Source organism: Spirillospora sp. CA-142024, assembly GCF_050942325.1.
Taxonomy (GTDB): domain Bacteria; phylum Actinomycetota; class Actinomycetes; order Streptosporangiales; family Streptosporangiaceae; genus Spirillospora.
This window is the reverse complement of the sequence record NZ_CP192077.1, coordinates 3,422,749-3,478,527: the sequence shown is the minus strand read 5'-3', so window position 1 is coordinate 3,478,527 and position 55,779 is coordinate 3,422,749. Positions and strand designations below refer to the sequence as shown.

Sequence of the window (55,779 nt, the reverse complement as noted above, 5' to 3'; positions counted from 1 at the left end):
GAAGAAACGGACCTGGCTCTGGACGAGACCATCGAACGGGCGCAGGGTGGCGCCTTGGAAGGGATGGTCCGGCGAGCACGGGAGCAGGCCCTGTCGGCCGAGGACTTCGCTTGGTTCAGCGACCGCTGGAACCTGGACACGACCGCGGCGCTCCAGCTCGCGCACGGCGCCGGGCTGACCCCTGGCAGCACTTTCCCGCAAGTCCCCGCCGAGACTGAGTGAGCGGGGCGCCCGCTCCGGAGAGTCAACGGGCCACTTTGTCGAGGAACGCGTGCAGGTTGGTCTGCATGCGGGTGATCTTCTCCTCCGGAGTGAGGGACTCCTCGAACTCCCCGCCTGCGACCGAGCGCTTCTTGCCTCGGACGTAGAGGGAGCAGTCGAGGTCGTCGCAAAGGTACTGGCCGACCGAGTTGCCCTGGCGGCCTGCCTCGCCGGTGCGACGCGCCGTCATGAGGGCGACGGCGCCGCCTGTGCGCGTAGTCAGGCATAGCGAGCACATGCTGCGCGAAATGAAGCCACGGGACGCGCCCGAGGCTTTGCGCAAGGCGATACCGACGAGGCGGCCGTCGCGTTCGGCGACCAGGTAGGCGCGTTCGGGTGCACCCGGATCTCGCCACCCCAGGAAATCCAGGTCGTCCCAGGGCAGGTCGGCGAAGTCCTTGGGCAGGCCGAGCCGCTTGGCCTCGCCCTTGGAGCAGTTGACGAACGACGTGCGGATCTCGTGCTCGGTCACGGGTCTCATGGGCGGCGAGGCTAGTCTTCCTAATAGGCTTAGGCAAATACATTAAGCCTCTAGGCATACGAGGAGAAAGCCATGGCACGGGCAGGGTTGACCACTGAGCGCCTGACCAGGGCGGCGGCGGAGCTGGCCGACGAGGTCGGCTTCGACAACGTGACCGTCGCGGCGCTGGCACGCCGGTTCGGCGTCAAGGAGGCCAGCCTGTACTCGCACATCAAGAACGCCCGCGACCTGAAGACGCGCGTCGCGCTGCTGACTCTGGCGGAACTCGCCGACGAGGTCGCCGCCGCAATTGCTGGTCGCGCGGGCAAGGACGCTCTGGTGGCCTTCGCGAGCGCCTACCGCGACTACGCCAAGCGCCACCCCGGCAGGTACGCGGCGGGACGGATGAGGCTGGACCCCGAGACGGCGGCCAAGAGCGCGGCGGGACGGCACTCGGAGATGACGCGGGCCATCCTGCGCGGCTACGACCTGTCGGAACCCGACCAGACCGACGCGGTGCGGATGCTCGGCAGCGTTTTCCACGGTTACGTGAGCTTGGAGACCGCCGGCGGGTTCAGCCACACCCCGCGCGACGTCGAAGCCTCCTGGATCCGAACCCTGGACGCCCTCGACACCGCCCTCAAGAACTGGCCACCGGCGTGACCGCCCAGCCCACGGTCTTGCGGTAGACCTGCCGGGAGTCACGAAACCGCCAGGGACTGGACAAGGGGCGTGATACGAATTCCTTCGTCTTGATCATGGGGACGAGCGGATGGGCGGACGGCGATGGCGCGGCGGATCTGCAGGATGCCGAGACCGGACCCGGAGAGCGGGATCTTCCTCTTCACGCTCGTCATGGCGGCCGGCGAGCCGGGGCTCGGGGCGAACGCGGAGACCATGAGCCGGTACGCCGACCAGGTGCTCGCCGAGGGCGACGTGGCGGAGGCCGTCGACTGGTACTCCCGGGTCGTCGAGGGCGGCGAGCCCGAGTTCGGCCCCCGTGCCGCGCTGATGATCGGCGTCGCGCTGGCGGACGACGACATCGAGGCGGTCCGGGCGGCGCTCCGTTACGCGGCCGACCGAGGTGCCGGCGAGGTGGCGGAAATGGCGGCGCGCAATCTCCAGTTGCTCGACGAGCACGGCATCGCTCCCCGCACGGCGCCCGCCACCGTCGACGAGGTCGTCGGTCTCGCGGCGCTCGGGCGGGGCAGGCTGTGGTCGTCGGCGGACGATCTGGACGGCGCCGTCGAGGCGTTCGAGATCGCGGCCGGATCCTTGGTGAGCGCGATCGCCGCCGAGGGGCTCGCCTTCCTGGGGTCCGCGCTGATGATGGGCGGCGAGCACGAGGCGGCCATTGAGGTCCTGGAGAGGGCCGTCGCGTCCGGCCACCGGCGGTTCGGGGCCATGGCGGGGGTCGACCTGGCCATGATCCTTGTCGATCGCGGCGAGCGCGACCGTGCCCTCGCCCTGCTCCGCCAGGCGCGGCACAGCGGTGATCTGGCCGGAACGATGGCGGCCGTGAACCTCGGGACCATGCTCGCCCGGCGTTTCGGCGACGTCGAAGGCGGCATCGCCGAGCTGCGCAGAGCGGCTGCCGACGAGGCTCCCCTGATCGCGGCGGGCGGGCTGTTCAACCTCGCGGCCCTGCTGGAGGAGAACGGGGACAGGGCCGCGGCCAAGCAGGCGTACCGGGACGCAGCCGAGCTGCGGCAGCCCATGTTCAGCGGCAAGGCCGCCCGGAACCTCGCGCTCATGCTGCGCGGCGAGATGGACGTCGAGGGCGAGCGCGCCGCGTACCGGCTCGCGGCCGAGGTCGGGGACCCCGCCGACCAGGCCGATGCCCACCGGATGCTCCTGATGCTCGGCGCGCTGAACAATCTGGCCATGGCGCCTGGGAAAGGAGCAGGATCTCAGGATGAGCCTTCCTGAGGATCTGGATGAGCTGGCGCGGGCCGTCCTTGATGGGAACCGGTATCTCACGCTCGGGACGACCGAGGACGATCACCGCCCACGGCTGTCGCCGGTGTACTTCACCCATGTCGGCTACCGGACGTTCTATTGGGTGTCGTCGCCGGACGCGCGGCATTCGAAGAACGTCGCCGCACGGCCCGAGGTGGCCATCGTCATCTTCGACTCGTCCGTGGAGATCGGCGAGGGGCGGGCCGTCTACATTGACGCCGCGGCGTCGCTCGTCCCGGACGAGGAGTTGCCGCAGCGCTGCTCCGAGGCGTTCGCCGACGCGGATCCAGGCGCCGTGCGGTTCCAGCCGCATCAGCTCAGCGGCGACGCCCCGCTCCGGCTGTACCGCGCGGACGCGACAGGGTGGGAGGTGCATCTGCCCGGCCGCGACCCGCGCAATGTCACGGGCATCGACATCCGCCGCCGCGTGACGCCCTGATCAGGCGGTTCGCGACGCGGTGACGGCCACCGTGGCATAGGGCATCGTGAACCCGCCTCCCAGCGCGTCGATGGCGGCGCCGACACCGTCGAGCACCTCCTTCACCTTCGCCGCCGGGAGGTTGGTCAGGCTGCCGTGGGTGGGCATCTGGTCCAGCCACTCGTCCCGGGTGTAGTAGTGCTCCCAGTCGAAGCGCCACTGCTCGGGGTCACCGAAGGCGCCGGCCTCTCGGATCCCGTCGGCGGCCTTGTCGAACATCACCTGGTACACGTCGAGGGCCGGCCTCCCCGCCTGGCCGCCGAGCGGAGAGTCGGGCGCCACGCGGTGGTAGACGTCGACGAGGGCGTCCGTCACCTCGGGCGGAAGCTGGAACACGTGCCAGAACGCCGCCAGCCGGCCGCCGGGGCGCAGCACCCGCGCCGCCTTGGCCGCGCCTGCCACCGGGTCGATCCAGTGCCAGGCCGTCCCGGCGGCGACCGCGTCGAAGTTCCGGCCGGCCGCGTCCCAGGTCTCGAAGGTCGCCACCTCGACGTCCAGGCCGCGTCGCCGCGCGAAGCCGGCCATGCGCGCGTCGGGCTCGACGCCCAGCACCGTGCAGCCGGCCGCCTGGAACTGCCGGGCCGCGGTACCGGTGCCGCAGCCGACGTCGAGGACGTCCGGGCCGGGGCAGGCGGCGACGATGCGGTCCACCATGGCGTCGGGATAGTGGGGGCGGGTCCGGTCGTAGCGTTCGGGGTCCGTGCCGAAGGACTCCGCCACTTCCCGGGCTCGATGGGGTTCGGGCTGGGAGCGGGTCGCTCGCTCCGGCGGTAGAGTGGGCATGCGCCCACTATGGATGGGCAAGCGCCCACTCGTCAATCGGAAGGTGGGATCCACGGTGCCGACCGGGGTCGCCATGCGCGACGTGCGCGAGCAGTTGTTCGACGCCGCCGAGCGCGTTCTGCTCCAAGACGGGCCGAGCGCCCTGACCAGCCGGGCCGTCACCGCGGAGGCGGGCTGCGCGAAGGGCGTCCTGCACCGGCACTTCGCCGACTTCGACGACTTCCTCGCCGAGTTCGTGCTGGACCGCGCCCACCGGATGGACGCCCAGGCCGCCGTCCTGCGCGATGCCGCCGGCACCGGCACCGTGGTCGGCAACCTCGCCGGCGCGCTGACGGCCGTGTTCGAGTCGGTCGCCCTGGCGATGCTCCCGCTCATCACGTTCCGGGACGAACTGCGTGCCCGGCTGCGGAAGACCTGGCCGACCGGCCTCCCGGTCATCACGGAGGCCGTGGAGATGATCGCCTCCTACCTGGCCGCCGAGCGTGAGCTCGGCCGCGTCGCGGCGGACGCCGAGGTCGACGTGCTCGCGCCCACCGTGATCGGGGCCGCGCACCTGCTGTTCGCCGACCGGACCGGCCCGCCACCAGGGCCGGAGGCCGTCCGCAAGACGGTGACCACGGTCATCGCGGGCGTCGTCCGGGCCTGACCGCTCCCCCAGTGATCGGTGCGTGCGGCGTGCCACGGCACTTGCCAGTGAGACCTCTGGCCGCTTTAATAAATGTACAGTCATTTATTAATGGGGAGATGCGATGGCGGGGCGCCCGCGAGGCGTGGACGACTCGGTGATCCTGAGGGCCGCGGTCGAGGTGATCGGCCGGGTGGGGCCCGCGAAGCTCACGCTCGCGGCGGTGGCGGACGAGGTCGGCCTGGTACCGGGCACGATCGTCCAGCGGTTCGGGTCCAAGCGCGGCCTGCTGCTCGCACTGGCCGAGCGGTCCGTCCAGGACGTGGAGACTCTGCACACGCGAGCCCGGGACGGCCACGAGACCGCACTGGCGGCGCTGCGCGCGTTCGCCACCCGGTCGATGTCGGACATGGACACCCCGGAGCGGTTCGCCAACCACCTGGCGTTCCTGTGCGTGGACCTCACCGATCCGGAGTTCCACGAGCACGCCCTGGCCGTCCACGAGGCGAACGGGCGCGTGATCGAGATGCTGCTCGACGAGGCGGCCTCCGGCGGCGAACTCCGCCTGGGTACGGACACCCGAGCACTGACCGGCTCGATCCAGGCGGTCATCGCCGGAGCCGGACTGACCTGGGCGCTCGACCGCAGGGGAACGCTGCCGGAGCGACTCGATCGCGAGATCGGCGCCGTCCTGTCCCCGCATATCCCGTAAGGAGGAACGATGGGGAAACTGACCGGACAAGTCGCCCTGGTCGCCGGGGGCACCCGCGGCGGCGGACGGGGCATCGCCGTAGAGCTCGGGGCGGCCGGGGCGACCGTGTACGTCACGGGACGCAGCAGCGGCTCCGGACGCTCCGACCTCGACCGGCCGGAGACCATCGAAGAAACCGCCGCGCGGGTCGACGCGGCCGGCGGCACCGGCATCGCCGTCCGCGTCGACCACAGCAACCCGGACGAGGTCCGCACGCTGGTCGAACGGATCACCGAAGAGCAGGACGGGCGGCTCGACGTCCTCGTCAACTCCGTGTGGGGCGGCGACCCGCTGACCGACTGGTCGCATCCGCTGTGGGAGCAGGACCTCGGCAGGGGCCTGCGGCTGCTGCGGCAGGCGGTGGAGACCCACATCGTCACCAGCCGGTTCGCGCTCCCGCTGATGGTCGCCCGGCGGCGCGGCCTGGTGGTGGAGGTCACCGACGGCAACACCGCGCGGTATCGCGGCTCGTTCTTCTACGACCTCGCGAAGTCCGCGGTGATCCGGCTCGCCGTCGCGCAGGCCGCGGAGCTGCGGCCGCACGGAGTCGCCGCCGTCGCCATCACTCCGGGTTTCCTGCGTTCGGAAGCCGTCCTCGAACACTTCGGCGTGACCGAGGACAACTGGCAGGACGGCGTGGCCAAGGACGCGCACTTCGCTCACTCGGAGACCCCCGCCTACCTGGGGCGGGCCGTCGCGTCACTCGCCTCCGACCCCGACGTCATGGACAAGACGGGACGAGCCCTGGCCACCTGGGGCCTCTACGGGGAGTACGGCTTCACCGACGCCGACGGCACGCAGCCCGACTGGGCCGCTCACTGGGCCGACACGCTGGCGGACGAGAACGGGCCGCTCGGCGATCCGCTGTAGCGCGTCCGCTATGGCCTGTCCGCCCGGTCGATGACCAGGCGGTCCCGTCGCACGGTCACCGGTGTGCCGAAGGCGGCGCAGGCCGCCGTGAAGCGGTCGGTGATCCAGGCGCGATCGGCGCCCTCGGCCAGGCGCGTGTGGGCGAAGTCGAGCCGTAGCGGCACCGCCTCGATGCGGGACGGCCCGCCCGCGTCCACGGTGACCAGGAACAGCAGGCCCAGGTCGTTGCGGAGCGTCTCGTCGATGACGTAGTCGTCGATGAAGTCGCCCATGTCGAAGATGACCGGCCAGGCCACCCCGTGGAACACGTGCGCGGAACTCCCGGCGACGAGCGTCGCGCCGGCGGCCACCAGCCTCCTGGCGGCCCGCCGGACGTAGAGCAGCGGCTCCTGGACCATGTTCGGGCCCCAGTGCGGCATCACCAGGACGACGTCGTTCTCGTCCCGGAGCCGCCGGATCCGTTCGATCAGGTCGCCGGGTACACCGCGTTCGAGGTCGGCGAGCGCCACGCCCGGGCGGCCGGGCCCGGCGGCGAAGTCGTCCGGATGATCGGTGACGCCCACGACCGCGACCCGGACGCCTCGGGCCTCCAGGACGGCGTGCTCGCGCGCCTCCGCGATGTCCGTTCCGGCGCCGACCGTCTGTACTCCCGCCAGTCCGAGGACGTCGAGCGTGTCGATCAGCGCGTCGGGCCCGAAGTCGAGGGCGTGGTTGTTGGCGAGGGTCACGCAGTCCACGCCGAGGTCGGCCAGGGCCTCGGCGGCCACCGGAGGCGCCCTGAAATGGAAGGGCTTGCCCGGCGCGTCCCACGGCCGCCCCCGGGACGACACGCAGCATTCCAGATTCACCAGGGCGAGGTCGGCCTCGCCGAAGACCTCGCGCACACCGTCGGAGAACAGGGCGTGCGGCCCGGACGCGGCGATCTCGTCCGCCACGCCGCGTCCGAGCATGGTGTCTCCGGCGAGCGCCATGGTGACGGCCATGATTCCAGCCTACGAACCGCTAGGAGAGCGGGCGGCCCGGGCCCTTCTTCACCTGGTCGATGAAGAGCCGGGCGAGCGCCTGCTGGCCCGCTATCGTCGGGTGGTAGCTGCGCGGCTCCGCCTCCAGGGCCGACAGGTTCACCGTCAGGCCGTTCATGTAGGCGTCCTTGCTGCCCACCTCATGACCGGCGAAGGCGCCGTAGGCGTCCACGAACTCGACGCTGCCGGGGGCGTGCGCGGCGACCTTCCGCGCGTCCGCCTCCAGGACGGACTGCCGGATCAGCCGGCCCAGGTCGTAGGCGCGCGCGTTCAGCCAGCGCTGGTCGCCCACGCTGATGTTGTCCCGGCCCACCCCGCTGACCTCGGAGAACGCCTTCGGGTAGCTCATCACGACCACCCGCGCGTTGGGCGCCCTCGCAGTGATCCTGGACAGCAGGTCGGGGAGGCTCTGCCGGAGCTCGGCCATGCGCCCGGCGATGTCCCCGCCCTGCGAGGTGCAGCCCTCGCCCCACGGCAGCTTGACGACGCATCCGGCGAGCACCCTGGAGAACCCGACGTCGTTGCCGCCGATGCTGATCGTGATCAGGCTGGTGCCGGCATCGACGCGACCGATCTGCGGCGGCTCACCGCCGCGTCCCTTCAGCACGTCGGCGGTCGTCGCGCCGGAGCAAGCCCAGAACGCACTGCCCTTCGGGAAGCGGAACGCCTGAGAGACCTCGTGGTAGTACGCCTTGGACGTCCGGTGGCAGCGGTCGAGGGGGTTCTGGTCGGCCACGGTCGCCTCGGCGCCGACACCCGCCGAGTACGAATCGCCCAGCGCGACGTATGAACCCCGCGTCGCCACTTCGAGCGGCGTCGGCGCCCGCCTCGCCGCGACCGCATCGGCACGCGCCTCGGACTCGGGCTCGTGGCAGCCGCTGCCGAAGACCTCGCACCGCGTCGCCGGCAGCGCCACCAGGGGGACGGCGGCCAGCGCCAGCAGCGCCACCAGGAGGGCGAGCGCGGCTCCTCGCTCGCCGAGACGGCCCCGCACCCATGCGACCGGGCTGATCATCGTTCTCCTTCGCGTCCATGGGCCAGACGTTCACGAGCCGCCCCGGGTTCCCGCCTTTACATTGTAGATCTTTAGATCAGCCGAGCGGCGCCCACATGACGAGGCGCGGGCCCAGCTCGTGCAGCCCGTCCTTGATCTCGGCGTCCCAGTAGGACCTGATGCCCGTCCCCCACCGCTCCTCGGGCAGCTCCGCGAAACCGTGCCGGGCGTACCACGGGCCGTTCCACGGGACGTCCCGGAACGTCAGCAGGCTGACCCCGGACGACCCGGCCGCGGCGGCGCGCGCCTTGACCTCGTCCAGCAGCCGGGCGCCGATCCCCCGGCCCACCAGGTCGCCGCGCACCGAGATCTGCTCCAGATGGACGGCGCCGTCGACCTCCTCGACGGCCGCGAACCCCACCGGCGGATCGCCGGCCACCAGGATCTCGGCGCCCTTGCCGATCATCTGCTCGACCACGGTCGGGCCGGGCGGGAACACGATCCCGATCTCGCCGAACATCGGGTCGCCCGAGTTCTCGATCGCCGCCAGCCCCGCCAGATCCCCGGCCCCCGCCACGCGAATCGCGTACTCCATGCCGCGATCGTAGGCCGCTCGCCGGCCCCCGTCCTCCCGAATAACGTCCGTCGCAGGGGTTAGGGTGCCGCGCATGACGGCTTCCGATGACCTCCTGCGCAGGATCGAGAACGAACCCGAACTGGCGGGCCTGCTGGAATGGCCCGGCGACTTCGACATCGCGCGGCGCGACCCGGTGGAGGAGCTGCGGCTGCCGACGGGCCTGCCGCTGGAGCCGATCGCCGGAGACGGCGCCGGCGGCACGTACTTCCTGATCGGCGAGCCGGGCGGGACGCGCCCGGTCCTGTTCGCCGACTCGGAGGGACAGGCGGCCCTGATGGCCGCCGACCTCGTCGAGGCCGTCACGATCATCGCGTCCTTCACGTACTGGCAGGACCTCGGCGCCGGCCATCCGGCGGACGAGCTGCTCGCGGACATGACCGACGACCACCCCGACTACCCGTCCCAGCGGGAACGTCTGCTCGACCTGCTCGGCGTCACGCCGTTCACCGCCGAGGAGGCACGCGAGCGGCTGCTGGCGAGCGTGTCGCGTACCGTCCCCGACTTCGTGCCCCTGGCCCGGCACGAGGAGGGCGGCTCCTCCTACGAGTCGGCGTACGAGCTGCTGCTGTCGCACACGGTTCAGGCGTAGCAGCGGGTTCAGGCGTAGAAGCGCATATGCCAGTCCATCGGCGGCTCGCCGTAGGAGTCGGCGGGCGGACGCGGTCCGAACTCGACGTCGCTCCCGTGGGCGAGTTCGGCGATGACGGCCGCGGCCTCGACCCCGGCCCGCCAGTGTTCTGGGACGGCCCGCGAGCCGTACCGGGCCCCGAGCAGGTTCCCGCAGACTGCGCCGGTGGAGTCGCTGTCACCGGAGTGGTTGACGGCGAGCAGCAGACCGCGCGGGACGATCTCCAGCGGGTATCCGCCCGCGGCCTCCGCGGCGAGCGCGGCGTAGACCGCGATGGCGAGCGCCTCGGGACCGGTGAAGCCGCGTCCGAGACCCTCCACCCGCTCGGCGGACGGCGGTCCCCCTCGGGCGAGACCGATCGCCGTCTCCAGCGCGGCCGTCGTCTCGTCGCGACCAGGGTGCTTGCGAAGCTCCTCCATGGCCTGCCGCACGGCTTCGGTGAGGGTGGCGCCGTGGACGAGCGCCGACACGGCCGCGGCGAGCGTCCCGGCCGGGAGGTGACCGGACGGGTGTCCGTGGGTGAGGGCCGCCGTGCCCTGGCCCCGGGTGAAGACGGCCTCGCGATCGGGGTGGCCGAACCCTGACGATGCCGCGCGGACCGTCCCGGCACAGCCTTTGGAGTCGTTGATCGGCTCGTCCACCCGGCCGAGCGGCCACCCGGGTTTGCGGCGTTCCGCGGCCTTGTGCAGCGCGGCGCGGGTGGTGCGGCCGACCCCGCGCCTCGCCGTCACCGCCGGATCGCGCAACGCCGGGCCGCCCACGAACCCGTCCTGCTCGGGGATCTGCTCGCCCTGGGCGCTCATCCACGCCAGGTAGTTGGACTGCACGAGACCGAAGTAGGCGCCGCCGATCCCCCGGGCGCGGGCCCGGATGGACGCCTGCACACCCGCCTGCGCGGTGAGCAGGCCCAGCTGCGTCGCCTCCCCGATCTCGGCGCGCCCGGAGAACCCGGTCACCCCCGCGGGCCCGTACGCGGCGCGGATCTCCTCCAGCGCCAGGCCCTCGACGGGCCGTCCGAGCGCATCGCCGACCGCCCCGCCGAACAGGCACCCGAGCATCCGGTCACCCGCCGCATCCGCCATGCCCGACACGCTATCGACTCTTTCCCGCCCTTGCCGCAGCGACGTGAATTGGCCTCTTTTCGCTGGGACCGGCCAATGGGAATTCATGAGCCACAACAGTGGCGGACGGTCGAACATGTGGTGCGCCGGGCGGTCATCGAAGAATATCCGGGAGGCCAGCCGACACGCCCTATCGGCCGCCCCCTTAGCCCGCACAGTAGCTGACTTTATTCGGATTCTTCCGCTTTGTCGGCCAGCTCTGGCCGGGCCGCTTCCTTCAAGGTCACGGGCACGCCCGGGTGGCGGGGCCGCGGCCACCGTGCCACGCTTCCCCCGTTTCGCCTTTTCCTGAGGGCGGAATCGGGAGCTCCCCCGAACAATTCGCGGCAAGAACAGGAGAGAAAGATGAAGCAGTACGAAGCACCCGTCCTCGTGGCGGCGGGCACCTTCCGCAAGGTCACCGGCCTGCTCCAGAAGCACGGCAACGACCGCCTGATCCTCAGCAAGAACTGACGAGGGCGATCACTCCACATGCCCATGCCTGAGCACAGTGGCATGCCGGGTCACGGCGAGCCGTACTTCGTGGTCCTCCCGGACCACGAGGCCGGCCTCGCCGTGGCCTCGGGCCTGGCCCACACCCGTACGCTGCGATACCCCTCCGGGCGCCCGTGGCTGATCGGGCACTGGGCGGACGACCAGATCATCGTCGCCGAGGCCGGCGACGCCCGGCTGGCCCTCATCGGCGGCTTCCCGGCCGGCACCGAGCGGATCGCCCGGGAAGCCGGGCGGATGACCGGCCTCGCCCCACTCGACCACCTGGCCCGCACCCTGCCCGGCAGCTTCCATCTGGTAGCGGCGCTGGACGGGCGGACGCGCGTGCAAGGGGACGCGGCCGGGCTGCGGCTGGTGTTCCACGCCCGGGTGAACGGCGTCACGGCGGCGGCCGACCGCGCCGACACCCTGGCCGCGCTGACCGGCGCCGGACTGGACGAACGGCAGATCGCGGCGCGGCTGCTGTGGCCCGTCCCGCATCCGCTCCTGCACACGCCGATGTGGCGGGACGTGCACGGCGTGGAGCCGGGCACCCAGCTCACCGTGGAACGGGACGGCCGCGCCCGGACCCGCCCCTGGTGGACGCCACCGGAACCGGAGCGGTCCCTGGCCGCGGGCGCCGACGACCTCCGGACCGTGCTGGGCGAAGCGGTCGGGGTCCGCACCGCCGGCGGCGGCACCGTGAGCTGCGACCTGTCCGGCGGCCTGGACTCGACATCGGTCTGCTTCCTCGCCGCGCGGGGCGGGGCCCGCGTCGTCGCGAGCACCTGGCCGGGACGGGACCCGGCCGACGAGGACCTCGCGTGGGCGCGGCGCGCCGCCGCGCGTCTGCCCGAGGTGGAGCACGCGGTCTGGCCCGCCGAGGAGTCGCCGCTGGTGTATGCGGGGCTCCTCGACATCGACGACCCGCTGGACGAGCCGTCCATCGGCATGATGGACCGCGCGCGGGTCCTGAGCCACGTCCCCCGGCTGGTCGCGAAGGGCAGCCGCCTGCACATGACCGGCATCGGCGGCGACCACGTCGCCTGGTGCTCGGAGGCCCACTACCACGGGCTGCTGCGCCGCCGGCCGCTGCTGGCGCTGCCGCGCCTGCGCGGGTTCCGGGCGCTGTTCGACTGGCCGCTGCCCCCCATGGCGCGGGCGCTGGCGGACGGCCGCCCCTACCACCGGTGGCTGGCGGACTCGGCCGCGGAGCTGCGCCGTCCGCCCGAGCCGGCCGTCGCAGGGGCGCTGGGCTGGGACGGGGCCCCGCGGCTCTTCGACTGGGTCACCCCCGACGCCGGGCACGCGGCGGCGGAGGTGCTGCGGGACGCGGCCCGGACCGCACGGCCGCTGGCGCCCGGCCGGGGCGCGCACGCGGACCTTCACGCCATCCGCGCGTGCACCCGCATCATCCGGCAGTGGGAGCAGATGAGCGCCCGCGCCGGGCTGCCCATGGCCTCGCCGTACCTCGACGACCGCGTGATCGAGACGTGCCTCGCGGTGCGGCCGGAGGAGCGGGTCACCCCGTGGCGGTACAAGCCGCTCCTGGTCGCGGCCATGCGCGGCATCGTCCCGGACGAGTGCCTGGCGCGGTCGAACAAGGCGGAGGCGTCGATGGACGCCGCCGACGGCCTGCGCGCACACCACCGGGACCTGATGTCCCTCTGGGAGGACTCGCGGCTGGCCCGGCTCGGGCTGGTCGACGCCGGGCGGCTGCGGGCGCTCACCGCCCGCCCCGCCGCCCCCGAACTGCGCGAGGCGATCCTGTACTCCACCGTCGGCTGCGAGGTGTGGCTGCGCACCCTGGACCGCCCGCGCACGACGGCCCCCGGCGCGGCCCTGCCGGGATGACCTCCGAATCCGCCGGACGACCACCGAAGAGGAGACCGGATGACCCTGCGACTGCGACCAGGCGTGTCCACCGCGGACACCGCGTACGGGGCGGTGCTGCTCGACGAGCAGAGCGGAGACTACTGGCAGCTCAACCCGACCGCGGCGTCGACCGTCCGGCGGCTCACGGGCGGCGACAGCACGGCGCAGGCCGCGGCGGCGCTGGCCGAGGAGTTCGGCGTCGACCCGGCGCGGGCTCTGGAGGACGTGACGACGCTGGTGGAGCAGCTGCGCGCGGCCCGGCTGGTGCGGCCGTGACCGTCCCGAGCGCGCTGCACCGCCCGTCCAAAGGGCCGGTGTCGCGGCGCGCGGCGGCCCGGCTCGCGGTGTCCTTGGCCCGGCTGATCGCCCTCCTGCCGCCGCGGCGCATCCGGTGGGTCCTCGCCGTGCTGCGGACGGGGGCCCGCCCGGCCGGCTACGACCAGGCGCGGGCGGCGCGGCACGCGGTCGTCGCCGTCAGCCTGACCTGCCTCGGCCCGCGCGGCTGCCTGCCCCGGTCCCTGGCGACCGCGCTTCTGTGCCGGTTCGGGGGCACCTGGCCGACCTGGTGCGTCGGCGCGCGGGTGCTGCCCCCGTTCGGCGCGCACGCGTGGGTGGAGGCGGACGGCCGGCTCGTCGAGGAGAACGTCCCGGACGGCTACCTCACCCCGCTGATCACCGTCCCGCCGCGCGGCGGGGAACGCCGTGGCGGCTGAGCGGGAGGGCCTGCGCGGTGTCCTGCGGCTGGCCGCCGGGCACCGCGGCCCGATCGCCGCGACCGTGGCGCTGACCCTCGCCGCGTCCGCGCTGGGGCTGGCCCAGCCGCTTGTCGCACGGGACGTGATCGACGCCGCGGCGGCGGGACGGACGGCGTGGCACGGCGTGGCGGCGCTGGTCGCGCTGTTCGCCGTCCAGGCGCTGGCGCAGGCCGTGGTCCGGTTCCAGCTTGCGCGCACCGGCGAGGGGATCGTGCTGGGCCTGCGGCTGAGCCTGATCGACCGGCTGCTGCGGCTCCGCATGCCCGCCTACGACCGGCACCGGGTCGGCGACCTGATCTCCCGGACGGACGCGGACACGTTCGCGGTCAGGCAGATCATCGCCGGCGGCCTCACCGACGCCGTGACCGGGAGCATCGGCCTCGCCGCCACGATCGCGCTGATGCTCTGGCTCGACTGGACGCTGTTCGCGTGCGTCGCGGCCGTCGTCGTGGTCGCCGGGGCCGTTCTCGGCACGGCGCTGCGCGGCATGCGGGACGCGTCGCTGCGCGGGCGGCGGGCGACCGGGGCGATGGCCGCCGACCTGGAGCGGGCGCTCAGCGCGATCCGGACCGTGAAGGCGGCACGGGCGGAGGTCCGGGAGAGCGAGCGCATCGGCGGCCGGGCCGAGGCCGCCTACGCCGCGAACGTCCGGATGGCCGGGTTCGACGCGCTGGTCGCGCCCGCCACCGAGCTCGCGGTGACGGGCTCCTTCCTCGTGGCGCTGCTGGTCGGCGGGGCGCGCGTGGCCGGCGGGTCCGGCTCCGTCGCCGACCTCGTGGCCTTCCTGCTCTACATGCTCTACCTGACGGGCCCGCTGGGGGCGCTGTTCGAGTCGCTCAGCGTCGTCCAGCAGGGCACCGGGGCCGTCCAGCGGATCAGGGAGGCCCTCGTCCTGCCCCGGGAGAGCGGCGACCCGCCGCGCGCGGAGCCACCGCACGACGACCGGTCCCCGGCCCTGGAGTTCCGCGACGTGTGGTTCGGCTACCGGCGGTCGCGGCCCGTCCTGCGAGGCGTCTCCTTCGAGGTGCCGCGGCACGGGTTCGTCGCGCTGATCGGCCGGTCCGGCGCCGGGAAGTCGACGGTCTTCGCCCTCGCGGAGCGCTTCTACGATCCCGACCGCGGGGAGGTGCTGGTCGGCGGTGTCCCGGCGGACGCGCGGAGCCGCTCCGGTCACCGCGCGAGGATCGGCCTGGTCGAGCAGGACTGCCCGATCCTGGACGGCACCATCCGCGACAACCTCGTCTACGCGGCCCCGCACGCGGGCGAGGACGAGATCCGCGAGGCGGTCCGCGTGACGAATCTCGCGGGCCTCGTCGCCCGGCTCCCGCACGGCCTGGACTCCGGCGTCGGCGAGCACGGCCGGGAGCTGTCGGGCGGTGAGCGCCAGCGCCTCGCGATCGCCCGCGCACTGGTCGCGCGCCCGGACCTGCTCCTGCTGGACGAGCCGACGGCGCATCTGGACCTGGAGAGCGAGCAGGCGCTGCACCGCACGCTCGGCGAGACCGCCGGCCGGTGCGCGCTTCTCGTGATCGCCCACCGGTTCACCACCGTGCGCGCCGCCGCGCACATCGTCGTCCTGGACGAGGGCCGGATCGTCGCGTCGGGCACCCACGAGGAGCTCATGGACGTCAGCGCCTACTACCGCACCCTGGCCACCCCGTGGCCCGGCCCCTCCCGCGAGGGCGCGCCCGCGCGCCAGTGACCCCGCCACGAGCGATCCGGCGCCGCCGGCGCGAAAATGGGGTGCGGGGTGGGCGAGGGCGTGGTCATGCTCGGGTATGGGCTGGGCACTGACCGACGATCTTGAAGAGTTCCTCGCGCGGGCGGACGGGTTCCTGCGGGGCGATCCCGTCGCGAACACCGTGACGCTGACCGTCACGGAGGCCATGCGCGCGCAAGGCTCAGGGCTCTACCGGAACGCGTTGTTCGGGTGGTGGACGGCAGGCGGGGACGTCCAGGCCACGTGCATGTGGACCGGAAGGTATCCGGTGCTGCTCAGCGCGATGCCGGAACCGGCGGCGCCGGAGCTGGCGGACGCCCTGGCCGGCCGGGACGCCGACGTGCCGGCGGTCAACGCGACGCCGACGGCCGCCTCGGGATTCGCGGAGGCGTGGGAGCGCCTGACCGGGACGCCGGGCCGTGTCATCATGCGGCAGCGCCTGCACCGGCTGGCGCGCCTTGAGATGCCCGACCCGCCGCCGCAGGGCGCCGCGCGTGTCGCCGGAGCCGGTGACCGCGAGCTGGTGCACGACTGGTTCGCGGCGTTCCACCGCGACGCCGGCGGGCACGGCGACCCGAATCCGGCGGTGGTCGACGGCAGGCTCGGCGAGGGCGGCATCACGCTGTGGGAGGCCGGCGGACGCCCGGTGGCGATGGCGGGGCGGACCCCGGCGGTCGCGGGGGCAGCGCGGGTGGCGCCCGTGTACACGCCGTCCGAGCACCGCCGCAGGGGCTACGGGGCCGCAGTGACCGCCGCCGTCACCCAGGGCGCGCTGGACAAGGGAGCCGCCGACGTGGTGCTGTTCACCGACCTGGCGAACCCGACGAGCAACGGCGTCTACCGCCGCCTCGGCTACCGCCCGGTCGAAGACCGCGTCGTCCTCGCCTTCGCGTGACGCCCGCCTGCTCCGCCTCTGGGGCGGGACCGGGGAGGTCGGCGCTCACTTGACGCCGGCCTCCTTCATGTCGCGGAGTTCGCGCTTGAGTTCCTTGATCTCGTCGCGGAGCCGGGCGGCCAGCTCGAACTGCAGGTCGGTGGCGGCCTGGTGCATCTGGTCCGTCATCTGCTCGATGAGGGCCTCCAGCTCCTCGCGGGGCCGCTCGCCGACCAGGTCGGCGGCGTGCCGGCCGGCCTCCTTCGTCCTCGACGCGAGGCCGGGGACGGGGGCCTTGCCGCGGGACTGCTGGCGCCCGGCGCCGCCGATCAGGGTCTCGGTGTCGGCGTCCTCGCGGGCCAGGGAGTCGAGGATGTCGGCGATGCGCTTGCGGAGGGCCTGCGGCTCGATGCCGTGCTCGTCGTTGTAGGCCTGCTGCTTGGCGCGCCGCCGGTTCGTCTCGTCGATCGCCCGTTCCATGGACGGCGTGACCGTGTCGGCGTACATGTGGACCTGTCCGGAGACGTTCCGGGCCGCGCGGCCGATCGTCTGGATGAGGGACGTCTCGGAGCGCAGGAAGCCCTCCTTGTCGGCGTCCAGGATCGCCACGAGGGAGACCTCGGGCAGGTCGAGGCCCTCACGGAGCAGGTTGATGCCGACCAGGACGTCGAACTCGCCGGCGCGCAGCTCGCGGAGCAGCTCGATGCGGCGCAGCGTGTCGACCTCGCTGTGCAGGTAGCGGACCTGGATACCGAGTTCGAGCAGGTAGTCGGTGAGGTCCTCGGCCATCTTCTTGGTGAGCGTGGTCACGAGGACGCGCTCGTCGCGTTCGGTGCGCTCGCGGATCTCGTGGATGAGGTCGTCGATCTGCCCCTTGGTGGGCTTGACGACGATCTCGGGGTCGATGAGGCCGGTGGGCCGGATGACCTGCTCGACGACGTCGCCCTTGACGCGGTTCATCTCGTAGGGGCCGGGCGTCGCCGAGAGGTAGACGGTCTGGCCGATCCGGTCGAGGAACTCCTCCCACTTCAGGGGCCGGTTGTCCATGGCGGACGGCAGCCGGAACCCGTGCTCGACCAGCATCCGCTTGCGGGAGGCGTCGCCCTCGTACATGGCGCCGATCTGCGGGACGGTCTGGTGCGACTCGTCGATGACGAGGAGGAAGTCCTCCGGGAAGTAGTCGAGGAGGGTGTTGGGGGCGGTGCCGGGGCCGCGGCCGTCGATGTGCCGGGAGTAGTTCTCGATGCCGGAGCAGGTGCCGACCTGCCGCATCATCTCGATGTCGTAGGCGGTGCGCATGCGCAGCCGCTGCGCCTCCAGCATCTTGCCCTGCCGCTCCATCACGGCGAGGGTCTCCTCCAGCTCGGCCTCGATGGCGCGGATGGCCCGCTCCATGCGCTCGGGCCCGGCGACGTAGTGGGAGGCGGGGAAGACGTACAGCTCCTCGTCCTCGGTGATCAGCTCGCCGGTCAGGGGGTGCAGGGTGGCGAGCTTCTCGATCTCGTCGCCGAACATCTCGATGCGGACGGCGAGTTCCTCGTACTGCGGGATGATCTCGATGGTGTCGCCGCGGACGCGGAACGTGCCGCGGGTGAAGGCGAGGTCGTTGCGGGTGTACTGCATGCCGACGAGCTGCCGGAGCAGGTCGTCGCGGTCGATCTCCTGGCCGACGTGCAGGCGGACCATCCGGTCGACGTACTCCTGCGGCGTGCCGAGGCCGTAGATGCAGGACACCGACGCGACGACGACGGTGTCGCGGCGGGTGAGCAGGGAGTTGGTCGCCGAGTGCCGGAGCCGGTCGACCTCGTCGTTGATCGAGGAGTCCTTCTCGATGTAGGTGTCGGTCTGCGGGATGTACGCCTCGGGCTGGTAGTAGTCGTAGTACGAGACGAAGTACTCGACGGCGTTGTTCGGCATCATCTCGCGCAGCTCGTTGGCGAACTGGGCGGCGAGGGTCTTGTTCGGCTGCATGACGAGGACGGGCCGCTGCAGCTTCTCCACCAGCCACGCGATCGTGGCGGTCTTCCCGGTGCCGGTGGCGCCGAGGAGCACCGAGTCCTTGCCGCCGCCCTCGACGCGGGCGGTGAGCTCGGCGATCGCCTGCGGCTGGTCGCCCGACGGCGTCATCTCCGTGACGACCTCGAACGGCGCCACGCGGCGCCGCAGGTCCGTGATCGGCCGCATCGGCTCTCCCCTGGGTCCGGCTTACTCCCCTGCTCTCTCAACTGTAGGCAGGGCCTCCGACATTCCGGCGTCCTGTCAGGTCAGGACGCCGGGAGCGGCAGCCTCGCGCGGACGGCGTAGCCGCCCTCACGGGGCCCCGCGTGGAAGCTGCCGCCGAGGGCGGTGACGCGCTCGCGCAGCCCGACCAGGCCGTTCCCGCCGCTCGGCAGCCGGTGCTCCGGCCCGGCGGTGGGCGGGTCGTTGGCGATCTCCACCTCGATCGCCTCGGGGAGCAGGCCGAGGTCCACCCGGGTGTCGGCGGAGCCTGCGTGCTTGTGGACGTTGGTGAGCGACTCCTGGACGAGCCGGTAGACCGTCCGTCCGACGGCGGGCGGCATGGGGCGCTCCTCGCCGCGGATCGACAGGTCCACCCGGAGGCCGGCGGCACCGGACTGGCCGACGAGCTCGCGGACGTGGGCCAGGGTCACCGCCTCCTGGGGCAGGGCCTCCTCGCCCTGCCTGAGCACCCCGATGACGTGGCGGAGTTCCTCCAGCGCCTGCCGCCCCATGTCCCCGATGACGGTGGCGGTCTCGGCCGCCGTGGCGGGGTCGCGGACGGCGATCGCCTTGAGCGCGCCCGCGTGGACCACCATGACGCTGATCCGGTTGGCGACCACGTCGTGCATCTCTCGCGCGATGCGGGTGCGTTCCTCTCCCCGCGCGCGCTCTGCGAGGAGGTGCTGTTCGCGTTCGAGGCGTGCCGTGCGCTCCTGGAGCGATGCAATCAGCTGCTTGCGCGCGCCCATGTAGAGGCCGAGCAGGACGGGGACGGCGATGAACGCTATGCCGAAAATGGCCTGAGCGAGGAAGTTCTCCGTCCCCGCGGTCGGCGACGGGAAGATCAGCCCGGCGGCGTAGCCGATGACGGCGACGGTCAGCACCGTCCGGCGGGACGCGGTGTACGCGGCGAGCGAGTACAGGATGACCAGGGCGGCGAACACTCCGGCGCCCGTGATCGTGCCGAACACCAGCGAGAACACCGCGAGCGCGACCGGGTGGGCCCGCCGCACGATCAGGGCCAGGCCGAGGACGACGCTGCAGATCGACACGACGGGCGGCGGAAGCCAGAACTTCTGGTCGGCGAACCACAGGAACACGCCGTCGGCGATGGCCAGGTTCACGGCGATGAAGATGTCGAGCGCACGCGAACGACGCGTGGGCCATGCCCCCGACAACCACCCCCGCACGCGCATGGCGACGAGCCTATAGCGACCGGAAGGGCGGTCGGTCGCACAAGTGAGCGAACCCCTTACCTGCAAGGCTTTTCCGGCCTATGCCCCCTGGCTACGATGACGACGCGCAGACAAGGACGGGGTAGCCGCAGACAATGACCCGCTTCGCCAACTGGTTCGGGAAGAACGCCGACGCGGTGATCGCGCTCGTGCTGGCCGTCATCGTCGCGATCCTCGGCCTCGGGGTGAACCTGCCGAACGAGGACGAGATCACCAACAGCGGGATCCTCGCGGTGATCGGCCTGCTGGCGACGTCGGTGCTGCGGGACCGCGGACGCCGGATCCCGGTCGAGGCGGAGGTCCGCGACACGCTGCGCGCCTCCTCGGCCACCCTCGACGACCTGAGCGGCAAGCTCGCCCATATCGAGACGTTCGAGAGCGTCCTGACCGACACCAAGCGGGCCCTGGACGAGACGGCGGTCGTCCGGGTGATCAGCGGGGCGCAGGTGGCGCAGGTGCTCGCGGAGGCCCGCCGCGACACCGACCGCTGGTTCTTCAAGGGCGGGACGGGGACCTACATCCGCGCTCGGACGCTGCCCGAGTGCGTGGGCGCGGCCCGCCGGGAAAGGCGGACGCTCCTGTTCCGCCTGGAGATCCTCGATCCGACCAACGTCGAGGTGTGCGAGGCGTACGCGCGTCACCGCCGTTCGGTGTCGGACGGCCCTGACGCTACGGGCGAGCCTTGGACGCTGGAACGCACGCGCAAGGAGGCGTACGCCACGCTCCTGGCGGCGTGCTGGCACAAGCAGCGGTTCGCGATGCTCGACATCGACATCGGCCTGGCGCAGACGATGACGACGCTGCGTTACGACCTGGCGGCGTCACGTGTCGTGGTCACCCGTGACGACCCGCGCGGCGAGGCCCTGGTCGTCGACAGCAGCAAGTTCTATTACAGCTGGGTGAGCGCGGAACTCCAGACCAGCCTGGACCAGGCGCGCCGCGTGCCGGTCGAGCAGGCCCGGCTGGCGCCGCTGGACGACGAGCCCACGGTCGAGGAGGTCCGCAAGCTCTTCGAGGTGATCGGGATCGACCTCGCGCACGCCTACACCGACCGCGACGTCATCGAGATCATCCGTAAGGCGCTGCGGGCCAAGGACCCGTATGAGTGACGAGCCGATGGGGCGGCCGGAGTGAAGTACGAGGAGATCCGCGGGGAGATCGACACCGGGACCGCGGCGCGGACGCTGCCGACGTGGGCGGGGAACGTCCTCGACGGCGTCCTGGACGACGTCGCGGCGGGCCGTTCGCCCGTCCCGGCCGTACGGCACCCTCTGGGCTTCCTCTGCCTCCCCGTGGAGCGCAGCGGCGACTTCGGGGTGTGCCTGCACATCTGGACTCCGGAGGTGCGCCCGGCCCCCTCGACCACGTCGCCCGTACACTGCCACAGCTGGGACCTGCTCAGCTTCGTCTTGTACGGGACGGTGCGGAACGTGCGGATGGACGTCGGTGAGGGCACCGGCGGAGCGGCGCAGCAGGTCTTCGAGGTCATCAGCCAGGACGACCTGGACGAGCTGAGGGCGACCGGACGCGCGGTGCATTGCTCTCCCGGCCTTTCCAGCACGCATCGCACCGGCGAGTCGTACACCCTGCCCGCGGGTGTGTTCCACAGCACCCTCATAGAGGACGGCATGGACGCGGCCACGGTCGCCTTGGGCCGCCAATCACCGGGCGGCGGCGACCTGTCGCTCGGTCCCATGGACGTCCCCACCCACCAGGTGCGTCGTTCACGTTCCGACCACGCCGACACCGTGCGGGCCCTGCGCCGTTCGGCCCGCAGGATCGCCGCCGCCCACTGCTCGCCACGCCGTTAGGCCGGCCGCCGGACCCGACTGGAGAGCCCCGATGAGACCCACGACCCCGTCACCGGCCCTTCCGATCGATCTCGCCAAGGCCCGCCGCGTGGCGGTGGACGCCGCCGAGGCGGCGGGCGCCCTGCTGAGCGCCGGTGTGGGCGGGCCCTTGGACGTGCGTCCGAAGGGCAGCGGCGGGGACGTGGTGACGGAGCTGGACACGGCCGCCGAAGACCTGATCGTCGGACGGCTCCGGGCGGCGTATCCGGGGCACCGCATCATCGCGGAGGAGTCCGGGGTCCTCGACGGCGCACCGGGCGAGGAAATGGTGTGGCTCGTCGATCCGCTGGACGGCACCAACAACGTGGCGATCGGCATGCCCGTCTATGCGGTGGGGCTGGCGTTGTGCGCGCGCGCCGAGCCCGTCTTGGGCGTCGTCCATGACCCTGTGTCGGGGCGGACGTGGTCGGCGGTGCGCGGGAGGGGCACGCTGGCGCCGGACGGGACGCCGTTGGCTCTGGCCGATCGTCCCAGGCCGGGGCGGGAGAAGAACCCGGTGCTGGCCTGGACGCAGGGCCATCAGGTCAAGGCGGGCGATCCGGTGGCGTTCGCGCTGCGCTCGGCCTTGGAGCGCCGGTGCGCGCGGATGCTCCAGCTCTGGGCACCGCTGGTGGCCTGGACGATGCTGGCCCGCGGCGACATCGACGGGATGGTCGGCTACCTCCCCGAGATCGTGGACCTGCCCGCCGGGGCGCTGCTGGCCGCCGAGGCGGGCGCGGAACTGCGCCGCCTGGACGGGGAGCCGTACGAGCTGGGCATCGACCGCCCCGCGTCCGAGCTGGGGTTCGTCGCGGCGCGTCCCGAACTGCTCGACCGTCTCCTGGAGACCACCACGAAGATCGATCAGGAGGGCGGACGCACCCGCGTCGCCTGGTGAACGCCCTACCGGGTGAGCAGGAGGGTTCCCACGGCGGCCGCACAGCCCGCCACGGCCAGTGCCGTCCCGGACAGCACGAATCTCCGCATCGGCACACGGACGTCCCAACGCCGGCACCACTCGAACCACAGCAGCGTGGCCAGCGATCCCCAGGGGGTGATGACCGGCCCCGCGTTCGTCCCGACGAGCAGAGAGAGCAGCTGGTCCTTGTTCGAGGCGGGCACGGCCGACTCCCCCGCCACGTATGCGGGCAGGTTGTTGAGGACGTTCGACAGCCCCGCCCCGGAGAACGCGGCCCGGAACGCCCCCGCCACACCGTCGTCATGGCCCACCAGGCCGCGCATCACGTCGTCCAGCCCGAACCGTTCCAGAGTGGGGACGACGAGGAAGAGGCCGGTGACGAACACCATGAGCTGCCACGGGATGAGCACAGGACGCAGGACCGACCGGTCGCGCACGGCGAAGGCCGCCACGGCCACGGCGGCGGCGGCGGTCGCGGCGAGGCCGAGCTGGATCCCGGTGTGCACGCCCGCGAGGATGGCCCCGATGAACAGCAGGCACGCGGCCGCGGTGGCCGAGAACAGCACCCGGTCCCGGACGGGGACCGGGTCGGGCGGATCGTACGCGTCCGCGCCGCGCGCCGACCGCCGCCAGTAGAACACCCACAGCAGCGCCATCGTGACGGCCAGGACGGCCAGCTGCGGCGCCCACATGCGAGCGGCGAACGCGCGCGTCTCCAGCGCGACCCGGTCGGCGGCGAGCAGGTTGGTCAGATTCGACACGGGCAGCAGGAGGCTCGCCGTGTTGGCCAGCCACACCGTCGTCATGGCCAGCGGGAGGGTGGCGATCCGCGCGCGCGCCGCCAGCGCCAGCATGACCGGGGTCAGCAGTACCGCGGTCGTGTCGAGGTTGAGGAAGATGGTCGTCAGTGACGCGAACGCCACGCAGAGCAGGAACAGCGCGACGTAGTTTCCGCGCCCCGCCCGCGCCATGCGCTGGGCGATCGCGTCGAAGACCCCGGCCTCCTTGGTGAGCTCCGCCAGGATGATGACGCTGAACAGGAAGAGCAGCAGGGGCGCGATCCGCCCGATGCTGGAGCGGGCCGTGTCGGCGGGCAGCAGACCGGTGGCGACGAACACGACACCGAGCACGAGCACGGCGATGCGGATCCAGTCGAGAACCCCCAGTGAACCGACGGCGCGGCGGAGGGGCTCGGTCGGAGGGGGCGGCACGCGCGTCATGATCCCATAGGCGGCCCGGCGCGCCTCCGCCGGTGCCGCCGTCGCGCGATACTGGCGCAATGACGACCCCCGGCCACCCCCAGGAGCGCCCGACCGACTTCTTCATCAGCTACTCGCCGGCCGACGAACGGTGGGCGTCCTGGATCGCGTGGCAGCTGGAGGCCGCGGGGCATCGAACGATGATGCAGGCGTGGGACTTCGTGCCCGGGACCAACTTCATCGACTTCATGGACCGGGGCCTGTCGGAGGCCAAGGCCGTGGTGGCGGTGCTGTCGCGCAACTACCTGCGCTCCAGGTACGGGCGGCTGGAGTGGATGGCGGCGCTGCGGGCCGACCCCGACGACCCCGCGCGCAAGCTGGTCACGGTGCGCATCGAGGACTGCCCGATCGACGGGCTGCTGTCCACGATCACCTACGTGGACCTGGTGGGGATCGACGACCCGGACGAGGCGCGCCGGCTGCTGATGCGGCGCATCCAGGAGTCCCTCGCCGGCCACGCCCGGCCGCTGAACGGCCCTGGTTTCCCCGGAGCCGGGCCCGGCCGCCCGGGACCGCTTCCCGGTGGCCGGGAGCCGCTTCCGGGCCGTCTGGAGGAGACTGACGGCCCGCGGGACGGTTCCGGGCGGCCGGAGCCGGCCGGGGAGCGTCCGGTCCGGCGGGCTCCGGTCGCCGCGCCGGCGTTCCCCGCCGCCGACGCCGGGCACGGGCCGCGCGACCGGCTGAGCGTCCTGCACGTCTCCGGGCCCCGGTTCGGCCGGACGCTCGCCGAGCCCGGCGAGCCGACGACGGCCACCGAGCTGCAGGACCGGATCTGGAGCGACGTGACGCGGCTGGCCGACTCCGGCGTGCCCCGTCCCGACCTGCTCGTCGTGAGCGGCGACATCACCCACTCCGGCAGCCGCAAGGAGTTCGCCGAGGCGCTGTCGTTCCTGACGAGCCTGCGCGCGCTGCTGGGCCTGGAGGCGCAGCGCGTCGTGGTCGTCCCGGGGACCCATGACGTCACTCGCGCGGCATGCCAGGCGTACTTCTCCAGCTGCGAGGCCGACGACATCGAGCCGCAGCCGCCGTACTGGCCGAAGTGGCGGCACTACGCGGGCCTGTTCAAGGAGTTCTACCAGGGCATCGACGCCCTCATCTTCGACAGCGCCCAGCCGTGGACGCTGTTCCCCGTCCCGGACCTCAAGGTGGTGGTGGCCGGGCTCAACTCGACCCTGCCTCAGACCCACCGTGAGGAGGACCGGTACGGGCGCGTCGGCCAGGCGCAGGCGGCCTGGTTCAACGAGCGGCTGCGGCATTTCGAGGACGAGGGCTGGCTGCGCCTGGGCGCCGTCCAGCACACCCCCATCGCCGGCGAGCCCGGCGCGCTGCGCGACCCCGGGACGGTGGAGACGCTCCTCGCCTCCCACGTCAACCTGTTCTTCCAGGGGACGGAGTCGGATTTCGGCGCCATCCCCCTGCTCGGCGGCAGCGGCGTCCCGTCGGTCCCCGCACTGGGCCCGGGCCGCCACCAGATCGTCGTCGTGAACCGGGACGGGCTGGAACGGTGGATTCCGGAGGACGCCGCCAGGCGCGGACCGGAACGCCTCGAACGGTCCTGGCAGAGCATCGACGGAACGTTCCCGCCGCCACGCACCGAGCCCCATCCGGAGCCGCCCGTCCCGGAACTGGGCCCCGGAGCGCAGGGCACCGCCGACCCCGTCCCCGACCCCAGCGCGCAACTCCTCGACCGGCTGACGGAGGCGTGCGAGACGCGTTTCGAACGCGCGACCATCCGGCGCATCGTCCCGCCCGCACGCGAGGACGGCCGGTCAGACCCGCCGCACCTGCTCCTCACCCACATGGAGGACGGGTTCGTCCGCCAGTACCGCATCGGGGCCCATGTGGGGCAGGTGACAGAGGCGGACGTGGACGCGTTCGTCAGGCACGTGCACGCCGACGGAACCGACCATGGCTCGGAACTGGTGTACCTGGGTCCCGCGCCGGCACGGTCCGTGCGCGACGACGCGCTCCGGCGCGGCGTGCGGGTGCGCAGCCTCACCGAGTTCCAGGGGCTCGTCGACCTGTCGGAGTACGTGACCGCCCAGACGGGGCGCCTCTCCGCCGGAGGGCTTTACCCGCCTTCCCTGTACGTCCCACAGCGCTACCGGGAACTCGACCGCTTCCGCCCGGAGCCTGAGACGGGCGGCGACGAAGGGGCGGGTTCGGCGACGGACGTCCACGAGGACGTCGTCGGCGAGATGCTGCGGCTCCTCGCCGCGGACCACGGGCGCTTCCTCCTCCTGCTGGGCGACTTCGGCCGCGGCAAGACGTTCGCCCTGCGCGAGCTCGCCCGCCGCATCCCGCAGGAGCTGCCGCACGTGATCCCGATCCTCATCGAGCTGCGGGCCCTCGACAAGGCGCACTCGGTGGACGGCCTAGTCGCCGCGCATCTGGCCAACCACGGCGAGGAGCTGATCGACCTCAAGGCGTTCCACTACATGCTCCGCCAAGGGCGCATCGTCCTGCTCTTCGACGGGTTCGACGAGCTGGTGACGCGGATGACCTACGACCAGGCCGCCGACCACCTCGACACGCTGCTGCAGGCCGCCCAGGACAAGGCGAAGATCGTGGTGGCGAGCCGCACGCAGCACTTCAAGTCCCAGGCGCAGGTGCTGACGGCCCTCGGTGAGAAGGTCGGCGTGCTGCCCCACCGGCGCGTCCTCGGCCTGGAGGAGTTCGCGCCACCGCAGGTCCGTTCGTACCTGGTGAACCGGTACGGGGACGAGGGGGCGGCGGAAGCCCGGCTGAGCCTGCTCGCGGGGATCGAGGAGCTGCTGGCGCTGACGTCCAACCCGCGCATGCTGTCCTTCATCGCCGACCTGCCCGACCACCGGCTGCGCTCGGTCGCGCAGGCCCGCCGGGCCGTCAGCCCCGCCGACCTCTACCACGAGATCCTGTCGTCGTGGCTCGCGTACGAGGCCGACCGGGTCGGCGGGGCGGGCGGGCCGTCCGGGCTGAAGGCCGAGGACATGTGGCAGGCCGTGGGCACCCTCGCGCTGCGGCTGTGGGAGGGCGAGGAGCAGTTCCTGCGTCTCGCTGAGCTGTCCGACGTCGCCGACACCCTCACCGGGCTCGCCGACGGACGGATGTCACCGCACCAGGTGACGCACGCCGTCGGCGCCGGGAGCCTGCTCGTCCGCACGCCCGAGGGGCTGTTCGGCTTCATTCACACATCGGTGATGGAGTGGCTGGTCGCGCGGCACATCGCGGACGAGTTCGCCAGGGGCGCGGCACCGGCCGCCCTGGGCCGCCGCGCGCTGACCCAGCTCACCGTCGACTTCCTGTGCGACCTCGCCGACACCCGCGCCTGCCAGGAGTGGACCGCCGGCGTGCTCGCCGATCCCGAAGCCGCCGACATTGCCCGCGCCAACGCGATCCGCATCACGACACGGCTGCGCACCCCCGCGCACACCGACCTGCGCGGCGCCCGCCTGCAAGGCGAGGACCTGTCCTACCGCGACTTGCAGGAGGTCGACCTGACGGGTGCCGACCTCACCGACGCCCAGCTCGTCGGCGCGAACCTCTCGCGTGCCGTCCTGCGGGACGCGTCGCTGGCCGGGGCACGCCTGGACGAGGCCAGGCTGACCGGCGCCGACCTCCGCGGCGCCGACCTGTCCCGGGCCCGCCTCGCCCGCGCCGACCTGCGCGACGTCTCCGTGGACGGCAGCCGCTGGACGCGCGCCGCCCTCGTCGACGCCGACCTGCCCGACCGGATCGCCGCCGCCCCCGAACTGCGCGAGGCCGCCATCGCACCCGGCCGTCCCATCGACATCCAGGTCGCACCGGCCGGCGTAGGTGTCCCGTACGGGTTCCACTTCCAGACCAGCCGCCTCCCGCAGCCGCTCGCGTACAGCCCGGGAGGCTCCGTCCTGGCCGTGGGCGGTGAGGACGGCGGTGTCCTCATCTGCGACGCCGTCACCGGCATACCCCTGCGCAACCTCCAGGGCCACACCGACCGCGCCTACGCGGTCGCCTTCGACACCGCGGGAAACCTGCTGGCGAGCGGATCCGCCGACGGCACCGTCCGCCTCTGGGACCTCGCCACCGGCCACACCACGCACACCTTCACCGTCCACCCTGAAGGCGTCTGGCCCGTCGTGGTCGGAGGACGTTCCCCGTCGGGCACCGACCTCGTCGCGGCCGGCGCCGCGGACGGGACCGTCCGCGTGTGGGACGCCGCGGCCGGCGCCCTCCTGCACGAGCTGTCAGGACACACCGCTCCCGTCTACACCGCCGTGTTCGACCCCGCCGGCTCACTCATGGTCACCGGCGACTCCGGGGGCACGCTGCGCGTCTGGGACCTCACCACCGGCACGCTCCGCCGCGAGCTGACCGGCCACCGCGGCGCCGTGTTCCGCGCCGTGTTCCACCCGGACGGCTCCCTGCTCGCCGCCGGGGACGAGGCCGGCGTCGTCCGCCTGTGGGACATCCGCACAGGCGAGATCAGCCAGGAACTCCTCGGCCACACCGGACGCGTCTACGCCATCGCGTTCCACCCCGGCGGGAACCTCCTCGTCACCGGCGACACCGACGGATCCGTCCGCATCTGGGAGGACGGCCGGCGGCGCAACGTCCTCTCGGGCCACGGCGGCGGCATCTACCAGGCGACGTTCAGCCCGGACGGCGGCCGCCTCGCCACCGCCGACAGCGCCGGGTCCGTCCGCCTGTGGGACCCCGAGACCGGCCGGCAGCGCCTCGAACTGGCCGGGCATCGGGGCGCCGTGTGGCCGTTCGCGTTCCGCCCGGACGGCGCCCAGCTCGCCACCAGCAGCAACGACGGCACTGCCCGGCTGTGGGACGCCGAGACCGGGCAGTGCCGCGTCGTGCTGCGCGGCCACGGCCGCCGCGTCACCGGCGTCGCGTTCAGCCCGGACGGCGGCCTGCTCGCGAGCAGCGGCAACGACGGCCTCGTCCGGCTCTGGGACCCGCGCTCCGGCCGGATGATCCGGGAGCTGCGCGGCGTCGCCGACAACCTGACCTCCGCCTCGTTCAACACCCGCGACTCCCAGCTCGCCACCGCCACCAACGACGGCGGCGTCCACCTGTGGCAGGCAGGGACCGGCACGTTCGAACGCGAGCTGAACGTCGAGACCGACCACGTCTGGGCACAGGCGTTCGCTCCCGCCGGGGACGTCCTCGCCACCGCCAACGACGACGACTCCGTCCGGCTGTGGTTCTGGACGACCGGCCGCGAGACCGTCAACCTGGCCGACCACCAAGGCCGCGTCCGCTCCATCGACTTCCAGCCCGGCGGCGCCCTCGTCGCCACCGGCTGCGACGACGGCGTCGTCCGGCTCTGGCACCCCCGCACGGGCGAACTCACCGCCGCGCTGCGCGGCCACACCGACCGCGTCTACCGGGTGGCGTTCTCACCGTCCGGCGACACCCTCGCCAGCGCGAGCAACGACGGCACCGTCCGGCTCTGGGACCCGTCCACCGGTGAAGCACTGCACACGCTGACCGGCCACACCGGACGCCTGTGGACGACCGCGTTCCACCCGTCCGGAGCCATGCTCGCCAGCGCGGGCGACGACATGGTCGTGCGGCTCTGGAACCCGGCCGACGGGCGCCTCCTGCACACCCTCCCGGGCCACACCCGCCGCGTCTGGTCGGCCGCGTTCAGCCCCGACGGCTCCCTCCTCGCCACCGCGGGCGACGACGGAGCCATCATCCTCTGGGACGTCACCGACCGGGAGGCGCCCGCGCGCCACGCGACCCTTCTCGGCCTGGCCGAAGGCTGGGCCGCCCTGGCCCCCGACGGCCGCTACAAGTGGGAGGGCAACGCCACCGCCGAGTTCTGGTACGCCGTCGGCATGTGCCGCTTCGAACCCGGCGAACTCGACGCCTACCTGCCGGAGGTCCACCGCCTCCCCCTCGACGCCCCGTTCTAGGACGCGGCGCGGTGAGTCAGGGAGTCCCAGAGCGAGTCGACCTGGGCTTTCAGGTCGTCGAGGGTGCCGGAGTTGTCGATGATGTGCGTGGCGACCGCGCGGCGCTCCTCCCTGGACGCCTGGTTGGCCATGCGCGCGCGGGCGTCCTCCTCCGTCATGCCGCGGCGGGCCACCAGGCGGTCGAGCTGTGCCTCCTCCGGCGCGTCCACGACGACGACCTCGTCGTACATGCCGGCGAGGCCGTTCTCCGCGAGGAGGGGCACGTCGTAGACGACGACGGCATCGGCGGGGGCCGCGTCCATCAGTTCCTGCATCCGCTCCCCCACCAGCGGGTGGACGATCGCGTTCAGCGCGGCGAGGCGGTCGCGGTCGCCGAACACGATGCGGCCGACCTTCTCGCGGTCGAGGGCGCCGGACGGCAGCAGCACGTCCTCGCCGAACTCCGCCACGACGGCGGCGAGGCCCGGGGTGCCCGGCTCCACGACCTCGCGGGCGATCCTGTCGGCGTCGATGAGCAGCGCGCCGCGTCCGGCGAGCCGCGCCGACACCTCGCTCTTGCCCGACCCGATACCGCCGGTGAGTCCCACTTTCAGCACGCGGCTCACCCTAGCGGCGCGCCCGTCAGGCGGTTTCGGCGGGGACGAGGGGTTTGCGCATGTGCACGAGCGTGAGGTGCGCCGCCACGCGTTCCCGGTGCGTCTCGCTGTAGCCGAGGCGGCGGTACAGGCGCAGGTTCGCCTCGCTGAGATGGCCGGTGAACAGGACGCACGCGTCGGCGCGCCCGGCGACCTCGTCCTCCAGCGCCGCCAGCAGGCTCCGCCCTATGCCGCGGCCCTGCATGTCGGGGACGACGACGAGCCGCCCGACCAGGCACGTGTGGTCGCTGAACTGGGCGCGGACGGCGCCGACGACCCGGCCGTCCAGCACCGCCTTCAGCACCACGGCGTCGCCGGACAGCACCTTCCGCAGCTGCTCGGCCGACTCCACCAGCGGCGGGATGAACGGGTCGCCGTACAGCTGCGCCTCCGCCACGTAGGCGGCCCGCTGGACGGTCATCACCTCGCCCGCGTCGCCGGGGCCGGCGCGCTCGATCACGACCGTCGCTTCGCTCATGTCATGACCCTAGCGGCGCCCGGCCGGCTCACCGCCCGATCCGGACGGTCACCGCGACCGGATAGTGATCGGAGGCGTCCGACACCGGCACGGCGTAGTCGGTGACCATGACGCCGTCCGACCCGAAGACCCAGTCGGTGCTCGCACCGTCGGACCGGGTCGGATACGGCTCGCCGCCGATGGCGGCGTTGCGCAGGTCGGTGCCGTCGGTCATGGCGTCGAGCTCGGCGCTGCCGGCGCCCGCGTTGAAGTCGCCGCCGATGAGGGTGCGGGGCGCCCCGCCCCAGGCCCGCAGCAGCGTCGCGATCTCGCGGGACCGCTCGCCGGCCTGGTCGTCGCCGCCCTCCAGATGCGTCGACCACACGTCCATCGTGGTGCCGCCGACGCCGAGCCGCGCCCACACGTAGCCGCGGATCTGCGACCAGTCGCCCCTGCGCATCCGGCCCGTCCCGGAGCTGCGCACCGGCAGCGACGTGAGGATCGCGTTGCCGAACTGGCCGTCGGCGGCGGGCCCCCAGATCAGCCGCATGCCGAGGCGTCGCGACAGCCACACCCCGACGTCGGTGGTGCCCGACAGCAGCGACCCGCGGCCGGCCTCCTGCAGCAGGACGACCTGGGCCTTCTGCCCCTCGATGACGCGGGCGACGCCCTCCGGGTCGAGCCGCCCCGACTGGTTCACCGCGTCGTGGATGTTGTAGCTGAGCACCCGGACCTGGCCGGGGACGGGCGCCGCCGGGGCCTTGCCGTCCGGCGCGGCGACGGTGAACACGAGGGTGCCGGCCAGCAGCACCAGCGCCGCGGCGCCGGCGGTGACGGCGCGCAGCGGGGCGCGGGCGGGCAGCGGCCCGCCGCGGGCCGCCGCGATGGCGGCGAGCGCGCCGAGCAGGATCCCGGCGAGGCCGGGCAGCACGTTGTTCGGCACCGGCAGCGGCGACACGGCGCTGACCTGGTACGGGACGAGGATCACCGCGATGAGCAGGCCGCCGGCCGCGGCGCCGGCGTCCACCCGCCAGACCGGCCCGCCGGTCCCGGCGCGGCGCAGCGGCGCCCGGCACGCCACCGCCAGCAGCCACGCCGACAGCACATGCCCGACGATCACGACGGGGACGACCTCGATGCCGGAGATCGCGTAGGTCCCGGCGACGGCGCCGGCGCCGACCCCGAGGACGGTGCCGCCGAGCACGCACACGCCGCCCGGCACGGCCCGGACGGCGAGCCCGGAGGCGAGGAACGCCAGCGCGAGCCCCTGCCCGATGACGATCGCGATGTGCGCCCCGGTCAGCGACTGCCACCCGGACGACGCCACGAAGGCGGGGCTGGCGAGGACGAGGATCTGCAGCGCGAGGAACGGCCCGAAGGCCGCGGCGCCGAGCGCGTCCCGCCAGGAGACGCCGGGCGCGGTGACGGGCCCGGACGCGAGCTCGCGGTAGAGCGCGAACGCGCCGACGCCGACGAACGCCAGGCAGGCCAGCCAGGGGCCGATGCCGTCGCGCCACACCGGGTCCCAGGTGGCGAAGCACATCCGGACGGCGCCGTCGATGGCCAGGCCCGCGACGGTGGCGGTGGCGAAGCCGACCCCGGACAGGCCGCGGGCGCCCTCGTACAGCGCCGCGACGGCGATCATGCCGATGGCGGTGCCGGCGAACGCCAGCCAGGTGCGCGGGTCGATGGCCTGCGCGAGGAGCCGGACGGCGAACAGCCCGCCGACGCCGGTCAGCAGCAGCGCGCGGGGGCCGCCGAGGCGGCGGATCAGCGGGGCGGTGACCCCGGCGAGGTAGACGACCAGCACGCCGGCGGCGGCGGCCGCGGTCCCGGCCTCGTCGGCGAAGTGGTCGAGTTGCGGAAGGGAGAACCGCAGCGTCTGCGCGAGCACCGCGACGGTCACGGCGATCAGGGCCAGCCTGGCCGGGCCCTGCGGGACGATCGGGGTGCCGGCGGGGGCGGGGCCGCCGGTCCTGGTGCCTACGTCTGTGCTGGCCAATTGAACGACTGCTCCCGGGGGACGAGCGGACCTACGGGACGGGCGTGCGCATTCGGGGGGTGACGCGGGCCGACGCGCGCTTCGCCGGAGTCATGCCTCCGCAGTCATGGTGACGCAACCGAAGCACGGCCGGAGGCCGATCCAGAAGATCGTTCTCCGGCCGTGTTCAGGATGTCACCGGCCGACCGCGCGGAACCGCCGGAGCGGGCCGCGCGGCCTGCGCGCGTCAGCGGACCGTCACTGGCCGCCGGAGAGCTTCTCCCGCAGCGCGGCGAGCGCCTCGTCGGTGGCGAGGGCGCCACCGCCGGACTCGCTCTCGCCGCCGCCGGAGTAGGAGGTCTCGCCGCCGCCGGTCGCGGCGGGCTCGGCGCCCGCCTCGGCCTCGGCCTTGCGGGCCTCCTCGATCTGCTTGCGGTGGGCGTCGAAGCGGCCGCGGGCCTCGGCGTACTGCCGCTCCCAGGTCTCGCGCTGCTCGTCGAAGCCCTCAAGCCACTCGCCGGTGTCGGCGTCGAAGCCCTCGGGGTACTTGTAGTTGCCCTGGTCGTCGTACTCGGCCGGCATGCCGTACAGGGTCGGGTCGAAGTCCTCTTCCTCGATCCCGGCGGCGCCCTCGTTGGCCTGCTTGAGCGACAGGCTGATCCGGCGCCGGTCGAGGTCGATGTCGATGATCTTCACGAAGATCTCGTCGCCGACCTGGACGACCTGCTCGGGGATCTCCACGTGCCGCTCGGCCAACTCGGAGATGTGGACCAGGCCCTCGATGCCCTCCTCGACGCGGACGAACGCGCCGAACGGCACCAGCTTGGTGACCCGGCCCGGGACGACCTGCCCGATCTGGTGGGTGCGGGCGAACTGCTGCCACGGGTCTTCCTGGGTCGCCTTGAGCGACAGGGAGACGCGCTCGCGCTCCATGTCGACGTCCAGGACCTCGACCGTGACCTCCTGGCCGACCTCGACGACCTCGGACGGGTGGTCGATGTGCTTCCAGGACAGCTCGGAGACGTGCACCAGGCCGTCGACGCCGCCGAGGTCGACGAACGCGCCGAAGTTGACGATGCTCGACACGACGCCCTTGCGGACCTGGCCCTTCTGCAGGGTGTTGAGGAAGGTCTGGCGGACCTCGCTCTGCGTCTGCTCCAGCCAGGCGCGGCGGGACAGCACCACGTTGTTGCGGTTCTTGTCCAGCTCGATGATCTTGGCCTCGAGCTCGCGGCCGACGTACGGCTGCAGGTCGCGGACCCGGCGCATCTCGACCAGCGACGCGGGCAGGAAGCCGCGCAGGCCGATGTCGAGGATGAGACCGCCCTTGACGACCTCGATGACCGTGCCGGTGACGATGCCGTCCTCGTCCTTGATCTTCTCGATCGTGCCCCAGGCGCGCTCGTACTGGGCGCGCTTCTTGGACAGGATCAGCCGGCCCTCCTTGTCCTCCTTCTGGAGGACGAGGGCCTCGACGTGGTCTCCGGTGGAGACGACCTCGTTGGGGTCGACGTCGTGCTTGATGGACAGCTCACGCGAGGGGATGACGCCCTCGGTCTTGTAGCCGATGTCGAGGAGGACCTCGTCACGATCGACCTTGACGACAGTGCCTTCGACAATGTCGCCGTCGTTGAAGTACTTGATGGTCTCGTCGATCGCTGCGAGGAAGGCTTCCTCGGACCCGATGTCGTTGACCGCTACCTGCGGGGTGGTCGAGGTGGCCTCGGTGCTGCTCGTCATGTGTCGGCTGGCTCCGGTACGGACATGGAAGTCGTATGGGTTGTGCGCGGAGGGCCGTTATCCGCCCTGCCGAAGACCGGAATGGGACGCGGTCGCCGCCGCGTCAGTGAACCGAACCGTTGTCGCCGACCTGACCGAGCGCGAGCCTGCTCCGTCCGAAGCGCGCGCAGGCCCACAGCGCAGCGATCAGGATATGGGACCGATCTCGCGTGGTCAATCCGCCCGCGGCTGCCGCGATCAGTATGTCCGGGCCCAGGGCCTGTACTGCTTGGCGATCCGGTCCTCGGCCGTCTTGGGAAACGTCACGGTGTTCGGGTCCCCGTCAGAGGTGTACCGCTCATCGGGGTTCTTGTCCAGGAATTCGAGCCACGCGGTGGAGCAGTACTTCGTGCAGTCGTTCTCTTTGATCTTGCCCTCGGAGCGTACCCGGTCGATGTCCCACCGGTCGAAGTCGGCGTCGAACGGGGACAGGGACGGCCGCCAGCCGGCGAGGAACAGGCCCCGGAAGGCGTACCGGCCGTCCTGCTTCTCGGCCCACGCCTTCTTCTTCGGGACCGCTCCGAACGGGTACGCGAACGTGGTCGTGTGCGCCCCGGTGAGCCGGACGATGCGGTCCTCCATGTCACCGATCTCCTTGCGCACCCCTTTTTCGGACATACCGGAAAGGCTGGGGTGCGTCACGGTGTGGTTGCCGAGCTCGAACCCGTGCTGCAGGAGCCACTTCAGCCCGGCGGCTGCCTGCACCTCGTCCATCCCGAACAGCTCCTTGTTCAGGTAGAACGTCGCCACCGGCCGGAACCCGGGGTTCTCCCGGGCGACCTGCTCGATGATCGCGACGGCCGTGTCGGGCTTCGGGTTCCCCTGCGCGTCCAGCCCGAAGTGCCCGGGCGTGCTGTCGTCGAACGTCAGCACCACGGGGTGCCTGCCGGCCGGCACGTCGAGCCGCCCGCCGGTGAACTCCGCCGCCGTGATCGGGTAGTAGCCGTCCTTGGCGAGCCCGGTCAGCTCGTCGTACAGCTCCTTGGACGACCGGTCCAGCGACAGCTCCGGCTTCTTCATGATCCGGTGGTACATGAGCACCGGGACCTGCCCGAGCTCGTTCGCCTTGGCCGCCGCCGCGGCCGGCGCCGCGGCGGCGATGGGCGCGGTCGCCGACGCCGACGGCGACGCGCTCCCCCGGGGCCCCGGCGACGCGGAGCCGCCCGGCGCGGGCGCCCCGGTCGCCTTGGCCGCCTCCGCCGCGGGCGTCGCCTTGGACGCGGCTCCGGCCCGTCCGGCCATGTGGCCCTTGTCGCGCCCCTTCCGTTCCCCCGGGAGCGTCAGCCCCAGGATCACGGCGCAGACGATCACAACTCCAGCGATCTTGTGAAGGAGAGGCACGGTACCCCCGCCGGTCGACCCGAACAGGACCAGGGGGACAGCGTACGACCCCCCGGACATCTAACGACACCTCCTGTCGTACCCCCATGATCCCCACGCCGCACTCCCACCCCGCCCCACATCCGGCCAAGACCGAAAACCCCCGGTAAAACCCACCCCGCCACGAAGAAGCCCCGCCCCGGCGGGACGCCGGGGCGGGGCTTCGCGCGTTCTTCCAGGGCGCTCGGGCCTAATGCGCCGCGTCTTGCCAGGTGCGGCCGGTGCCCATGGAGACGCTCAGGGGGGCGCGGAGCTCGTAGGCGGCGGCCATCTCGGAGCTGACCAGGGTCTTGAGGTCGTCGAGTTCGCCGGGGGCGACCTCGAAGACGAGTTCGTCGTGGACCTGGAGGAGCATCCGGGACGTGAGGCCGGCGGCCCGGAGGGCGCGGTCGACGTTCAGGCTGGCGACCTTGATGATGTCGGCGGCCGAGCCCTGGATGGGGGCGTTGAGGGCCATCCGCTCGGCCATCTCGCGGCGCTGCCGGTTGTCGGAGTTGAGGTCGGGCAGGTAGCGGCGGCGGCCCAGGATCGTCTGGGTGTAGCCGTCCTGCCGGGCCTTGGCGACGATGTCGCGCAGGTAGTCGCGGACGCCGCCGAACTGCTCGAAGTACTCCTCCATGAGGCCGCGCGCCTCGTCCGGGGAGATCCGCAGCTGCTGGGACAGGCCGTACGCCGAGAGGCCGTAGGCGAGGCCGTAGTTCATGGCCTTGATGCGGGCGCGCAGCTCGGAGTCGATCTGCTCGGGGGGCAGCTGGAACACGCGGGACGCGGTGATGGTGTGGAAGTCGGCACCGGAGCCGAACGCCTCCAGGAGCGCGTCGTCCTCCGACAGGTGCGCCATGATGCGCAGCTCGATCTGCGAGTAGTCGGCGGTGAGGAGGGACTCGTAGGGGTCGCCGACGACGAACGCCTCGCGGATCTGGCGGCCTTCGGCGGTGCGGATCGGAATGTTCTGCAGGTTCGGGTCGGTGGACGACAGCCGCCCGGTGGCGGCGATCATCTGGTTGAACGTGGTGTGGATGCGCCCGGCGTCGTCGGCCATCGGGATGAGCGAGTCGACGATGCTCTTGAGCTTGGCGACCTCCCGCCACCGCAGGATGTGCTCCAGAACGGGGTGGCCGTCCTTCTCCAGGAGGGTCGTCAAGGCCTCTGAGTCGGTCGTGTAGCCCGTCTTGGTGCGCTTGGTCTTGGGGAGGTTCAGTTCGTCGAACAGGACCTGCTGGACCTGCTTGGGCGAGCCCAGGTTGAACTCGTGCCCGACCGCCGAGTGGGCCTGCTGCTCCTGTTCCTTGACCTGCCCGCCGAGGGACGCGGACAGCCCGGCGAGGTGGTCGGCGTCCACGGCGATGCCCGCGCGCTCCATGTCGGCCAGGACGCCGACGAGCGGCAGCTCCACCTCGTGCAGCAGGCGGGTGGCGCCGCGCTTGTCGAGGTCCTTGTCGAGGACGTCCGCGAGCTCGGTGACGGCGCGCGCGCGGACCGCGAGGGCCTCGGCGGCTTCTTCCTCACCGGAACCGTCCAGGGTCAGCTGCCCGGAGTCCTCGGTTTCGCTGCGCAGCTCACGGTGGAGGTAGCGCAGGACGAGGTCGGCCAGGTCGAACGTCCGCTGGCCCGGGAGCGCGAGATACGCGGCGAGCGCGGTGTCGCTGGTGACGCCCTCAAGCCGGATGCCGCGCGCGGCGAACGCCAGCATCGGCCCCTTGGCCTCGTGGATCGCCTTCGGGCGTGCCGTGTCGGCGAGGTAGGCGGCCAGGGCGCGCTCGTCGTCCTCGATGAGCTCGGCCGGATCCAGGTGGACGGCCGGGCCCTTCTTGGACGCGAGCGCCAGCGCGGTGATCTCGCCCGTGCCGCGGCCCCAGGCGCCGGTGACGGCGATACCGATGCGGTCGCCGGCGTTGACGTCCAGCCAGGCGCCGAGCGCGCCGGGCTCCAGCCGGTCCAGCTCGACCTCGAAGCCCTCGTCGGCCTCCGGCTCGGCCGCGGAGATCGAGGAGTACAGCCGTTCGCGCAGCACCCGGAACTGCAGCGAGTCGAACAGGGTGTGGATCTCCTCGCGGTCCCACTGGCCCATGGTCAGCTGCGGCGGAGTCAGCTCCAGCCCGACCTCGGTGTCGAGCTTGTTGATCTGCTGGTTGCGCAGCACCCCGGCCAGGTGCTCGCGCAGGCTTTCGCCGGCCTTGCCCTTGATCTCGTCCACCCGGGCGACGAGGGTGTCGAGGTCGCCGTACTTGGTGAGCCACTTGGCGGCGGTCTTCGGGCCGACGCCGGGGACGCCGGGCAGGTTGTCGCTGCTCTCCCCGACCAGCGCGGCCAGCTCCCGGTACCGCTCGGGCGGAACGCCGTACTTGGCCTCGACGGCCGCCGGGTCCATCCGGGACAGCTCGGAGACGCCGCGGACCGGGTAGAGGATCGTGACGTCGTCGTTGACGAGCTGGAACGCGTCGCGGTCGCCGGTGACGACCAGGGTCTGCAGGCCCGCCTGCGTGGCCTGGACGGACAGCGTGGCGATGATGTCGTCGGCCTCGAACCCGGCGACCGACAGGCGCGGGATGCGCAGCGCGTCCAGCACCTCGAAGATCAGGCTGACCTGGCTGCGGAACTCGTCCGGCGTCTTCTGCCGGCCCGCCTTGTACTCCACGTACTGCTCGTGCCGGAACGTCGGCTCGGAGCGGTCGAACGCCACCGCGATGTGGGTCGGCTGCTCGTCGCGCAGGACGTTGATGAGCATCGAGGTGAAGCCGTACACGGCGTTGGTCGGCTGCCCGTCGGTGGTGGAGAAGTTCTCCACGGGCAACGCGAAGAACGCCCGGTAGGCCAGTGAATGCCCGTCGAGCAGGAGAAGCCGGTCACGCTTGTCAGGGGTCGTTGCCGTAGTCACCACACCAGGACTCTAGTCTGCGCGTACGACAGTTTTGTGGAGGCGTAAGTGACTGACACCGACGGCGTGAGCCCGGAGGACCTCGGCGCGAAGATCCTCGCCGGGGACGAGCTCGACGCCCACGGCGACCTGGCCAAGACCATGGGCGTGGAATACCTGGAGGCGTCCGCCGAGCGCGTGGTGGGCCGCATGCCCGTCAAGGGCAACACCCAGCCCTACGGGCTCCTGCACGGCGGCGCCTCCTGCGTCCTCGCCGAGTCGCTCGGCTCCGTCGGGTCCGCCCTGCACGCCGGTCCCGGCCGTATCGCCGTCGGGATCGAGCTCAACGCCACCCACCACCGGTCCGCGACCGACGGGCACGTGACGGGCGTGGCCACCCGCACGCACGGCGGCCGGACCCTCGCCACCTACGACATCGTCATCACCGACGAGCAGGACCGGCGGGTCTGCACCGCGCGCCTCACCTGCATGCTGAGGGACGCCCCCGCGGGCGGGCCGCAGGGCGGCACGGCACCCGCGGGAGACCGGCCCGGATCCTGATCCGCGCTTTCTTTGCGATGCGCGCCCCGGGGTCTGTAGCGTGGATCGGAACGGCCCGGGATCACCGAGTAGACAACGTACGCGCCCGGGGAAGGTTCGTGCGGCCCCAAAGGTGATCCCGGGTCAACGTACGTCCGGGGACGGCCGCACCCTCCGCCGACACCGGTATAGGTCCATCACCGGTTGCGGTTGCGTTGCGAAACGCCCCGGCCCGTTCATCCCGGCCGCCATCGGACGTACGTTCCGGACATGCGCCACCGTGCCACGCGCACCCGCCTCGCGGCCGCCGCGCTCCCCCTCGCCACCGCGCTCGGGCTCGGGCTCGGGCTCGCGGCATGCTCCGGCGAGGACGGGCGCCGCCACTACCGGCTGCCCGAACGGGCCGTCCGCGATGGCGAGACCCCGCTCCCCTACCGCGAGGTGCAGGACGGCAACGTCATGTTCGCCGCGCTCGGCCTCAGCCCCGCCCTCACCACGATCACGGGCAGCCATGCGGACCTGCCGTCGCGGCTCGGCCACTTCGCCCGCGTCCGGATCCTGGCCGAGAACCGGTATGCCACCTTCCACAAGATCGACCTGGACCGGCAGCTGCTGATCACCTCCCGCGGCGCCTACCCGCCGGACGTGAACGCGATGCGCGTCAAGCGGCAGCCGACCGACGTCGAGCTCGGCTCCCGCGACCGCCTGGAACTCGACCTCTGGTACGACATCCCCAAGGACGCCCGGATCAGGGCGCTGCGCCTGTACTCCGCGCCGACCGACGACCTCGGCGTCGCGCGGCCCGGCGACCCCGGGGCGGAGTTGCCGCTGCGCTGAGCGGCCGCCCCGCCCCGGGCCCGGTCAGTCCCGGTCCTTGGTGACGTCCACGCCATCGGGCTCGGACGCGTCCGCCGGGGCCTCGCCCTCCGGCGGACCGGCGTCCGCCCCGCCGACATCGCCGCCCAGGTACGCGGCCCGCACCTGCGGGTCGTCCAGCAGCTCCGAGGCCGGCGCGGACCGCACGATCCGGCCCGTCTCCAGCACATACGCCCGGTGCGCCAGCCGCAGCGCCTGCTGCGCGTTCTGCTCCACCAGCAGGATCGTCGTGCCGCGACGGTTGATCTCCTCGATGATCGAGAAGATCTGCTGCACCAGCATCGGCGCCAGCCCCATCGACGGCTCGTCGAGCAGCAGCACCTTCGGCTTGGACAGCAGCGCCCGGCCGATCGCGAGCATCTGCTGCTCGCCGCCCGACATCGTCCCCGCCGCCTGCGAACGCCGCTCCGCCAGCCGCGGGAACAGCTCGTAGGCCTCCGCCAGCTCCTTGGAGTGGTCGTCCTTGCGGGCGTAGGCGCCCATGAGCAGATTCTCGTGCACCGTCATGCCCGGGAAGATCCCGCGGCCCTCCGGCGCCTGCCCGATGCCCGCCAGCACCCGCTTGTGCCCCGGCATCGACCCGATGTCGGCGCCGTCGAAGAACACCGCCCCCGACGAGCAGGACCGCAGCCCCGAGATCGTCTTCAGCGTGGTGGTCTTCCCCGCGCCGTTGCCGCCGATGAGCGAGACGATCTCACCCTCGTCCACCCCGAGCGACACGCCCTTCAGCGCCTCGATCTTGCCGTAGTGGACGTGCACGTCCTTCAGTTCAAGAAGCATCGGCCGGAGCCCCCAGATACGCCTCGATGACCTTCGGGTCGTTCTGCACCTCGGCGGGCAGCCCGTCGGCGATCTTCTGCCCGAAGTCCAGCACCGCGACCCGGTCGCTGATGCCCATCACCAGGCTCATGTCGTGCTCGATCAGCAGCACCGTCCGGCCACCGTCGCGGATCTTGCGGATCAGCTCCATCAGCGCGGCCTTCTCCGCCGGGTTCATCCCCGCGGCCGGCTCGTCCAGCAGCAGCAGCTTCGGATCGGTCGCCAGCGCCCGGGCGATCTCCAGCCGCCGCTGGTCGCCGTACGGCAGGTTCTTCGCCATGTCGTGCGTGCGGTGCGACACCCCGACGAACTCCAGCAGCTCACGCGCGAGCGCCTTGCCCTCCCGCTCGGCGCGCCGGTGCCGGGGCAGCCCGAACGTCACGCTGATCAGCCCCGCGCTGTGGTGCGCGTCCGCGCCCACCTGCACGTTCTGCTCGGCGGTCATGTTCGGGAACAGCCGGATGTTCTGGAACGTCCGCGCGACGCCCCGCTTGGTGACCTGGTAGCGCTTCAGCCCGTTCAGCCGCCCGCCGTCGAAGGTCACCGTGCCGGACGTCGGCCGGTACACCCCCGTCACCGTGTTGAACACCGTCGTCTTGCCGGCGCCGTTCGGCCCGATCAGCGCGAAGATCTCGCCCTCTCGGACGGTCAGGTCGACCGCGTTCAGCGCGACGACGCCGCCGAAGCGCATCGTCAGCCGGGACAGCTCGAGCAGCGCCCGGCCGGCCTTCCCGCCGGCGCCGCCGGAAACCTCGCTCATCAGCTCCCCACCTCGGCCTTCGAGCCCGACGGGTCGACCTCGGCGCCCAAATGGCCCATTCCGCCACCGCCTTCGGCCATCTCGGCCTTGCGCTGCCTCGACGGGATCAGCCCCTCCGGACGGAAGATCATCATCAGCACCAGGATCCCGCCGAAGGCGAGGTCCCGGTAGTCGGCCAGCTCACGGAAGCGCTCGGGCAGCCACGCCACCAGGAAGGCGCCCACGATCACGCCCGGAATGTTCCCCGCCCCGCCCAGCACCACCGCCGCGAGGATCGTCGCCGACAGCAGGAACGGGAAGTTCGCCGGCGCGACATAGCTGGTCTTCGCCGCGAACACCACGCCCGCCGCCCCGCCGATCGCCGCGCCGGTCGCGAACGACAGCAGCTTGAACTTGAACGTCGGCACGCCCATGATCTCGGCGGCGTCCTCGTCCTCCCGGATCGCGGTCCACGACCGCCCGATCCGGGACGACTCCAGCCGCTTGGAGAAGATCACCACCAGCACGATCAGCGCGACCAGCAGGTAGTAGTACGGCCGCGCGTCCCTGATCTTGTAGGTGAACAGGTCCACACCGAGGAACCACACGCCCTCGTGGCTCGGCGGGTGCGGGATGTTGTTGACGCCGCGCGTGCCGCCCAGCCAGTTCGTGTTCTCCGCGACCTTCCGGACGATCTCCCCGAAGCCCAGCGTCACGATGGCCAGGTAGTCGCCGCGCAACCGCAGCGTCGGCGCACCGAGGATCACCCCCGACACCGCCGCCAGGGCGATCCCGCACGGCAGCAGCGGCCAGAACCCGATCCCGTGCTTCACCGCCAGCGTCGCCATCGTGTACGCGCCGATGGCCCAGAACGCCACATACCCCAGGTCGAGCATGCCCGCGTACCCGATCACCACGTTCAGCCCGAGCGCGAGCAGCACGTAGATCCCGATCGGATAGAACAGGATCGTGCCCCACGCCGACTCCGGCGACATGATCGGCGCCAGCCCCTCGTACGGCAGGAACAGCGCGCCGATGACCACCAGGACGTAGACCGCCCAGCGCTGCCAGCCGGGCGCGGTGTCCCAGCGCGTCCGCACGGCCTCGACCGGGCCGCCGACCGCGCCGCGCAACCCGCCCGCGTTCGTCGTCTTTTTCGTGTTGTCACTCATGCGCGCGCCTGCTGGAGAGACTCACCGAGGATGCCGGTGGGACGGAACAGAAGGATGACCACAAGAAGCGTGAACGCGATGACGTCCTTCCATTGTGAGCCGAAGAGGGAGCCACCGTAGTTCTCGACGAGCCCCAGCGTGAAGCCGCCGACCAGCGCACCCCGCAGGTTGCCGATTCCGCCGAGCACCGCGGCCGTGAACGCCTTGATCCCGAGGATGAAGCCGATGTTGAACATCGTCTGCTGGTAGAGCAGCGCGAAGAAGAACCCCGCGGCGCCGGCCATCAGCCCGCCGACCAGGAACGTCACCACGACGACCCGGTCGATGTTCACCCCGAGCAGCATCGCCGTCTCGGGGTCCTGCGCGGTGGCCCGGATGCCGCGGCCGAGCTTGGAGGCGTTCACGAACCGATCCAGGATGATCATCATGATGATCGCCGCAACGAAGATCAGCAGCTTGTCGTTGCGGACGTCCCCGGAACCGATCGAGAACAGCGTCTCCTTCTTCAGCAGGTCCGGCACATGGATCGGGTCGCGGCCCCCGCCGTTCCCGAAGAAGTGCGGGATCACCGTCGTCGCGAACAGCTCCTGCAGGAACAGCGACGCGCCGATCGCCGAGATCAGCGCCGCCAGCCGCGACGCGCCCTTGCGGCGCAGCGGCCGGTAGGCGATCAGCTCCAGCACCAGCGCCGCCCCGCCGGAGGCCGCCATCGCCGCCGCCAGGCACGCCAGCAGCACGCCCACCAGCGCGATGCCCGTGTAAGGGCCGTTGTCGAAACCGACGACCTGGATCAGCGTCAGCCCGCCGAACGTGCCGATCATGAAGATTTCCGAGTGGGCGAAGTTGATCAGCCGGAGCACGCCGTAGACCATCGTGTAGCCGAGCGCGACCAGCGCGTAGATCGAACCGACGGTCAGCCCGTCGACCGTGTTCGCCCAGAACTGGGATGTGAAGTCGTGGAGCACAGAGGGTTCCTCAAGAAAGAGGGGGCGGGAGCGCAGTGGCGCTCCCGCCCCGCGCCGGCGGACCGGCGTCCGTCCTGCGTCGTGGCGGGGCTAGCTCACTCGGGCTTGACCTTGGAGGCGTCGCCGAGGAACTTCAGCTTCCCGTCCACCACCTGGAACATGTAGATGGTCTTGACCTGGATCTCGCCGTTCGGCTCGAACTTGATCGGCTTGGAGACGCCCTGGAAGTTCACCGTCTTCAGGTACTCGTTGACCTCCTTGCCGGAGGTCTTGCCCGCCTTGAAGGCGTTCAGGATCGCCGTGGCCGCGTCATACCCCTCACCGGAGTAGGTGCCCTGGTCCTTGTTGAACGCGGCCTTGTAGTCGGCGATGAACTTCGCGACCTTCGGGTTGTCCGCGGTCGGGTTGATCGACTGGCAGGCGCACGAGATCAGCGCGCCCTCCGCCTGCTTGGCGCCCGCGCCGTCGACCAGCTTCTGGTCCAGCGCGCCGTCGTCGGAGACGAACTTGGCGGTCACGCCGCTGTCGCGCAGCTGCTTGAGCAGCTTGTCGCCGCCGTTGTAGTAGCCGCCGAAGAAGATCGCGTCCGGCTTGGCCGCCTTGACCTTGTTGACCGTGCTGGAGTAGTCGGTCGCCTTCGGGTCGATCTTGTCGCGCTGCGGCGTGACGCCCGCCGCCTGCACCGAGGAGAACACCTTGTCGGCCAGGCCGACGCTGTACTCCTGGTTGTCGTCGATGACGAAGACCTTCTTCGCGCCGAGCGTCTTGACGATGAAGTCGCCGTCCACCTGGCCCTGCGCGTCGTCGTTGGAGATGACACGGTGCCAGTACTTCCAGCCGTTCTTGCCGAGCGCGCTCGCCGTCGCCGAGGGCGAGATGTTCGGGATCTCCGCCTCCTCCAGGCTCGGGTCGGTCGCCTTGGACTCACCGGAGAACACCGGGCCGATCACGGCGGTGACGTTGTCGTCGATCGCCTTCTGCACCTGGCCCGGCGCGACGGCCGGGTCGCCCTTGGTGTCGTAGATCTTGAACTTGACCTTCTGCTTCGGGTTGCCCGCGTTGTACTGGTCGATCGCCAGCTTCACCGCGTTCGAGATGTTGATGCCGAGCTCGGGAGAGTTGTCACCGGTCTGGACACCCACGAAGGCGATCGTCAGATCTCCGCCCCCGCCGCTGTCACCCTCACCGCAGGCGGCGGCGCCCAGCGCCATCACCGCACCGAGCGCGATCGCCCCGGTCAGCCTCATCCTATTGCGCCGCAAGGTGCCCAACCTTTCACATCCGGATCCGCGCCGGATCGGGTACGAGTCATGCCCCGGCGCCGACACCTCCGCCAGGAGATATCAGTCACTCGGGGACCAGCTATGTCGTACACCGTCGACCCACCCCAGAACAGGACCCCCGGATCGAAGGGTTACTCGTTCGTTACGCCCCCGTGCTCTCCCGATACCCGTCATTGCCTGGGACGATTACAGAACGTGACACGATCGGGCCGGTCCGGGACCTGCGCTTTGGACCTTGACAACCCGCGATTTGACGCGCTGAGGAAGTCAGCCCGCGGCCGGCTCGCCTTGCCCGCCGGACGCCCCCGCCACGACCGCCTCGGCGACGGCCCGCATCGTGAGCCGCCGGTCCATGGACGTCTTCTGGATCCACCGGAACGCCTCGGGCTCGGACCACCCGTGGGCCTCCTGCAGCAGCCCCTTCGCCCGGTCGACCACCTTGCGGGTCTCCAGCCGCTCCTGCAGCCCGGCGACCTCCGCCTCCAGCGCCCGCAGCTCGGTGTACCGGCTCACCGCCATCTCGATCGCGGGCGCGAGGTCGGTCTTGGAGAACGGCTTGACGAGGTAGGCCATCGCGCCCGCGTCCGTCGCCCGCTGGACGAGCTCGCGCTGGGAGAACGCGGTGAGGATCACCACCGGCGCGATCCGGTCCGCCGAGATCCGCTCGGCCGCCGAGATCCCGTCCAGCACCGGCATCTTCACGTCGAGGATCACGAGGTCCGGCTTCAGCTCACCGGCGAGCCGCACCGCGGTCTCGCCGTCCCCGGCCTCCCCGACGACCTCGTAACCGTCCTCCTGAAGCATCTCCTTCAGGTCCAGCCGGATCAGGGCCTCGTCTTCCGCGATCACAACTCGCCGAGCGCTCTCCACGCCCACGAGCCTACCGAAACCCGCTACCCTGGGCCGAGGCAGGACCTCCCAAGCGTCCCAGCAGGGCACTGCGATCCGAATGTCCAATTTGCTTGGGTAAATGCCCCGGTACCCCAATAGGCATGAGGGAGCGGTCTCAAACACCGTACAGTGTGGGTTCGAGTCCCACCCGGGGCACTCTTGTACAACCTCCACCCATCGGCCTCGCGCCGAACGGCTCCGCTTTGCATTACTGACGGCGACTCAGCAGAAACTGTCAGTGGCGGATGCGAGAGTGCGGGCATGTATGACATGACGGTACGTCATCGAGCCCTTACTCTCTTGCAACAGGGCCTCACCATCAGCGAGGTAAGCCGCCGGACCGGCGCTTCGCGCTCCGTAATCCGTGAATGGCACCTGCGAACAGAGCAGGGGCGGGACCTCTACGCCAAGCCCCACCAAGACTGCCCACGCTGTTCGGCAGTACCGGTGGCGCCGGAGCCGAAGAATTCCTACGCCTACCTCCTAGGCCTCTACTTAGGCGATGGCTGTATCAGCCCCGTGAGCGACCCCGCCAAGAAGGTGTGGGCCCTCAGGATCGCCTGTGCCAACGCCTGGCCGGGGCTCATCGAGCAGTGCAAGATGGCGGTCAGTGCCATCCGTCCGGAGAACAAAGTCCGGGTCATCCCGAAGGTCGGGTGTGTCGAGGTCAACAGCCACTCCAAGCACTGGCCCTGCCTCTTCCCCCAGCACGGCCCGGGCAAGAAGCATGAGCGAAAGATCGAGCTGGCCGCGTGGCAGCAGGAGATCGTGGACGAGTTCACCGAGGACTTCATCCGCGGCCTGCTTCACTCCGACGGATGCCGCTTCGTCAATCGAGTGCGGCGGCTACTCAAGGGCGAGGATCGCTGGTACGAGTATCCCCGGTACAACTTCACGAACGTGTCGGTGGACATCCAAAGGTTGTTCACCGCTGCGCTGGACCGGCTCGGGATCCCGTGGGCGCAGATGAACGAGAAGAACATCTCGGTCGCCAAGCGGGAGGCGGTGGCGCGGTTGGACGAGTTCGTGGGGCCGAAGTTCTAGGCGCGAGGTGGACGGTGTCCTGAGCGAACCGGAAATGAGACCGCGTGGTTATCGCCGGTCGGTACACGGGTTCTGCGGGGGTGAAGAGGAGCCGGGCACCGCGCGGGGTGCGGTCGCGCGGTGCCCGGCTGGGGTGATGGTCAGTGGTGGATGGCGATGGCGTCGCCGATGCTGTGCACGCGGAGGGCGTTCGTCGAGCCGGCGGTGCCGGGGGGCGAGCCGGCGACGACGACGACCTTGTCGCCCTTCTGGAACCGGCCGAGTTCGAGGAGCGACTGCTCGACCTGGCGGACCATGGCGTCGGTGTGGTCGACCTGGGGGACGATGAAGGTCTCGACGCCCCAGACGTGCGCGAGGCGGCCGCGGACGGCGGGGACCGAGGTGAAGGCGAGCAGCGGGATCGGCGAGCGGTAGCGGGACAGGCGCCGGGCGGTCTCGCCGGACATGGTGAAGGCGGCGAGGGCCTCCGCGCCGACGATCGCGCCGACCTCGGCGGCGGCGCGGGCGATGGCGCCGCCGACGGTCTCGGGCATCCGCTCCAGGGTGTGGGTGGCCTGGAGGGCGGCCTGCTCGGCGGTCTGCACGATGCGGCTCATCGTGAGGACGGACTCGATGGGGTACTGCCCGACGCTGGTCTCGCCGGAGAGCATGACGGCGTCGGCGCCTTCGAAGACGGCGTTGGCGACGTCGGAGGTCTCGGCGCGGGTGGGGCGGGGCGCGGAGATCATGGATTCGAGCATCTGGGTGGCGACGATGACCGGGCGGGCCTTCTCGCGGCAGAGTTCGATGGCGCGCTTCTGGACGATCGGCACCTGTTCGAGGGGGAGCTCGACGCCGAGGTCGCCGCGGGCGACCATGATGCCGTCGAAGGCCGCGACGATCTCGGGCAGGTGCTCGACGGCCTGCGGCTTCTCGATCTTGGCGATGAGGGGGACGCGGACGCCCTCCTCTTCCATGATCTGGTAGCAGATGTCGGCGTCGGCGGGGGTGCGGACGAAGGAGAGGGCGACGAGGTCGACGCCGAGGCGCAGGGCCCAGCGGAGGTCCGTCTCGTCCTTCTCGGTGAGCGCGGGGACGCTGACGGGGACGCCGGGGAGGTTGAGGCCCTTGTTGTCGGAGACCATGCCGCCGACGGTGACGGTGGTGTGGACGCGGGGGCCGTCGACGGAGGTGACCTTGAGGGCGACGCGGCCGTCGTCGATGAGGACGGTGTCGCCGGGGCCGACGTCGCCGGGGAGGCCCTGGTAGGTGGTGGAGACCTCGCGGCGGGTGCCGGGGACGTCGTCGGTGGTGACGGTGAACTCGTCGCCGAGGGTGAGCCGTACGGGGCCGTCGGGGAAGCGTCCGATGCGGATCTTGGGGCCCTGGAGGTCCGCGAGGATGCCGACGCCGCGTCCGGTGGCCTCGGCGGCGGCTCGGAGGCGGTGGTAGACCTCCTCGTGGACGGCATGCTCGCCGTGGCTCATGTTGAGGCGGGCGACGTCGATGCCGGCTTCGACGAGGGCGTTGATCTGCTCGGTGCTGGAGCAGGCTGGGCCGATGGTGCTGACGATCTTCGCTCGACGGGTCACGTGCACAACCGTACTTAGTTACTTGCCGGTACGGATATTCGTGCAGGATATGGTCGCCGCGGGTTCACCCAGTGGTCTAGGTCAGAGGTCTAGACCACAGGGGCCGGTCACCGCTTGAACGCCTCCACGGCGGCCTGGCAGAACGCCTTGAGATCGTCGGGCTTCCTGCTGCTGACGAGGACGCCGGGGCCGCTCTCGCAGACCTGCACTTCCTCGTCCACCCAGGTCGCACCCGCATTGCGCAGATCGGTCTGGAGGCTCGGCCAGGACGTCAGGGTCCGGCCCCGGACGACGTCGGCCTCGATGAGCGTCCACGGGCCGTGGCAGATCACGGCGACGGGCTTGCCCGCGTCGGAGAACGACCGGACGAACGCGACGGCCTTGGGGTCGGTGCGCAGGAAGTCGGGGTTGGCGACGCCGCCGGGCAGGACCAGGCCGTCGAACTCGGTGTGGTCGGAGACGTCGACGGTGGTGTCGACGGGGAACGTGTCCGCCCTGTCGAGGTGGTCGAACGCCTGCAGGCGGCCGGACTGGGTGGAGACGAGGCGCGGGTTCCCGCCCGCCTGCTCGACGGCCTTCCAGGGTTCGGTCAGTTCGACCTGCTCGGTGCCCTCGGGGGCGCACAGGAAGGCGATGGTCTTACCCTGAAGATCATTGTTCGGCATGAAATCCTCCGTTTCGGCCGATTTCAGAGGCCCCTGCCCGCGACCGCTGGTGGTATGCAGGAAGGGTGAATCCGACCGGCTATCGCGAGTACCGGACGCCGGGGCTGGCGTGCTCCTGGACGGCTGCGCTGCCGCCGGGCGCCGAGCCGTTCGTCCAGCGCGTGGTGCCGGACGGCTGCGTGGACGTGATGTGGTCGGCCGGCGGGATCCTGGTGGCGGGTCCGGACACCGGTCCCATGCCGTCCCTCGTGCGCCCGGGCGACGAGGTCGTCGCGGTGCGGTTCGGGCCGGGGGCGGCGCCGCCGGTGCTGGGCGTCCCGGCGGACGCGATCCGGGACGCGCGCCTGCCGCTGCGGGAACTGTGGGGCGCGGACGCCGACCGGCTAGCGGAGAGCGTGGCGGCGGCGGGCGACCGGCGGCGGGCGCTGGTCGCGGCCGTCCGGGAGCGCGTGCGGCCGGTGGATCCGCTCGTCGCGGCGGTGGTGGCGGGCCTCGGGCGGGGCACGGTGCGGGATGTGGCGGACGGCCTGGGTCTGGGCGAGCGTCAACTGCGGCGGCGGTCGCTGGCGGCGTTCGGGTACGGGCCGAAGACGCTGCAGCGGGTGCTGCGCTTCCAGCGGGCGCTGGGGCTGGCGCGGGCGGGCGAGCCCCTCGCCGCGGTGGCGTACGCGGCGGGCTACGCCGACCAGGCCCATTTCGCGCACGAGGTGCGCGACCTGGCGGGCGAGCCCGTCCGCAACCTGATCTAGGGCTTGAGCCGCCCGTAGGCGCGGAGCGTCCGGAGGCGTTCGACGGTGACGAAGCCCCGCCATTCGGGGCGGGTGATGGGCGTCCAGATGGGGAAGGCGACGTCCCAGCCGCCGTCGTCGTCCTGCGCGTCGATGAGGGCGTCGAGGGCGGCGTCGATGACGTCGTCGTCGAACAGCCGGCGGCCGTGGCCGTCCGGTTCGGGTGCGAAGTCGAGGGGCCCTTGGTGGTCGCTGTGGGCGTGGACCGCGAGGACGTCGCGGACGCGGGTGAAGGCGGCTTCGGCACGGTCGCGGTCGGGGACGTGGTCGAGGAACGTCAGGACCGCGAGGACGTCGTACGCGCCGGGCTCCGCGTCGGGCGCTTCGAGGTATCGCCAGCAGAAGTCGGTGGCGGGGCCGAGCCAGGGGTGGGCGGCGCCGGCCCGGTGGAGCATTCCGGCGAGGGTCGCGGTGGGGTTGATGGTTCCGGTCGGGTCGTCGGGTGCCTGCCACCACGGCCCGTGCGGGGCGTCCCGGACGGTCGGCAGGACGAACGGCACTCCCCCGTCGCCGGTGGTGATCGATGCCAGGTATCCGGCGATGCGCGTGACGGCGGGATCGTCGTCGGCGCCCGCCTCGTGGAGGAACTGCAGGGCGTGCTGGGCGGGGACGGGCTGGCTGGCTTCGCCGCGCAGGTCGGGTTCGAGGGCGTGGCCGTATCCGCCGTCGGGGTTCTCGTAGGCCCTGAGGGCCGCGACGACGGGCGCGGCGGACCCGCCGCGGAAGTGGAGGGCGAACCGGTGCCGGTCGATGAGGCGGCCGTTGTGACGCATGAACTCGGCGGCGCGGGCGAGCCCGGTCTCGTGCAGGACGTTCATGGCTCCGACGTTAGGGCGGCGGCCGCGGACGGGTCTTGTAGGAATCGGACGCGGTGGGCCCGGCCACCCCAGCGGTGGGTGGCCGGGCCCCTGATGTCCCGCGTTCGCGGGGTGCGGGAGCGGGCGGTTCACGGCGGGCGTGCCAGGACCGCGAGCGTGCGGCGCCCGCGCGGTGAACCCTGGCGGGAACGTAGCCGACCAGTGCGAAGACCACAAGAGGGGCGTTTCACACCGGACCGGGGCGTTCCCCGTGGGTCGGGTCTGTGGTCTTCTTGCGCCATGGGTGATCCGCTCGACGAACGTGACATCGCAGGTGCCCCGCTCGCAGTGGTGGCGGGGGCGGCCGGGCCCTATCTGGCGAGCCTGCGGGACCGTCCCGTGCACGACCGAACGAAGGACGCGCTTCTGGACGAACTCGACGGTCCGTTGCCGGTCCGGGGCGACGGGGCCGTGGCGGCGGTCGAGCGGCTGGTGCGGATCGGCACGGAGGCGGCGACGCATTCGTCCGGGCCGCGGTTCTTCCACTTCGTGGTGGGCGGGTCGACGCCGGCGGCGATGGCGGGCGACTGGGCGGCGTCGCTGCTGGACCAGGCGGCCGGCCTGTGGCTGACGTCGCCGCTGGCGGCGCGGGCCGAGACGGCGGTACTGCGGTGGCTGAAGGAGCTGTTCGGGCTGCCGGCGTCGTCCGGCGGCGTGCTGACGCCGAGTGCGACGCTCGCGCACGTGACGGGTCTGGCGTGCGCGCGGCAGTGGTGGGCGGGCGAGCACGGGGTGGACGCGGCGTCGCAGGGGCTCGCGGGCCTGCCGGCGATGCCGGTGTTCAGCAGCGGGCTGGTGCACGTCAGCACCAGAAAGGCGCTGCAGATCCTGGGCTGCGGCCGGGACGCGCTGAGGACGTTCGCGCGGGACGACGCGGGCCGCGTCGATCTCGCGGCGATGGACGCGGCGCTCGCCGAGGCGGACGGCAGGGCGGTGGTCGTGGCGAACCTCGGCGAGGTGAACACGGGCGACTCCGACCCGGTCGCCGATCTGGCGGACCTTGCGGAGCGGCACGGCGCGTGGCTCCACGTCGACGGCGCCTTCGGCCTGTTCGCCGCGCTCAGCCCCCGGACCGCGCATCTCGCGCGGGGCGTGGAGCGGGCCGACTCGGTGACGGCGGACGGGCACAAGTGGCTGAACGTGCCCTACGAGAGCGGGTTCTCGTTCGTCCGCGACCCCGGCGCGCTGGGCCGCGCGTTCGGGGCGTGGGGGGCGGCCTATCTGCCGGACGCCGACGATGAGCGCGTCAACTACAACATGCTGGGGCCGGAGTCGTCGCGGCGGGCGCGGGCCTTGCCGATCTGGGCGACGCTGCGGGCGTACGGGCGGGACGGCCACCGGGAGATGGTGGAGCGCCACCTCGACGTAGCCGCGCACCTGGGCGGGCTCGTCGAGGCGGCACCGGATCTGGAGCTGCTGGCACCGGTCCAGCTGTGCATCGTGTGCTTCCGCTACCGGCCGGACGGCGTCCCCGAGGAGCGGTTGGACGCCCTCAACGCGCGCCTGGGCGAGGCGCTCCTCGCGGACGGCCGCGTCTACGCGGGCACCAGCACCTACCGCGGGATGACGGTGTTCCGCCCCGCGCCGCTCAACTGGCGGACGACTAAGTCCGACGTGGAGCGTCTCGTCGACGTTCTCCGTGAGCTCGGCGCCCGCCTCACGGCCTGAGCGTCCTCAGCTCGTGCAGTCGCCCCAGGAAGCGGTCTCGTCGAGCTTCTCGAAGGGCTGGGTGAGGCTGTACCAGCACCCGGAGTCGTCGCGGAAGACGGCCTCGATGCCGTAGGGGCGCCTCTCCGGCTTGTGGACGAACTCGACGCCCTTCGCCGACAGCCGCTCGTAGTCCGCCTGGCAGTCGTCGGTGTTGAAGGCGCCGGCGCCGAGGACGCCCTTGGCGATGAGAGCCTTCATCTGCACGGCGGAGTCGGGGTCCATGGTGGGCGGGCCGGGCACCATCAGGGCGAGGCTGAGCTCGGGCTGGTCCTTGGCGCCGACGGTGACCCAGCGCATTCCGCCCTCGCCGAGCGTCATGTCGTCCCGGACCTCCAGGCCGAGCTTCTCGGTGAAGAACGCCTTGGCCGCGTCCTGGTCCAGGACCCAGACGGTGGCCAGCCCCAGGTTGGTGATCATGCCGGTGTCTCCTTCGTGAACAGGGATGATGGGTTCACGCTAGGGCGCGGGCGGCGGCGCGGCCTTCTCGATAATTGCCGAGTCCCCGACTGCTCGGTCCCCGCGGAAGCCGCCCGCCCAGAACAGCACGAAGCAGCCGGGGATCGAGGACGGCTCGCCGGCGCGGGCGTGCCTGCGGAACTCGGTGGGCGTCATCCCGGTCTGCCGCTTGAAGCGTGTGCAGAAGGTGCCGAGGCTGGTGAAGCCGACCAGCACGCAGATCTCGGTGACGGTCAGGTTGGCGGTCCGCAGCAGGTCCTGGGCGCGCTCGATGCGGCGGCGGGCGAGGTAGGCGCCGGGCGTCTCGCCGTAGACCTCGCTGAACAGGCGGACGAAGTGGTAGCGCGAGTAGCCGGCGCGGGCGGCGACGGCGGCCACGTCGAGGGGCTCGGCCCAGTCCCGGTCCATGACGTCCCGGGCGAGCCGCATCCGGCGCAGGACGCCGGTGTCCAGAATGGACGGCGCAATACCCATGCCGTCGATGCTGGCACATCCGTCCGACGCCCCTAGGCGGCGCAAGGCCCTGGAGGAATTCCTCCAGGGCCTTGTCCCAGCCGTGAGTATCAGGCCATCGGGCGGGCCGTGGGCGGGATCGGGTACGGCAGGTCCGTCCGGCCGCCGAGGTAGGCGTCGACTCCGTGCGCGGCGGCGCGGCCCTCGGCGATCGCCCAGACGATCAGGGACTGGCCGCGGCCCATATCGCCCGCGGCGTACACGCCGTCCACCGACGTCTTGTAGTCGCCGTCGCGGACCACGTTGCCGCGCTGGTCGAGGTCGACGCCGAGCTCTTCGAGAAGGCCCTCGCGCTGCGGGCCGAGGAAGCCCATGGCGAGGGTGACCAGCTCGGCCGGGATCTCCCGCTCGGTGCCCTCGATCGGCGCGAACCGGGTCTCCGGTCCGCCGACCTCCACCAGCCGGAGGGCGCGGACGTTGCCGTCCGCGTCGCCGGCGAACTCGGTGGTGGACACGGCGTAGACGCGGTCGCCGCCCATGTCGGCGAGCTCCTCGTGGGCGCTCTCCATCTTGAACAGCATCGGGTACGTCGGCCACGGCTGGGCGTCCGGGCGGGCCTCCGGCGGCCGCGGCATGATCTCCAGCTGGGTGACGGACGCGGCGCCCTGCCGGATCGCGGTGCCGACGCAGTCGGCGCCGGTGTCGCCGCCGCCGATGACGACGACGTGCTTGCCCTCCGCGGAGATCGGCGACTCCTCGTAGTCGCCCTCCTGCGCCTTGTTGGACGGCGGCAGGTACTCCATCGCCTGGTAGACGCCCTTCAGCTCCCGTCCCGGGACGGGCAGGTCGCGCCAGGCGGTGGCGCCGCCCGCGAGGACGACGGCGTCGTGGGACGCGCGCAGGTCCTCGGCGGTGATGTCGACGCCCACGTTCACCGAGGTCTTGAACGCCGTGCCCTCGGCACGCATCTGGGCGAGGCGCCGGTCGAGGTGCCGCTTCTCCATCTTGAACTCGGGGATGCCGTAGCGCAGCAGGCCGCCGATCCGGTCGGCGCGCTCGTACACCGTGACGTCGTGCCCGGCGCGGGTGAGCTGCTGGGCGGCGGCGAGGCCGGCCGGCCCGGAGCCGACCACCGCGACCTTCCTGCCGGTCTTCACGGCGGGCGGCCGCGGGCGCACCCAGCCCTCCGCGAACGCCCGGTCGATGATCTCGACCTCGACCCGCTTGATCGTCACCGGGTCCTGGTTGATGCCGAGGACGCAGGCGCTCTCGCACGGGGCGGGGCACAGCCTCCCGGTGAACTCCGGGAAGTTGTTGGTGGCGTGCAGGCGCTCGACGGCCTCCCGCCAGTCCTGCCGGTGGACGAGGTCGTTCCACTCGGGGATGAGGTTGCCGAGCGGGCAGCCCTGGTGGCAGAACGGGATGCCGCAGTCCATGCAGCGGCTCGCCTGCTTCTCCAGCCGGTCCTTGCCGAAGTCCTCGTAGACCTCGGACCAGCTCCTGATCCGCACGTCGACCGGGCGGCGCTTCGGGAGCTCCCGCCGGACGGTCAGAAAACCCTTCGGGTCGGCCATGTGGGCAGTCCCCCTCTCAGCTCTGCGCCGCGGCCATGACGGCCTCGTCGACGTCGCGTCCCTCGGCCTCGGCCTTGGCCATGGCGTCCAGGACGCGCCGGTAGTCACGCGGCATGATCTTGGTGAAGCGGGCGGCCGCGGCGGCCCAGTCGTCCAGCAGCAGCCGGGCGACCCGCGAGCCGGTCTCGGCCAGGTGCCGCTCGGTCAGCGCCCGCACGAAGTCCACGTCGTCGGCGTCGAGCGGTTCCAGGTCGACCATCTCGCCGTTGACCCGCCCGGGCGCCAGGTCCAGCACGTAGGCGATGCCGCCGGACATGCCCGCCGCGAGGTTGCGCCCGGTCGGGCCGAGGATCAGCGCGCGGCCGCCGGTCATGTACTCGCAGGCGTGGTCGCCGGCGCCCTCGACGACGGCGGTGGCGCCGGAGTTGCGGACGCAGAACCGCTCGCCGACGATCCCGCGGGCGAACAGCTCGCCCGAGGTGGCGCCGTACAGGATGACGTTGCCGCCGATGATCTGCTCCTCGGCCGCGAACCCGGCGTCGGCCGCGGGGCGCAGCATGAGCCGCCCGCCGGACAGGCCCTTGCCGACGTAGTCGTTGGCGTCGCCGACGAGCCGCAGCGTGACGCCGCGCGGCACGAACGCGCCGAAC

The 55,779-nt window shown here is 72.0% G+C and carries 51 protein-coding genes and 1 tRNA gene (2 of these 52 cut by a window edge); 24 read left to right on the top strand and 28 right to left on the bottom strand.

Annotated elements, in window-relative coordinates; genetic code table 11:
• Positions 1-222, top strand: the final stretch of a protein-coding gene (locus tag ACQPZP_RS16830; RefSeq protein ID WP_433478548.1) for a hypothetical protein. Its footprint begins 498 nt before the window's first position; the window shows 222 of its 720 coding nt (coding positions 499-720); the start codon falls outside the window, past its left edge; the stop codon is at positions 220-222.
• A gap of 22 nt (positions 223-244) precedes the next feature.
• Here ACQPZP_RS16830 and ACQPZP_RS16825 read toward each other — a convergent pair whose 3' ends face one another.
• Complete coding sequence (locus tag ACQPZP_RS16825; protein ID WP_433478547.1) at positions 245-742, bottom strand: FBP domain-containing protein; 498 nt, start codon at positions 740-742, stop codon at positions 245-247.
• 72 nt (positions 743-814) lie between these two features.
• On the opposite strand from ACQPZP_RS16825, the gene ACQPZP_RS16820 reads away from it, so the two are divergent.
• From ACQPZP_RS16820 to ACQPZP_RS16810, 3 genes are all read left to right on the top strand, one after another.
• The gene (locus ACQPZP_RS16820; RefSeq protein ID WP_433478546.1) at positions 815-1,384 is read left to right on the top strand and encodes a TetR/AcrR family transcriptional regulator; all 570 of its coding nucleotides are present in this window, start codon (positions 815-817) and stop codon (positions 1,382-1,384) included.
• A gap of 144 nt (positions 1,385-1,528) precedes the next feature.
• Positions 1,529-2,650 (top strand): tetratricopeptide repeat protein, encoded by a 1,122-nt coding sequence (locus tag ACQPZP_RS16815; protein ID WP_433478545.1) that lies wholly within the window; start codon positions 1,529-1,531, stop codon positions 2,648-2,650.
• Positions 2,637-3,119 (top strand): pyridoxamine 5'-phosphate oxidase family protein, encoded by a 483-nt coding sequence (locus tag ACQPZP_RS16810; protein ID WP_433478544.1) that lies wholly within the window; start codon positions 2,637-2,639, stop codon positions 3,117-3,119. The genes ACQPZP_RS16815 and ACQPZP_RS16810 overlap by 14 nt, the downstream gene beginning before the upstream one ends.
• On the opposite strand, the gene ACQPZP_RS16805 is transcribed toward ACQPZP_RS16810, so the two are convergent.
• Positions 3,120-3,941, bottom strand: a complete 822-nt coding sequence (locus ACQPZP_RS16805; RefSeq protein ID WP_433478543.1) for a class I SAM-dependent methyltransferase — start codon at positions 3,939-3,941, stop codon at positions 3,120-3,122. It abuts the gene before it with no gap.
• A 55-nt stretch (positions 3,942-3,996) separates the two neighbouring features.
• Here ACQPZP_RS16805 and ACQPZP_RS16800 point away from each other — a divergent pair, with 55 nt between their 5' ends.
• The 3 genes from ACQPZP_RS16800 (at position 3,997) to ACQPZP_RS16790 (ending at position 6,187) form a co-directional block, all read left to right on the top strand.
• Positions 3,997-4,587 (top strand): TetR/AcrR family transcriptional regulator, encoded by a 591-nt coding sequence (locus ACQPZP_RS16800; protein ID WP_433478542.1) that lies wholly within the window; start codon positions 3,997-3,999, stop codon positions 4,585-4,587.
• 103 nt (positions 4,588-4,690) lie between these two features.
• Positions 4,691-5,278 carry a TetR/AcrR family transcriptional regulator gene (locus ACQPZP_RS16795; protein WP_433478541.1) on the top strand — a complete coding sequence of 196 codons (588 nt, stop codon included), beginning with the start codon at positions 4,691-4,693 and terminating at the stop codon, positions 5,276-5,278.
• Positions 5,279-5,287: 9 nt separating this feature from the next.
• Positions 5,288-6,187 (top strand): SDR family oxidoreductase, encoded by a 900-nt coding sequence (locus ACQPZP_RS16790; RefSeq protein ID WP_433478540.1) that lies wholly within the window; start codon positions 5,288-5,290, stop codon positions 6,185-6,187.
• A gap of 8 nt (positions 6,188-6,195) precedes the next feature.
• Here the strand turns inward: ACQPZP_RS16790 and ACQPZP_RS16785 are convergent, their stop codons facing one another.
• The 3 genes from ACQPZP_RS16785 to ACQPZP_RS16775 form a co-directional block, all read right to left on the bottom strand.
• On the bottom strand, positions 6,196-7,170 hold the full coding sequence (locus ACQPZP_RS16785; protein WP_433478539.1) for a CapA family protein: 975 nt from the start codon (positions 7,168-7,170) through the stop codon (positions 6,196-6,198).
• A 19-nt stretch (positions 7,171-7,189) separates the two neighbouring features.
• Positions 7,190-8,224 (bottom strand): SGNH/GDSL hydrolase family protein, encoded by a 1,035-nt coding sequence (locus ACQPZP_RS16780; protein WP_433478538.1) that lies wholly within the window; start codon positions 8,222-8,224, stop codon positions 7,190-7,192.
• 76 nt (positions 8,225-8,300) lie between these two features.
• The gene (locus ACQPZP_RS16775) at positions 8,301-8,798 is read right to left on the bottom strand and encodes a GNAT family N-acetyltransferase (RefSeq protein WP_433478537.1); all 498 of its coding nucleotides are present in this window, start codon (positions 8,796-8,798) and stop codon (positions 8,301-8,303) included.
• Between the two features lie 73 nt (positions 8,799-8,871).
• Between ACQPZP_RS16775 and ACQPZP_RS16770 the strand changes: the two genes are divergently transcribed.
• On the top strand, positions 8,872-9,429 hold the full coding sequence (locus tag ACQPZP_RS16770; protein WP_433478536.1) for a hypothetical protein: 558 nt from the start codon (positions 8,872-8,874) through the stop codon (positions 9,427-9,429).
• A gap of 8 nt (positions 9,430-9,437) precedes the next feature.
• Here ACQPZP_RS16770 and ACQPZP_RS16765 read toward each other — a convergent pair whose 3' ends face one another.
• Positions 9,438-10,550: an ADP-ribosylglycohydrolase family protein gene (locus ACQPZP_RS16765; RefSeq protein ID WP_433478535.1), complete on the bottom strand. Its 1,113-nt coding sequence runs from the start codon at positions 10,548-10,550 to the stop codon at positions 9,438-9,440.
• Between the two features lie 384 nt (positions 10,551-10,934).
• On the opposite strand from ACQPZP_RS16765, the gene ACQPZP_RS16760 reads away from it, so the two are divergent.
• From ACQPZP_RS16760 to ACQPZP_RS16735, 6 genes are all read left to right on the top strand, one after another.
• Positions 10,935-11,042 carry a keywimysin-related RiPP gene (locus ACQPZP_RS16760; protein ID WP_433478534.1) on the top strand — a complete coding sequence of 36 codons (108 nt, stop codon included), beginning with the start codon at positions 10,935-10,937 and terminating at the stop codon, positions 11,040-11,042.
• 24 nt (positions 11,043-11,066) lie between these two features.
• Positions 11,067-12,914, top strand: a complete 1,848-nt coding sequence (locus ACQPZP_RS16755) for a lasso peptide isopeptide bond-forming cyclase (RefSeq protein WP_433478533.1) — start codon at positions 11,067-11,069, stop codon at positions 12,912-12,914.
• A gap of 39 nt (positions 12,915-12,953) precedes the next feature.
• The gene (locus ACQPZP_RS16750) at positions 12,954-13,211 is read left to right on the top strand and encodes a lasso peptide biosynthesis PqqD family chaperone (protein ID WP_433478532.1); all 258 of its coding nucleotides are present in this window, start codon (positions 12,954-12,956) and stop codon (positions 13,209-13,211) included.
• Positions 13,208-13,648, top strand: a complete 441-nt coding sequence (locus tag ACQPZP_RS16745) for a lasso peptide biosynthesis B2 protein (protein WP_433478531.1) — start codon at positions 13,208-13,210, stop codon at positions 13,646-13,648. The genes ACQPZP_RS16750 and ACQPZP_RS16745 overlap by 4 nt, the downstream gene beginning before the upstream one ends.
• On the top strand, positions 13,638-15,392 hold the full coding sequence (locus tag ACQPZP_RS16740; protein WP_433478530.1) for an ABC transporter ATP-binding protein: 1,755 nt from the start codon (positions 13,638-13,640) through the stop codon (positions 15,390-15,392). Before ACQPZP_RS16745 ends, ACQPZP_RS16740 begins: the two co-directional genes overlap by 11 nt.
• A gap of 76 nt (positions 15,393-15,468) precedes the next feature.
• A complete protein-coding gene (locus tag ACQPZP_RS16735) occupies positions 15,469-16,305 on the top strand; it encodes a GNAT family N-acetyltransferase (protein ID WP_433478529.1) in 837 nt (278 codons plus the stop codon).
• Between the two features lie 45 nt (positions 16,306-16,350).
• Here the strand turns inward: ACQPZP_RS16735 and uvrB are convergent, their stop codons facing one another.
• On the bottom strand, positions 16,351-18,468 hold the full coding sequence (gene uvrB, locus ACQPZP_RS16730; RefSeq protein WP_433478528.1) for an excinuclease ABC subunit UvrB: 2,118 nt from the start codon (positions 18,466-18,468) through the stop codon (positions 16,351-16,353).
• Between the two features lie 80 nt (positions 18,469-18,548).
• Positions 18,549-19,700, bottom strand: coding sequence for a sensor histidine kinase (locus tag ACQPZP_RS16725; protein ID WP_433478527.1), 1,152 nt, complete (start codon positions 19,698-19,700; stop codon positions 18,549-18,551).
• A gap of 134 nt (positions 19,701-19,834) precedes the next feature.
• Between ACQPZP_RS16725 and ACQPZP_RS16720 the strand changes: the two genes are divergently transcribed.
• Genes ACQPZP_RS16720 through ACQPZP_RS16710 form a run of 3 tightly spaced genes read left to right on the top strand, consistent with a single transcriptional unit; the run spans position 19,835 to position 22,466 of the window.
• Positions 19,835-20,848 carry a hypothetical protein gene (locus ACQPZP_RS16720; RefSeq protein WP_433478526.1) on the top strand — a complete coding sequence of 338 codons (1,014 nt, stop codon included), beginning with the start codon at positions 19,835-19,837 and terminating at the stop codon, positions 20,846-20,848.
• Between the two features lie 21 nt (positions 20,849-20,869).
• Positions 20,870-21,550 (top strand): hypothetical protein, encoded by a 681-nt coding sequence (locus tag ACQPZP_RS16715; protein WP_433478525.1) that lies wholly within the window; start codon positions 20,870-20,872, stop codon positions 21,548-21,550.
• A 31-nt stretch (positions 21,551-21,581) separates the two neighbouring features.
• Entirely contained in the window at positions 21,582-22,466 is an 885-nt protein-coding gene (locus ACQPZP_RS16710) for an inositol monophosphatase family protein (protein ID WP_433478524.1), read from the top strand.
• A 5-nt stretch (positions 22,467-22,471) separates the two neighbouring features.
• On the opposite strand, the gene ACQPZP_RS16705 is transcribed toward ACQPZP_RS16710, so the two are convergent.
• Positions 22,472-23,698: an SLC13 family permease gene (locus ACQPZP_RS16705; RefSeq protein ID WP_433478523.1), complete on the bottom strand. Its 1,227-nt coding sequence runs from the start codon at positions 23,696-23,698 to the stop codon at positions 22,472-22,474.
• Between the two features lie 68 nt (positions 23,699-23,766).
• Here ACQPZP_RS16705 and ACQPZP_RS16700 point away from each other — a divergent pair, with 68 nt between their 5' ends.
• Positions 23,767-29,637 carry a TIR domain-containing protein gene (locus ACQPZP_RS16700; RefSeq protein ID WP_433478522.1) on the top strand — a complete coding sequence of 1,957 codons (5,871 nt, stop codon included), beginning with the start codon at positions 23,767-23,769 and terminating at the stop codon, positions 29,635-29,637.
• On the opposite strand, the gene coaE is transcribed toward ACQPZP_RS16700, so the two are convergent.
• From coaE to polA, 6 genes are all read right to left on the bottom strand, one after another.
• A complete protein-coding gene (gene coaE / locus ACQPZP_RS16695) occupies positions 29,634-30,233 on the bottom strand; it encodes a dephospho-CoA kinase (RefSeq protein ID WP_433478521.1) in 600 nt (199 codons plus the stop codon). The genes ACQPZP_RS16700 and coaE overlap by 4 nt on opposite strands.
• A 25-nt stretch (positions 30,234-30,258) precedes the next feature.
• Positions 30,259-30,750 (bottom strand): GNAT family N-acetyltransferase, encoded by a 492-nt coding sequence (locus ACQPZP_RS16690; RefSeq protein WP_433478520.1) that lies wholly within the window; start codon positions 30,748-30,750, stop codon positions 30,259-30,261.
• A gap of 28 nt (positions 30,751-30,778) precedes the next feature.
• Entirely contained in the window at positions 30,779-32,731 is a 1,953-nt protein-coding gene (locus ACQPZP_RS16685; RefSeq protein WP_433478519.1) for an endonuclease/exonuclease/phosphatase family protein, read from the bottom strand.
• Positions 32,732-32,968: 237 nt separating this feature from the next.
• The gene (gene rpsA, locus ACQPZP_RS16680) at positions 32,969-34,450 is read right to left on the bottom strand and encodes a 30S ribosomal protein S1 (RefSeq protein WP_433468684.1); all 1,482 of its coding nucleotides are present in this window, start codon (positions 34,448-34,450) and stop codon (positions 32,969-32,971) included.
• 237 nt (positions 34,451-34,687) lie between these two features.
• Positions 34,688-35,785, bottom strand: a complete 1,098-nt coding sequence (locus tag ACQPZP_RS16675; protein ID WP_433478518.1) for a polysaccharide deacetylase family protein — start codon at positions 35,783-35,785, stop codon at positions 34,688-34,690.
• 274 nt (positions 35,786-36,059) lie between these two features.
• Positions 36,060-38,750: a DNA polymerase I gene (gene polA / locus ACQPZP_RS16670; protein WP_433478517.1), complete on the bottom strand. Its 2,691-nt coding sequence runs from the start codon at positions 38,748-38,750 to the stop codon at positions 36,060-36,062.
• A 138-nt stretch (positions 38,751-38,888) separates the two neighbouring features.
• Here polA and ACQPZP_RS16665 point away from each other — a divergent pair, with 138 nt between their 5' ends.
• Together ACQPZP_RS16665 and ACQPZP_RS16660 are read left to right on the top strand one after the other, a co-directional pair.
• The gene (locus tag ACQPZP_RS16665; protein ID WP_433469982.1) at positions 38,889-39,287 is read left to right on the top strand and encodes a PaaI family thioesterase; all 399 of its coding nucleotides are present in this window, start codon (positions 38,889-38,891) and stop codon (positions 39,285-39,287) included.
• A gap of 249 nt (positions 39,288-39,536) precedes the next feature.
• Positions 39,537-40,103 (top strand): DUF4352 domain-containing protein, encoded by a 567-nt coding sequence (locus ACQPZP_RS16660; RefSeq protein WP_433478516.1) that lies wholly within the window; start codon positions 39,537-39,539, stop codon positions 40,101-40,103.
• A gap of 24 nt (positions 40,104-40,127) precedes the next feature.
• Here the strand turns inward: ACQPZP_RS16660 and ACQPZP_RS16655 are convergent, their stop codons facing one another.
• The 6 genes from ACQPZP_RS16655 to ACQPZP_RS16630 all read right to left on the bottom strand — a co-directional run bounded on the left by ACQPZP_RS16655 (position 40,128) and on the right by ACQPZP_RS16630 (position 45,990).
• Positions 40,128-40,922: an ABC transporter ATP-binding protein gene (locus tag ACQPZP_RS16655; RefSeq protein WP_433478515.1), complete on the bottom strand. Its 795-nt coding sequence runs from the start codon at positions 40,920-40,922 to the stop codon at positions 40,128-40,130.
• Positions 40,912-41,721, bottom strand: a complete 810-nt coding sequence (locus tag ACQPZP_RS16650; protein WP_433478514.1) for an ABC transporter ATP-binding protein — start codon at positions 41,719-41,721, stop codon at positions 40,912-40,914. Before ACQPZP_RS16650 ends, ACQPZP_RS16655 begins: the two co-directional genes overlap by 11 nt.
• Positions 41,721-42,872 carry a branched-chain amino acid ABC transporter permease gene (locus ACQPZP_RS16645; RefSeq protein WP_433478513.1) on the bottom strand — a complete coding sequence of 384 codons (1,152 nt, stop codon included), beginning with the start codon at positions 42,870-42,872 and terminating at the stop codon, positions 41,721-41,723. The genes ACQPZP_RS16650 and ACQPZP_RS16645 overlap by 1 nt, the downstream gene beginning before the upstream one ends.
• Complete coding sequence (locus ACQPZP_RS16640; protein WP_433478512.1) at positions 42,869-43,837, bottom strand: branched-chain amino acid ABC transporter permease; 969 nt, start codon at positions 43,835-43,837, stop codon at positions 42,869-42,871. Before ACQPZP_RS16640 ends, ACQPZP_RS16645 begins: the two co-directional genes overlap by 4 nt.
• Before the next feature lie 95 nt (positions 43,838-43,932).
• Entirely contained in the window at positions 43,933-45,084 is a 1,152-nt protein-coding gene (locus tag ACQPZP_RS16635) for a branched-chain amino acid ABC transporter substrate-binding protein (RefSeq protein ID WP_433478511.1), read from the bottom strand.
• Between the two features lie 303 nt (positions 45,085-45,387).
• Entirely contained in the window at positions 45,388-45,990 is a 603-nt protein-coding gene (locus ACQPZP_RS16630; RefSeq protein ID WP_433478510.1) for an ANTAR domain-containing response regulator, read from the bottom strand.
• Between the two features lie 102 nt (positions 45,991-46,092).
• Here ACQPZP_RS16630 and ACQPZP_RS16625 point away from each other — a divergent pair.
• A tRNA-Leu gene (locus tag ACQPZP_RS16625) sits at positions 46,093-46,167 on the top strand.
• 363 nt (positions 46,168-46,530) lie between these two features.
• Positions 46,531-47,055 (top strand): hypothetical protein, encoded by a 525-nt coding sequence (locus ACQPZP_RS16620; RefSeq protein ID WP_433478509.1) that lies wholly within the window; start codon positions 46,531-46,533, stop codon positions 47,053-47,055.
• 140 nt (positions 47,056-47,195) lie between these two features.
• On the opposite strand, the gene pyk is transcribed toward ACQPZP_RS16620, so the two are convergent.
• Both pyk and ACQPZP_RS16610 read right to left on the bottom strand, forming a co-directional pair.
• On the bottom strand, positions 47,196-48,626 hold the full coding sequence (gene pyk, locus ACQPZP_RS16615) for a pyruvate kinase (RefSeq protein WP_433478508.1): 1,431 nt from the start codon (positions 48,624-48,626) through the stop codon (positions 47,196-47,198).
• Positions 48,627-48,733: 107 nt separating this feature from the next.
• On the bottom strand, positions 48,734-49,291 hold the full coding sequence (locus ACQPZP_RS16610; protein ID WP_433478507.1) for a type 1 glutamine amidotransferase domain-containing protein: 558 nt from the start codon (positions 49,289-49,291) through the stop codon (positions 48,734-48,736).
• A gap of 65 nt (positions 49,292-49,356) precedes the next feature.
• On the opposite strand from ACQPZP_RS16610, the gene ACQPZP_RS16605 reads away from it, so the two are divergent.
• Positions 49,357-50,040, top strand: a complete 684-nt coding sequence (locus ACQPZP_RS16605) for a helix-turn-helix domain-containing protein (RefSeq protein WP_433478506.1) — start codon at positions 49,357-49,359, stop codon at positions 50,038-50,040.
• On the opposite strand, the gene ACQPZP_RS16600 is transcribed toward ACQPZP_RS16605, so the two are convergent.
• Positions 50,037-50,897: a hypothetical protein gene (locus tag ACQPZP_RS16600; RefSeq protein WP_433478505.1), complete on the bottom strand. Its 861-nt coding sequence runs from the start codon at positions 50,895-50,897 to the stop codon at positions 50,037-50,039. The genes ACQPZP_RS16605 and ACQPZP_RS16600 overlap by 4 nt on opposite strands.
• Before the next feature lie 279 nt (positions 50,898-51,176).
• Between ACQPZP_RS16600 and ACQPZP_RS16595 the strand changes: the two genes are divergently transcribed.
• Positions 51,177-52,604, top strand: coding sequence for a pyridoxal phosphate-dependent decarboxylase family protein (locus tag ACQPZP_RS16595; protein WP_433478504.1), 1,428 nt, complete (start codon positions 51,177-51,179; stop codon positions 52,602-52,604).
• A 6-nt stretch (positions 52,605-52,610) separates the two neighbouring features.
• On the opposite strand, the gene ACQPZP_RS16590 is transcribed toward ACQPZP_RS16595, so the two are convergent.
• The 4 genes from ACQPZP_RS16590 to gltB all read right to left on the bottom strand — a co-directional run.
• Positions 52,611-53,063 (bottom strand): VOC family protein, encoded by a 453-nt coding sequence (locus ACQPZP_RS16590; RefSeq protein WP_433478503.1) that lies wholly within the window; start codon positions 53,061-53,063, stop codon positions 52,611-52,613.
• A 39-nt stretch (positions 53,064-53,102) separates the two neighbouring features.
• Entirely contained in the window at positions 53,103-53,576 is a 474-nt protein-coding gene (locus ACQPZP_RS16585; protein WP_433478502.1) for a helix-turn-helix transcriptional regulator, read from the bottom strand.
• Between the two features lie 89 nt (positions 53,577-53,665).
• A complete protein-coding gene (locus tag ACQPZP_RS16580; protein ID WP_433478501.1) occupies positions 53,666-55,129 on the bottom strand; it encodes a glutamate synthase subunit beta in 1,464 nt (487 codons plus the stop codon).
• 16 nt (positions 55,130-55,145) lie between these two features.
• Positions 55,146-55,779, bottom strand: the 3' portion of a protein-coding gene (gene gltB, locus ACQPZP_RS16575; protein ID WP_433478500.1) for a glutamate synthase large subunit. 3,938 nt of this gene lie beyond the right edge of the window; 634 of the gene's 4,572 nt are visible here — the last part of the coding sequence; its start codon lies off the right edge, out of view; it ends in the stop codon at positions 55,146-55,148.

Bases quoted from the DNA above. Each gene is read 5' to 3' on its own strand.
- ACQPZP_RS16825 (WP_433478547.1), bottom strand. From the start codon at position 742: ATGAGACCCGTGACCGAGCACGAGATCCGCACGTCGTTCGTCAACTGC.
- ACQPZP_RS16820 (WP_433478546.1), top strand. From the start codon at position 815: ATGGCACGGGCAGGGTTGACCACTGAGCGCCTGACCAGGGCGGCGGCG.
- ACQPZP_RS16815 (WP_433478545.1), top strand. From the start codon at position 1,529: ATGCCGAGACCGGACCCGGAGAGCGGGATCTTCCTCTTCACGCTCGTC.
- ACQPZP_RS16810 (WP_433478544.1), top strand. From the start codon at position 2,637: ATGAGCCTTCCTGAGGATCTGGATGAGCTGGCGCGGGCCGTCCTTGAT.
- ACQPZP_RS16805 (WP_433478543.1), bottom strand. From the start codon at position 3,941: ATGCCCACTCTACCGCCGGAGCGAGCGACCCGCTCCCAGCCCGAACCC.
- ACQPZP_RS16795 (WP_433478541.1), top strand. From the start codon at position 4,691: ATGGCGGGGCGCCCGCGAGGCGTGGACGACTCGGTGATCCTGAGGGCC.
- ACQPZP_RS16790 (WP_433478540.1), top strand. From the start codon at position 5,288: ATGGGGAAACTGACCGGACAAGTCGCCCTGGTCGCCGGGGGCACCCGC.
- ACQPZP_RS16785 (WP_433478539.1), bottom strand. From the start codon at position 7,170: ATGGCCGTCACCATGGCGCTCGCCGGAGACACCATGCTCGGACGCGGC.
- ACQPZP_RS16780 (WP_433478538.1), bottom strand. From the start codon at position 8,224: ATGATCAGCCCGGTCGCATGGGTGCGGGGCCGTCTCGGCGAGCGAGGA.
- ACQPZP_RS16775 (WP_433478537.1), bottom strand. From the start codon at position 8,798: ATGGAGTACGCGATTCGCGTGGCGGGGGCCGGGGATCTGGCGGGGCTG.
- ACQPZP_RS16770 (WP_433478536.1), top strand. From the start codon at position 8,872: ATGACGGCTTCCGATGACCTCCTGCGCAGGATCGAGAACGAACCCGAA.
- ACQPZP_RS16765 (WP_433478535.1), bottom strand. From the start codon at position 10,550: ATGGCGGATGCGGCGGGTGACCGGATGCTCGGGTGCCTGTTCGGCGGG.
- ACQPZP_RS16760 (WP_433478534.1), top strand. From the start codon at position 10,935: ATGAAGCAGTACGAAGCACCCGTCCTCGTGGCGGCGGGCACCTTCCGC.
- ACQPZP_RS16755 (WP_433478533.1), top strand. From the start codon at position 11,067: ATGCCTGAGCACAGTGGCATGCCGGGTCACGGCGAGCCGTACTTCGTG.
- ACQPZP_RS16750 (WP_433478532.1), top strand. From the start codon at position 12,954: ATGACCCTGCGACTGCGACCAGGCGTGTCCACCGCGGACACCGCGTAC.
- ACQPZP_RS16735 (WP_433478529.1), top strand. From the start codon at position 15,469: ATGGGCTGGGCACTGACCGACGATCTTGAAGAGTTCCTCGCGCGGGCG.
- uvrB (WP_433478528.1), bottom strand. From the start codon at position 18,468: ATGCGGCCGATCACGGACCTGCGGCGCCGCGTGGCGCCGTTCGAGGTC.
- ACQPZP_RS16725 (WP_433478527.1), bottom strand. From the start codon at position 19,700: ATGCGCGTGCGGGGGTGGTTGTCGGGGGCATGGCCCACGCGTCGTTCG.
- ACQPZP_RS16720 (WP_433478526.1), top strand. From the start codon at position 19,835: ATGACCCGCTTCGCCAACTGGTTCGGGAAGAACGCCGACGCGGTGATC.
- ACQPZP_RS16710 (WP_433478524.1), top strand. From the start codon at position 21,582: ATGAGACCCACGACCCCGTCACCGGCCCTTCCGATCGATCTCGCCAAG.
- ACQPZP_RS16700 (WP_433478522.1), top strand. From the start codon at position 23,767: ATGACGACCCCCGGCCACCCCCAGGAGCGCCCGACCGACTTCTTCATC.
- ACQPZP_RS16690 (WP_433478520.1), bottom strand. From the start codon at position 30,750: ATGAGCGAAGCGACGGTCGTGATCGAGCGCGCCGGCCCCGGCGACGCG.
- rpsA (WP_433468684.1), bottom strand. From the start codon at position 34,450: ATGACGAGCAGCACCGAGGCCACCTCGACCACCCCGCAGGTAGCGGTC.
- ACQPZP_RS16665 (WP_433469982.1), top strand. From the start codon at position 38,889: ATGGGCGTGGAATACCTGGAGGCGTCCGCCGAGCGCGTGGTGGGCCGC.
- ACQPZP_RS16660 (WP_433478516.1), top strand. From the start codon at position 39,537: ATGCGCCACCGTGCCACGCGCACCCGCCTCGCGGCCGCCGCGCTCCCC.
- ACQPZP_RS16655 (WP_433478515.1), bottom strand. From the start codon at position 40,922: ATGCTTCTTGAACTGAAGGACGTGCACGTCCACTACGGCAAGATCGAG.
- ACQPZP_RS16650 (WP_433478514.1), bottom strand. From the start codon at position 41,721: ATGAGCGAGGTTTCCGGCGGCGCCGGCGGGAAGGCCGGCCGGGCGCTG.
- ACQPZP_RS16645 (WP_433478513.1), bottom strand. From the start codon at position 42,872: ATGAGTGACAACACGAAAAAGACGACGAACGCGGGCGGGTTGCGCGGC.
- ACQPZP_RS16635 (WP_433478511.1), bottom strand. From the start codon at position 45,084: ATGAGGCTGACCGGGGCGATCGCGCTCGGTGCGGTGATGGCGCTGGGC.
- ACQPZP_RS16610 (WP_433478507.1), bottom strand. From the start codon at position 49,291: ATGCCGAACAATGATCTTCAGGGTAAGACCATCGCCTTCCTGTGCGCC.
- ACQPZP_RS16600 (WP_433478505.1), bottom strand. From the start codon at position 50,897: ATGAACGTCCTGCACGAGACCGGGCTCGCCCGCGCCGCCGAGTTCATG.
- ACQPZP_RS16595 (WP_433478504.1), top strand. From the start codon at position 51,177: ATGGGTGATCCGCTCGACGAACGTGACATCGCAGGTGCCCCGCTCGCA.
- ACQPZP_RS16590 (WP_433478503.1), bottom strand. From the start codon at position 53,063: ATGATCACCAACCTGGGGCTGGCCACCGTCTGGGTCCTGGACCAGGAC.
- ACQPZP_RS16585 (WP_433478502.1), bottom strand. From the start codon at position 53,576: ATGGGTATTGCGCCGTCCATTCTGGACACCGGCGTCCTGCGCCGGATG.
- ACQPZP_RS16580 (WP_433478501.1), bottom strand. From the start codon at position 55,129: ATGGCCGACCCGAAGGGTTTTCTGACCGTCCGGCGGGAGCTCCCGAAG.